Below are 57,242 nucleotides of genomic sequence, written 5' to 3'. Positions count from 1 at the left end.
TGACTTAGAGCTGCTTTCCCGCTGCTGCCTGAGCAGCGAGGAGGCGAACTATACGGACTTCCCGGGGGCTCGGCAAGCACTTTTGTGACAAACCTGTAAAAAAGTTTTCCCTGCACAAAAGCGCTCAAAAAACCGTCAACCCTCGAGGGTAAACAGGTGGTACTTTTTCTTGCCCAGACGCACGATAAAGTAACTGTCACTCAGTGCTTTATTGCGACTAAATACTGAAGCGGGCTCTGCATTGGCACTCATGCCAACGGCCTCACCGTTAACCAATACCGCATTGCGCCCCAAGGCATCCTTTACCGGCTTACCGGAAGGCGCCATGCCGGCATCTACCAGCAAGTTAATCAGGCTCTGCTCGCCGAAATCTTGTGGAAGTACCGATGAGGGCAGGCCGTCCAGGCGCAACTGCTCCAAGTCACTGGCAGACAAATCGACAATATCTCCAGAGAAAAGCGCCTGGGAAATACGCTCAGCGGCAACCAAACCCTCCTCGCCGTGTACCAAGCGAGTTACTTCACGGGCCAGAATTGCCTGGGCTTCAGGTCTACCGGCGCGCTCGCGATCGGCCGTTTCTATTCCGTCAATTTCATCCACGCTGAGGAAGGTAAAGTAGCGCAGGAACTTATAAACATCCGCATCTGCGGTGTTTAACCAAAACTGATAGAAAGCGTAGGGGCTGGTACGCTTTGGGTCGAGCCAAATGGTGCCACTTTCCGTTTTGCCAAACTTGGTGCCATCCGCCTTAGTCACCAGGGGCAGGGTCAAACCAAAAACCTTGCCGCGATGCTGGCGGCGCGTCAGGTCGACACCACCGGTAATATTGCCCCACTGGTCCGAACCGCCGATCTGTAGGGTGCAATCGTGCAACTTATACAGTTCGGAAAAGTCCATCGACTGAAGCAGCATGTAGGAAAACTCGGTAAAGGAAATGCCCTCACCTTCACGCTGAATACGCTGCTTAACAGACTCCTTGTTAACCATATTGTTTACAGAGAAGTGCTTGCCGACATCGCGCAAAAAATCCAGCACGTTTAGCTCGCGAGTCCAATCGAGATTATTGGCGACAATGGCACTGTTTTCCCCGCAATCAAAATTGATAAATTGGGAGACCTGGCCTTTGAGTTTATCTACCCAACCCGCAACGACATCGGGAGTGTTTAGGCTGCGCTCCTGCGCCTTAAACGAGGGGTCACCGATCAGGCCGGTGGCGCCGCCAACCAGAGCGATCGGCTTATGCCCCGCTGCCTGAAACCGCTTTAAGGTCAGCAGCGGTACTAAACTACCTATATGGAGGGAATCTGCGGTGGGATCAAAGCCACAATACAGGGTTCGACTCTCCGACAAATGCTGCGTCAGTTCGCCGTCACCAGTCGCTTGATTGATTAATCCGCGACGGTCCAAGTCTTCAAGCAGTGTCATGTCGACCCCAGCCATACTTTCCCCTCATATTTAGGCTTGAAATTAACACCGCCTACCGGCGGCAAAATGCGCTGCAACATTACCGAAGTTTGCGGCAAATACAAGCATACAGCAGCCTTGTATCCGCACTAAAAGTAAAATTCGTGAGGAACCAAACTGTGCAAAGACGTGTCAATTATCTGGTGAACCAAGGCGGCTTTTTTGCTATAAAGCCCCTCCGGTGCTTGTTTTTTAGACACTCAGTTTTTCAAGCACAGATAACAATGACCGCCAGTACCACCCGCTAACGCCATGCAAAATCACCGTAAATCGAGTACAGGCCTCCGTATAGGTGGCTTACCCCAGCATTTCCCCCGCGCTCACGCACTGATCGCCGGCGTTGCCGCCTTTATCCTGATACTGGCCGTACTTATTCCCACTCCGGAAGTTTCCTCCAAGCGCACATCACTGCCGGTCAAGCTCTCGGCGGTAGCAGACAGCGATAAGGTCGAAAGCAAACCCGCCCTCACTTATACACCTGCGGAAACCCCACTGCTTAATGTCAGTGTTGAGGCGGTCAAATCGTTGAGCCTTGAAGTGCGCCGCGGAGATACGCTGTCAGACCTATTCGAGCGCGCCAAAGTAAGCGCCAAGGAAATGTACCAACTCCTCGGCAGTGGCAAAGAGGCAAAACAGTTGGCTCGCCTCACCCCGGGAGAAGAGCTGACGTTTAAAACCGATAGCGATGGCCAATTGCGCTCGCTGAAATTACAGCGGGATCGCCTCAACCAGGTGGAATTTACCCGCACAGAGGAAGATAAGTTCGAACACGCGCTGATAACTCGCGAACCTGATAGTCACCCTGCCTATCGACAAGCCAAAATCGACAGCTCCCTGTTCCTGGCCGGCAGTGATGCGGGCCTGAGCGACAATCTGATAATGGAGATGGCTGACGTATTCAGCTCTGATATCGATTTTGCCCTGGATATCCGCAAAGGCGATCACTTTAGCGTGATGTTCGAAGAGCAGTTTCTGGATGGGGAAAAAATTGGCAATGGCCCCATTCTGGCGGTCAGCTTCACCAATCAGGGAAAAACTTATAGTGCGGTGCGCTATGTGGATAACAGCGGTGACGCCAACTACTACACGCCGGAAGGCAAGAGTATGCGCAAGGCGTTTATCCGCACACCGCTGGATATAGTGCGTATTAGCTCTCACTTCAATCCGAGCCGCCTGCACCCGGTGTTCAAATCCCGTCGCCCTCACAACGGTACCGACTACGCCGCGCCACGGGGCACCCCAGTCTACGCCACAGGCGATGGGCGGGTTATTGCATCGGGCTATAGCAAGCCCAACGGCAACTATGTGTTTATCCAGCACGGCGAGCGCTATGTCACCCGCTACCTCCACCTGACCAAGCGCAAGGTCAAAAAAGGCCAACGGGTTAAGCAGCGCCAGGTGATTGGCACGGTCGGCTCCACCGGCTATGCCACCGGCCCACACCTGCACTATGAGTTCCTAGTGGATGGTCGCCACCGCAATCCCGCCACCATTGTGCGCAAGCTGCCCAAGGCGAAGTCCGTGCCCACTTCTGAGATGATTCGCTTTAAGAACCAGACACAGCCACTCCTGGCAAAATTAGAGAACTTCCAGGGGCCGGCACTGGCCCAACTGGACGAAGAAAGCCCACAATAAGCAGCGACACTATGCCCGATCTGTTTATCGGCCTGATGTCCGGCACCAGTGTCGATTCGATCGATGCGGTGCTGGTCGATTTTGGCGATGAAGAAGCTATGACCCCCCGTATTCTGGCTGCACTTGCCCACCCAATTCACAGCGGGCTGCGCGAAGCGATCCTGGGCCTGTGTGCCCCCGGTCCCTCAGAGCTGGATCGCGCCGGGCAGCTGGACCGAAAACTGGGGCAGGTTTTTGCCGAGGCCACCAATACCCTGTTAGCCCGAGCCGGCATTGAGGGCCGCTCTGTCACCGCCATAGGCAGTCACGGCCAAACCGTGCGCCACCGCCCCCCGGGCACAGTGACTACCCCCTTCACCTTACAGCTCGGCGACCCCAACACCATCTCGACGCTGACCGGTATCTGTACTGTCGCGGACTTCCGCCGCCGGGATATCGCTCTCGGCGGCCAGGGGGCGCCGTTAATGCCGGCATTTCACCAGGCCGCTTTTAAAACGGATGGAAATCGTGCCGTCATCAATATCGGGGGCATGGCCAATATCACCGAACTGACCGCCGACGGCCAGGTTTACGGCTATGACACAGGCCCCGGCAATGTGCTGCTCGACTACTGGGTACAGCTGCATAAAAACCAGCCCTACGACCGCAATGGGGACTGGGCCGCACGCGGTCGCGCCAGCCCCGAGCTACTGAACCGCCTGCTTGCCGACCCCTACTTCGCCGCCGCGCCGCCCAAGAGTACCGGCCGCGAAACCTTTAACCCCAGTTGGCTCGAACAGGCCTATACCGGTTTGGAGTTGGCCCCGGTAGATATTCAGGCAACGCTGTCTGAGGTAACCGCTGCCAGCATCGCCGATGCCGTGCACAACTTTGCAGAGGGAGGCGAACTACTGACCTGCGGCGGCGGGGCAAAAAATAAGGATTTGATTGCACGGCTACAGCGCCGCTTGCCCACCTGGTCTATCAACGATACCGGAAGCTATGGCATTGATGCGGACTGGCTCGAAGCGGTGGGGTTTGCCTGGCTGGCCCGCCAAACATTGAGGGGACTGCCGGGAAATTGCCCGGGGGTTACCGGTGCACAGAAAGAGGCAGTTTTAGGGGCTATTTACCCGCCCTAAAGCATAAGGGCGGGCCGGAGTTCCTCAAATAGAGAAAGAGGAACCACATCCACAAGTGGAGGAGGCGTTGGGGTTTTGCACCACGAAGCGGGAGCCGGACAGGCCCTCTTCATAGTCTACGTTGGCGCCCACCAGATAGGGGTAGCTCATCGCGTCAACCAATACCTCAATGCCATCTTTTTCTATGATGGCATCATCTTCAGCAACCAATTCATCGAAGGTAAAACCGTATTGGAAACCGGAGCAGCCGCCTCCGGTCACGAACACCCTGAGCTTTAGCTCCGGGTTGCCCTCCTCTTCCAACAGGCTTTTTACCTTGGCCACAGCCTTGTCTGTGACCACGAGTGGCGCAGGAGAAAAGGATACAGCTTCTGACATAAGTCTCTCTCAACTCATCGGGACATTCACCGCTCGTATAAAAGTTATAACGAGTGCAGCCCCGGGGGCGTCATCTTGCTTAAACCTAGCAATTCAGTCAAGTATTAACCGGCAGATAGGCCGGCACAACAAAGTGCCGCTATCTGCCCTCGGGCCTAGGATGCCTCGATAACTGTCTCGCCTTCAGCGTAGCCGAGCATATGGGGCTCACCGACTCCGCTCAGGTCTGCGTTGGGGACAAGGGCTCCGTTGACCTGGGCACCTTTCAGCATTTCGATCAGTTTGTAGTGCACATTGCCCTCCACCATGGCCTTGGCGGCGAGTTCCAAATGGCGCGCGGCAAACACGTCGCCTTTGACATTGCCGTTAATCACCACCTGGGGTACGCGTACTTCACCCTCGACGACACCGCCATCCACAATTTGCAGGCGCGCATCGCTATCGCTGTGAGCGGTAATATTGCCGCGCACCTTACCCTCAATGACCAGGCTGCCACGGAAATGGATATCACCGCTGATCTCCGTCTGGCGCGCAATCAATGTGGTGTGGTTACTACCGGTATTGGCCATAGTTATCTGCTTCTCTTTTTTTCTTAACATAATCCCCAAACCCTCGTGCCTTTGGCACCTATGCTAACTTTCCTGTACCAACCAACCGTAGCGCTGCTCAATATTGAAGCCCTTGCGCCCAGAAGATTTAAGCGACAGCTCCACGCCTTCGGGCACAAAACCCTCCGGCAAGCGCAGCTCCCCCTCGATATTCTGAAAATATTTAAAACGCAGCTGAATCGACTCACTGTCCACCTGTTCCGACAGTTCCTTCAGCGGATAGCTCTTCGGCTCCCCGTCCTGGCGCCCCACTACAGTAAATGTGGCGCTGCCTTTGACAATATCCCGACGCGCTGCGGACTGCTTGACCTGTAACTTGTATTGGTAATTTTTGGGATCGCTGGTTTGCGAGAGGATAAATCGTCCGATGGACACCCTCTCACCGCCCTCTTCCGGCGCCATAACACCGCGATAGAAAGAGATTTCCTGTTTTAACTCGGCAATCTGGCTTTCTTTCTGCACCAATTCCGCACGCACCGACTCGCTCGCCTGCTCACCGATGGTCAGCGACTGCTCGGCTGTGGCCACCCGCATGCGCAGGGATTCATTTTCGCCCTGCAGTGCGGTGAGGCGATCGAGCGCCTGCGTATGCTCCTGTGTCTTGCGCTCGAGGCTCTGGCGCAACTGATACTGCCCGGCAAAATAGGAAGCTGCCGAGGTAATCAATAATAAAAAAACGACCCCCACTATGGCGATCACACCAGAGAAGGGTTTATCGGGCACCACTTTCATGCGGTACTGCTTGCTGCCTTTAACTTTGAGCACCATGAAATCTGCTAAGTCTTATCCGGGATTTATCGATTGTCGGGAAACACCCGATTCTAAGGCAGCAGTGCCGGGCTATCCAGGCCCAACGTCTCAGTTAAGCCAAACATAATATTCATATTTTGGATTGCCTGGGCCGATGCGCCCTTGGCCAGGTTATCAATAACCGATAAAACCAATACCGTATCCCGCTCCTGGGGTTGCAGCACTGAGATGCGACACATATTGGTTCCCCTGACCGTGCGCGTCTGAGGGTGGCTGCCCGCCGGCATCACATCCACGAAGGGCTCATTTTTATAGCGCTCTGCAAAAATCTGCTGAAGCTCACCGGCGTCAGCCCTGCCCGCCGATCGAGCGAATAAAGTCGCGTGGATACCGCGAATCATCGGCAGTAAGTGAGGGACAAAAGTTACCTGTGCCGGAGAGGATTCAGCGCTCTGCACCCGGCGGAGACCCTGCTCGATCTCGGGTAAGTGGCGATGCCCAGCCGCAGAATAAGCGCGGAAATTGTCGCTGTTCTCAGCCATAATCAAGTCGGTCTTGCCCTGCCGCCCCGCGCCGCTGATACCACTGGCCGCGCTGGCAATCAGTTCGCCGGGCTCAACCAAGCCCTTTTCCAACAGCGGTATCCAGCCCAGCTGAATTGCCGTGGGGTAACAGCCGGGGCAGGCGATCAACTGCGCCCCGGCAATCTGCTCCCGGTTCACTTCTGGCAAACCGTAAACCGCGCTCTGCGCCAGCTCGGGAGCAGCGTGGGCCTGGCCGTACCACTGCTCCCAGGTAGGGATATCCCTGAGGCGAAAATCGGCAGATAAATCGATCACCCGAACTCCGCGCGCAATCAGCGCTGGCACCTGGGCCTGGGCAACTCCGTGGGGCGTGGCGAAGAACACAACATCACAATCCGCCAGCTGTTCGATATCCGGGCTGCAAAAAGACAGCGACGAGTGCCCTCGCAGACTAGGGAAAAGCTCGGCAACCGGGGTACCATTCAGCGAGCGCGAGGTGATCGCGGTGACTTCCGCTTGTGGATGTGTTGAGAGAAGCCGAAGTAATTCCACCCCGGTATAGCCGGTGCCCCCGACAATCGCTACTTTTATCACCTTGCTAAAATCTCCGGTATATCTGCCAACTGGGACAGTCATCGTAAAACCTATAAAACCAGACAGGCACTCTACCACAAGCCCCAGCACTTTAAGGATGTGTAGTGTCACAGCGCCCCAGTAACCTGCTGAAAAAATCATTTTCTCGGTATTTGCCCTGGCGCGGCCACCTGGAAAGTATGCGCCTGCGGCTCTCATCCAGGGACGCTTTAGCCCCCCTGCTGGGAATGGCCCTGATTACCGGTATCCTGGCCGGCGGCGTTACCGTATTTTTCCGCTTGGCGACGGAGTGGCCCACCGCCTTATTTTTGTCGATTCCACAAAATTACGAATCCCTGCCCCCCCTCTGGCGTTTTGCCCTGCCGGTGATCGGCTCCCTGGTGGTGGGAAGTATCTACCTATTCCTCAACCCCAGCCGCCGCCAAGCGGGGGTCGTTCACGTTCTCGACCGGCTGTACAACCACCAGGGACAAATGCCGATACAAAATGCTCTGCTGCAATTTGTTGCCGGTGCGGTGATATTGATCAGCGGCCACTCGGTGGGACGCGAGGGCCCAGCGGTGCACCTGGGAGCTGCCAGTGGCAGCTGGCTGGCAAAGGCACTACGGCTGCCCAACAACTCCGGTCGCAACCTATTGGGGTGTGGTGTCGCCGCCGCCATTGCCGCCTCATTTAACACCCCCTTGGCCGGGGTGGTATTCGCCATGGAAGTGGTGATGCTCGAATATACCGTAGCGGGCTTTTTACCGGTTATGCTGGCAGCGGTTGCCGGCAGCGCTATCACCCAGCTGACTTTCGGCAGCCAACCGGACTTTAATGTGCCGGCGATTCAGCTCAACTCCTTCACCGAACTGCCGCTACTTTTCCTCTGTGCTCTGGTTATTGGCGCGCTGGCCGGATTATTTATCCGCTCCCAGCGGGTTTTAATTCCCCAGCAGCGACACTCTCCGCTGCTGCGCCTGCTTCTGGTGGGGCTGATCACTGGCACCCTGGGTATCTGGGTGCCGGAAATTCTCGGCGCCGGGTACGACACCTTGCAACTGGCAATGCTGGGGGAGCTGGGGATCGCGAGCCTGGTAATGATTGTCGCAGCGAAATTAATGGCAACCGCCTTCGGCGCGGGGCTCGGTATTCCCGGCGGCGTAATCGGCCCCAGTCTGATTATCGGTGCCTGTGTTGGCGGCATCGCCGGCGTCCTGGCCAACGCGTGGCTGGGCGTGCATACGGCGAGCCCGGGATTTTATGCCATGGTGGGTATGGCGGCGATGATGGCCGCCATGCTCAATGCCCCTCTAGCTGCGCTACTGGCAATTTTGGAGCTCACTTATAACCCACATATTTTATTCCCCGGCATGATGATGATTGTGGTGGCCACACTAGTGAGCCGCCAACTCTTTTCCACCAACGGCCTCTATCAGGAGACACTGCGGGCACTCAATAAAGCGGGAATGCCAAGTTGGCGGCAGCAGATGTTGAGCAGCGTCGGAGTTGCCAGTGAAATGGATCAGAATTTTGTAGTAACCCCCCGGGAAATTAGCCGGGCGACGGCAAAAGCCTTAATTCAAAGACACCCCCAGTGGATATTGATTGATTTACCCCAGGAGCCAGCCCCGCAATTACTGCGCGCTGCGGACTTGGCCACCTTCCTGCGCGGAGTCCCTAAAGAGGCAATCGCCGATAACAACAGCACCTCCCCAGTGCCGGAAACAGTAAAAAATCCGGAAGATATTATCGATTTACTGAGGTTGCCCGGCGAACGCCGGCAGCTGGCCTCTCTAAGTTGGCGCGCCACCATGCTTGAGGCCTCGCAGAAACTGGAAAAAAGTGGGGCCGATGGCCTGTATATCTGCCGCCACAAAAGCGGCTCTCTGGACAATCGCACGGCGGGCATTATTCTGCCGCTACAAATTAACAATTTTTACCGGAAGTAATTTCTCTTCCCGTTTCTTGCAAGGGGACTTTCCATGCTGTGGATCAAGGCTTTTCACATTATTGCGATGGTGTGCTGGTTTGCCGCACTTTTTTATCTGCCGCGACTGTTTGTCTATCACGTCGATGCCACTGATGCCGTCAGCCGCGACCGCTTCTGTATTATGGAGCGCCGCCTCTATCGCGGCATTGCCATTCCCTCAATGCTCACAACCCTGGCTCTGGGCATTTGGCTCTACAGTTTGAACCCGGCCTATTACAGCTCTGCCGGCTGGATGCACGCGAAACTCACTTTTGTGGTGCTACTGCTCGGTTTTCACCATATTTGCGGCGCTTATGTTCGCAAGTTTGCTCAGGGCAGCGTTACCCGCAGCCGCCGCTACTTCCTAATATTTAACGAGCTCCCAGCGGTTGCACTGGTCGCCATCGTTATTTTGGTTGTGGTAAAGCCATTTTAATTTGGCGCGTATTCATTCCTTACCCAAGGCGCTCAGCAACTAGAATTAGGCGCACAGCTAATGGCCGTCATGTAGAGCACTTATGGATACACCTCAGCCCGTTATTCTGACCGTTACTCACCACGATCCCAGCGGCAGTGCCGGCATTGCCGCAGATACTGAGACGGCGGTCAGTCTCGGTTGCCATGCGGCCTCGGCAGTTACCGCCATCAGCGTGTGCAATACCGGTGAGCTGCTGGGGGTCGCCCCAGTCGATGACAGCCTGCTTATAGAGCAAACCCGGGCCGTTTTGGAGGATATGCCGGTCGCCGCGATCAAGGTCGGCTACCTGGGCTCCGTGGAGAATGTGCGTGCGCTGCACAGCGTGCTTCACGACTACCCGGATATTCCCGTTGTTATAGATCCCGATGCCACCCTGGCCGACAAGGAGAGCGTGCTCGCCCCACCTCTGTGGGAGGCCATGGTGTCGCTGTTGCTACCCAAGGCAACTATGGTCTGCCCCAACCGCAGGGAGGCCCGCGCCATGGCCGTTGAAGCCGATGTGCTCGACGCCATGGCCCAGGAAATCCTCGAATCCGGCTGTCGCTATCTGCTGCTGACCGGCGTGCCCCACGAGCAACAGCTGCAAAACCGGCTCTACGATGAGCGCGGCCTGAACCGGGAATTTAAATGGGAGCGTTTACAGCCAGCGGCCTACGGGGTCTGCGGCACCCTCTCTACCGCCATCGCCTGCCATATCGCCCACGGCCTGACTATTATCGAAGCCGTTACCCGCAGCCAGCAGTACGCCTGGAGTGCAATTAAGGACAGCCGCCGCCTGGGAATGGGAAGGCCGATCCCCAACCGGCTGTTCTGGTGCGAACGCTAAGCTTGGGCTGCCGGTACAAATTCTCCCCCTCCCGAGCGATCTCACCGTTTCCACAACGGTGAGTCCTCTGTCCACACAGTCTGTGACCGCTCGTCGCCAATCTATACATTGTCCTCAGACGCCACCCCCGCGATAATGCCCCCAGGCCCTTTTTACAAAACCTGAAATAAGTTTATGAGTAAATCCGAGCAGCTCTTCGCAGAAGCACAGCAGTACATTCCCGGCGGCGTTAACTCTCCGGTACGGGCTTTTCGCGCAGTCGGCGGTACCCCGGTGTTTATCCGCCGTGCCGAAGGCGCCTACCTCTACGATGCCGACGAGAAACGCTACATCGACTACGTGCAATCCTGGGGACCCATGGTACTGGGCCACGCACACCCCGAGGTGATTGAGGCCGTGGTAGAGCAGGCCCAGTCCGGACTGAGCTTCGGTGCGCCAACCGAGCTGGAAACCGAGCTGGCCGAAGAACTCTGCCGCCTGTGGCCGAATATGGACCTGGTGCGCTTCGTCAACTCCGGCACCGAGGCCACCATGAGCGCCATTCGCCTGGCGCGTGGATTTACCGGGCGCGACAAGATTGTGAAATTCGAGGGCTGCTACCACGGTCACTCCGACTCCCTGCTGGTTAAGGCCGGCTCCGGTGCCCTGACCATGGGTGTACCCTCTTCTCCCGGCGTTCCCGCCGCCCTGGCGGATCACACCATCACTTTGAGCTACAACGATGCCGATAGCGTACGTAGCTGCTTCGAAGAGTTGGGCGATCAAATCGCCTGTATCATCGTCGAGCCCGTTGCCGGCAATATGAACTGCATTCCGCCGGTACCCGGCTTCCTGGAAACCCTGCGCGAGGTTTGCGACCAGCACGGCGCCCTGTTGATTCTCGATGAGGTGATGACCGGCTTCCGCGTGAGCTTGACCGGAGCCCAGGGCTTCTACGGTATCGAGGCAGATATCACCACCCTCGGCAAAGTGATCGGCGGCGGTATGCCGGTGGGCGCCTTTGGCGGTAAACGCGAGATCATGGAACAAATCGCTCCTCTGGGTCCGGTTTACCAGGCGGGCACCCTGTCCGGTAACCCTGTGGCTATGGTCGCGGGCTTGGAAACCCTGCGTTTGGTGGAAGAACCCGCCTTCTACGAGCCTTTAATTGCCAAAACCGACCGCTTGGTAGAGGGCATCCTGGCAGCCGGTAAAGCCGCAGGTATCCCAATTACCGCCAACAAGGCCGGCACCATGTTCGGCTTCTTCTTCACCGAAGAGCCTAAAGTAACTAACTATCAGCAGGTAATGGCCTGCGATAACGAGCGCTTTAATCGTTTCTTCCACGGCATGCTGGAAGAAGGTGTCTACCTGGCACCGGCCTCCTATGAGGCAGGCTTTATGTCCGCAGCCCATACCGATGAGGATATTGAGGCCACAATCGCCGCCGCTGAACGCGTCTTCGCCCGTCTCGGCTAACCCTTCCCTCCAAGGCATCCACCACATGGTGGGTGCCTGTACTTCATCCCGGTATCACATCCTCCCCCAAGTAATTTAAATCAACACTTTGCCGCGCAAGTATTGCTCTTTTGTGGCTCAAAATTAAAATGTATACAAAATTTAAAAAGGTATACATCTTGAGAAGTCTGCTTTCCGATACAAGCCTGTCCACGATCAGCGCCGGCTTTATCGCCGTGCTGGTCGCCCTGACCAGCTCCGTAGCCATTGTGTTTGAGGCAGCCCGTGCAGCCGGCGCAGATGAGGCGATGATTGCCTCCTGGATTGGCGCTTTGGGATTGGGGATGGGGCTCTCAGGTATCTTCTTTTCCTGGTATTATCGCGCACCGATTGTTACCGCTTGGTCGACACCGGGCGCAGCGCTTCTGGCAACCAGCCTGAGCGGCATTCCTATTGCCGAGGCCATCGGCGCATTTTTTTTCAGCGCCATACTGACCATTGTGGTAGGGCTTTCCGGAGCCTTTGAACGGGTAGCCAGGCTAGTACCAGGCCCAATTGCAGGTGCTATGTTAGCGGGCATATTGCTTCAGTTCGGCCTCGGCACTTTCACCTCACTACAATCTCAACCCATCCTAGTAGGTGCCATGTTGCTAGCCTATTTAGTAGGGCGCCGTTGGATGCCTCGCTACGCTATTATTTTGGTTCTCGCCTGTGGAATAGCTGTCTGCTGGAAGCTGCGCCTATTCACGCCTGATCAGATTCACTGGCAAACACCGAAACCCATTTGGGTCACTCCGGAATTCAATCTCTCAACCCTAATCAGTGTTGGTATTCCTCTATTTATCGTCGCTATGACTTCGCAATACTTACCTGGGGCAACAACTCTCGCCGCCAGTGGTTACCAACGAGTTCCAGTTTCTCCACTGATCAGCGGAACCGGATTAGCCAACCTGCTACTCAGCCCTTTTGGCGGCTTTACCCTAACCCTTGCGTCAATTACTGGAGCAATTTGTACTGGACCCGAAGCCCACCCCAACCCGGACAAGCGCTATACCGCCGGAATTGCCGCAGGCTTTTTCTACCTTCTGGTAGGGTTATCTGGTGCCACAGTAGTTGCATTATTCAGTAACTTCCCTAATGCACTAATCGCCGGCCTCGCAGGCTTGGCTCTACTTGGGACACTCGGCAACTGCCTAGCAAGTGCCACCGCAGACACAGAAAACCGTGAGGCGGCGCTAATCACCTTCCTTATCAGCGCCTCAGGCATTAGCTTTTTAGGAATCGGTGCCGCTTTTTGGGGACTAATCGGTGGCCTGGGCTGTTATTGGTTTTTCAAACAGGGTAATAGATGAAGGCCTAATGAACCTTTACGAAAAAATCAAAGCGGATTTGCAGCGAGGCCGCTTCGCTACCGGCCAAGTGCTAAAACAAGTCGAACTGGCCGAACTTTACTCAGTGAGCCGTATTCCGGTTAGGGACGCTCTACAAAGATTGAAAAATGAGGGCTGGTTAACCGGACACGGCAAGCGCGGCGTCGCAGTGCCGCAGTTTGATCCTATTGAAGTGGAAGACCTCTACCTGATGCGCATGCGCCTGGAACCGCTGTTGCAATCCCTGGCACTGGAAAGCCTCAATGGAGAGATCCTGGGGCGGGCCAGGGATATTCTGGAATCCATGCAAGCCAAACCTGAACTCTCCGCCGAGCAGATCGGAAAACTGAATTGGGAGTTCCATGCCTGTATTTATCGGGCAGCTGCAAGACCCACACTATTTAATACCGTCGAGCACCTTCACCGGCAATGTGAGCGCTATATCGGCTACCAGTCCCACGGTCTGAATTACCAGGGCACCAGTCAGGACCAGCACTTTGCAATTCTCAAAGCAATCCAAGAGGGAAATGGGGACCAGGCCGCCGCACTGTTGGCAAAACATATAGAAACCGCCGGCAAACTATTGGTAAAGCACTTACATCAGCCCCATTTTTAAACCACTTTACCCCAGCAATCGAAAATCACCCATTGCGGCAATTTGATATGATGGCTGCCAGTTGCGGCTGCGGGGTTTCTGCGGCCCTATGGATAGCCGGAGTAATTTCCCGATGAGCCAAAGTTTCGGCCGTGGTGCCTACCCCAACACTCGCTTACGTCGCCTGCGTGCAAGGGATTTTTCCCGTCGACTGGTGCGGGAAACCCAGTTGAGCAGTGACGACTTGATCCTGCCACTGTTTGTTATTGAGGGGCGCAACGAAACCCAAAAAGTCGCCTCAATGCCGGGGGTTGAACGCCTGAGCGTGGATTTGCTGGCCAAGAAAGCCAAGGCAGTGCATGCCTTGGGCATTCCCGCCATAGCCCTGTTTCCGGTAGTGGACCCATCGGCAAAATCCGACTGTGCCAGTGCCGCCCACGACGCCGATGGCTTGGCGCAAAGAGCTGTTCGCGAACTGAAAAATGCGGTACCGGAATTGGGGGTTATCACCGACGTGGCCCTGGACCCCTTTACCAGCCACGGCCAGGATGGATTGATGGACCACAGCGGTTATATCGTCAACGACGAAACCGTTGAAGTATTGGTACAGCAGGCCCTGTCCCACGCCGCTGCCGGTGCCGATATGGTGGCCCCCTCGGATATGATGGACGGCCGTATCGGCGCTATTCGCAATGCTCTCGAAAGCGCCGGCCACAGCAACACCCTGATTATGTCCTACGCGGCTAAATATGCCTCCGCTTACTACGGCCCCTTCCGCGATGCGGTGGGCTCCGCCGGCAACTTGAAAGGTGGCAATAAAGCCAGCTACCAAATGGACCCCGCCAATACCGATGAGGCACTGCACGAGTGCGCTCTCGACCTGCAAGAGGGGGCGGATATGGTGATGGTAAAACCCGGAATGCCCTACCTGGATATAGTGCGCCGGGTAAAAGAGGAGTTGCGGGTGCCCACGTTCGCCTATCAGGTGAGCGGGGAGTACGCCATGCACTGCGCCGCCTTTGACAATGGCTGGCTAAAGCGGGAGGCGGTTATTCTGGAATCCCTGCTGGCGTTCAAGCGCGCCGGTGCCGACGGCATCCTCACCTACTTTGCCGAAGAGGCCGCACAGCTGCTACAGGACTGACAGCGCAGGGAAAAGCGCGCGATTAAATCGCGCGCTGTCTTTTTAGGGCCACTGATCTTCCAGGTCCGGCCCCACCGCTTGAGCCTCCTCGACCGGCACACCGCGAGAGCCCGTGCCAAAGGTATTGCCCCTGGGCAGCTCCAGGGGCTCCTGCTCAGAACCGGGATCAAAACCGGAATCCCCCCCAAACTCTTCCGCATCGTCGCCGCGCAACTGCTCTTGCAGCTGTTGGCGGCGCTGATCGCGCATTTGCTGCTCGCTGACATCCACTCCCCAGCCGGGGCTCATCTGCTCCCTCGGTGCCGCTTCATCGCGATCGTCGCCGAACAGATTGCGGAACCAGCGCCAGCGATTCTGCCCCTGGCACTCCGGTGCCGGTTGCAGCTGGGTCTCATAGGAGAAAGGTATCTCATAGCCACCGCGACAGTACTCCGGGTCCATAAACTGCCCCCGGGAATTCACAAATTTAAGCTCCACTCCTCGGGGCAGCTCAACCGGTCCGTGATGGTGCGGCAACTTGCGCATCATCTCTGTCCAGATCGGCAGCGCACCGGTAGAGCCGGTCAGGCGGGTGCGCTCATTGTCGTCCCGTCCCAACCAGACCACAGCGGTCACCTCCGGGGAGAAGCCCGCAAACCAGCTGTCGCGGTTGTTATTGGTGGTTCCGGTTTTGCCGGCGAAGGCGATACTGCTCGGTAAGCGCTTGGCCGAACGGCGCCCGGTGCCCTCGCGCATGGCCTGCTCCAGCCCCCAGCGCAACAGATAGGCGGAGATAGGATCGACACCGCGATTCGTCTTGCGGCGGAAGTGCTGTACGCGTCTCCCCTGGGCATCGGATACCGCCAACAGGGTGCGCGGCTGCACTGTCTCACCGCCATTGGCGATCGTCTGATACATGCCGGCCACTTCGAACGGGGTCATCTCCACGGCACCCAGCAGCATCGCCGGCACCCGGGGAAGCTTCGCCTCAACCCCCAGGCGGCGGATCGTCTGGCGCACATTCTGCAAGCCGAGATCCAGTCCCAAGTGAGCCGTCGCCAGGTTGTAGGACTTGGCCAGGGCAATATAGAGCGGTATCTGACCGTGGGCGCGCTTGTCGAAATTTTGCGGCATCCACACATCGCCATCGGCCTCTTCGATTCTCACCGGAGCATCGTCGATCAAAGTGGCGAGGTTGTACTCCTCGGGGCGCTCCAGCGCGGTGAGAAACACAGCCGGCTTAATCAGGGAACCCACTTGGCGACGGGCCTCCAGTGCCCGGTTAAAGCCCGGATAATTCGGGTTCCGATCTCCCACCATGGCCAGTACATTGCCGCTGCGATTGTCCAGCAGCACCGTGGCAGCCTGGAGTGAATTGGCCTTGATCCCCCGGTCTTTCTCCAGCTGACTGACCCCCCGACTGATGGACTCCTCCGCCAGTTTCTGCACCGAGGGCGCCAAGGTGGTGTAAATCCTCAAGCCCGCCGTGCGCAATTCCTCATAGGAGTAATAGGGGCGGAGTTCGGCCAGCAGCCGCTCGGTAAAGGCCGGGTAAGGGTTTTGTGCACCGGCACCGCCCTTGACCACCCCCAGAGGTTTGGCGGTGTACTTGTGAAACTCCTCGCGGCTGATCAGCCCCTGCTCCAGCATCAATTCCAGCACCGTATTGCGCCGCTGCAACGCTCGCTGAGGGTTGCGCCAGGGGTTGTAGTAGGACGCCCCCTTGGCCAGCCCCACCAACAGAGCTACCTGATGGGGTTCCAGGGTATCCAGGGGTTGCTGAAAATAAAACTCAGAGGCCAGTCCAAAGCCATAAATGCCTCTGGCACCCTGCTGCCCCAGCCACACCTCATTGATGTACTCCTGTAGGATATAGCGCTTGTCGTAGTGGACCTCCATCAGGATAGCCATCAGCGCTTCGTTAAATTTGCGCCACAGACTGGGCTTGTGGTCAAAAAAGATATTTTTAACCAGCTGCTGGGTAATCGTTGAGCCGCCCTGTACCAATCGCCCGGCTTTGGCATTGGCCACCATGGCCCGGGCAATACCGCGCGGGGAGACACCGAAGTGATTGAGGAAGTCCTGGTCCTCCACCGCGATCAGGGTATTGGCCACCAGTGGTGGGATATCGTCGAAGCGCACCGGGTTGCGGTCGTCGCCGCCCCCCAGTAGAGAGCCGATATTGGCCGCATCCAGGCGGAATTCCGCCAGACTGCGGCCATTGCTATCGCGCAGGCCGCTGATTTGATCGTTGCGCAGGCGGAAGGAGACTATCGCAGCCGGCTGACGGCCATTGGCGTGGATAAAGTCCCGGCGCCAGACCTTGTAATTCATCCCCTCCTGCACCCAGGAGCCGGGCTCGCTAAGGGTATTTTGCTTGCGGTAATTCAGGGCGGAAAATTCGGACTCCAACTCATCCGGGTGCATCGCCATACCTTCGCGCAGCACCAGCGGGCGGGCATAGACTCGGGCGGGGAGTTGGTATTGGCGGCTGTCCAGTCGCTCGCGCAGCTGCACATCCAGGTAAGCCATATACGCTGCCAGCGCCAGGGAGCCCACCAGGGCTAGCAGCACTAGCAGCTTGAGCCAGCGATATCGTCGTTTGGGCTTTGACGCTCTGACGCGCCGGCGTTTCGTTGATGCCATATAAGGATTCAGTCCCGCTGCCAACTCAGTACATCAAGCGACTCTAGAGACCTGATCAAGCTCAGGCCAAGAGCCGAAGGCAGGGTACCAGCAGGTGGCAGCTCCGCTGGTATCTTGCTGACAGCGCCTCGCAGCGCTGGCGGGCCCGCCTGTAGAGCGCGAGCCAAATTCCAGGCTGGGCAGTATCTATCACCTGGCGGTTTACGTGAAGGTGCTATTTGCTCCCGTGCGAGAATTGACCCCAGCAGGCGCCGATAAGTTCACCAGGATGCGGCAGGCGCCTGTACAGAGATTAGTCATCGCCGACACTACACCGCGCCTTGCACTTGCCAAAATCACGTCCATAATGCGGCGGAAATCGAGACAATAAGCCCGAATAGGAATGATATGCAGCAATACGATCTCTACGGCATAGGTGCCGCCCTACTCGATACAGAAATCGAAGTATCGGACCAGGATTTGAGTGCCCTCGGCGTGGAAAAGGGAATCATGACCCTGGTGGATGACGCCCGCCAGCAACAGCTGGTAGACGACCTTAAAAACCATATGGTCACGGCCAAGTTGGCCTGCGGTGGCTCCGGCGCCAATACAGTGATTGCTGCCAGCTATTTCGGGCTCCGCACCTTCTATTCGTGCAAGGTTGCCGCCGACGCCAACGGGGACTTCTACAGGGATAACCTCAACAGCGCCGGAGTGGACTACCCCGAGACACTGAAGCGGGCCGACGAGGGTACCACCGGCAAGTGTCTGGTGCTGATCACCCCGGACGCCGAGCGCAGCATGAGCACCTACCTGGGTATGAGTGAGCGGCTCTCAGTCGCGGAGCTGGATAGCGACGCACTGTCCGCCTCCAAGTGGGCCTATATCGAAGGCTACCTGGTCTCCTCTGACACTGGCCGCGCTGCGGCGATCAAGCTCCGCGAAGAGGCCGAAACTCACGGGGTGAAAACCGCACTCAGCCTGTCCGATCCGGCGATGGTTCAGTTCTTCGGCGAGGGGCTCAGGGAGATGATTGGCGGCGGAGTGGATATGCTGTTCTGCAACCGGGATGAGGCGCTGAGCTTTACTGCTACCGAGTCTGTTGAAGAGGCCGCTGAAGCCCTGCGCGATTACTGCCGCAGCTTTGCGATTACCCTGGGCGCCGATGGCGCACTGCTGTGGGATGGCAGTAACATTTACCGCGTAGCGAGCCCCGAGGTCCGCGCCATCGATACCAACGGCGCCGGCGATATGTTTGCCGGTGCTTTCCTCTACGCGATCAACCGCGAGATGAGCTTTAGCGAAGCCGGTGAACTGGCGTGCCGCGCCGCCGCCCAGGTGGTGAGCCAATACGGACCGCGACTGAACGCCGAGCAGCATTCCGAACTGCTCGCCCCTGTGGTCTAGTTACAGCCGCCATCCAGGGGCCCTAGGGTTTGGGGCCTCTGGAGTGGTGTCGCATACCCGGGTAGGCATCCAGTTCCGGCAATCCCGCCGCTGCGGCAATACCGAACCCCTGGGCATAGTCCACACCCATATGACTCAGTTTTTCCATCAATTCCGGACTCTCCACATACTCAGCGATAGTGCTGATCCCCATTCTCTTCGCCAGGTGGTCGATGGTACTGACCATAGCGCTATCAATTTCATCTTCGAGCATATTGCGCACGAAGCTTCCATCGATTTTGAGAAAGTCCACGGGCAACTGGCGTAGATAGGCCAGGGAGGAAACACCGCGACCAAAGTCATCCAGGGCAAAACTGCACCCGGCAGCCCTGAGCTTGTGGATAAAAATCAGCGCCCGTTCGAGATTGTTGATGGCGCTGGTCTCGGTGATCTCGAACTGGACCCGCGAGGGGGTCACACCGGCATCGGCGAGGGATTGCAGCACAAAGTCCGCAAAGGTCTCATCCCCCAGGCTGATACCGGAAATATTAACCGCATAGTTAATCGCGCCCATGCCCAGGGACTGCTCCTGAGCCATATAGTCAAACACCCGGCGAATTACCCAGCGATCCACTTCTTCGATCAAGCCGTAGCGCTCGGCGGCCGGGAGAAATAATCCCGGGGAAATAACACCACCATCGCGACCGCGCATTCGCACCAGGATTTCATAGTGGTGAACACTGCGATCCCCCTTGAGCGCAACCACCGGCTGCCGGTACAGCATCAGGCGGTCCTCTTTTAGCGCCGCATGAATTTCAGCCACCCAGGTTGTCTCCCGGCGCTTCTCCAGTACCTTGCGGGAGTCCCCAAACAGCTTGACCCGGTTTCTGCCCTGCTCCCGCGCGCTGCAACAGGCATCGTTGGCCGAGGCCAACAGCTGGCTGGCACTGGGGGTAAAGCGGTCGACGCCGACAACACCGATCGACACCGCGACGCGGTTGTCATTGCCCTCCCAGTGAAAACTGAAGTTTTGCACCGAGTCCCGCAATCGGGCCACCACACGGCCCCCCTCTTCCAGGGTGCAGTCGCGCAGCAGTATCGCAAACTCATCACTGCCAACCCGGGCGAACAGGTCGGCGCTGGAGAGGCTGCGCTTGATAAGCTCCACCAGCTGCACCAACAACTGATCGCCGGCGATAAAGCCGAGGGTGTCATTGATAACTTTGAACTGGTAAACATCCAGGTAGAGCAGCACATGGTGTTGGCGCTTGTCCACGCAGAGGCTGAGCTGGCTTTGTAGTTCGCTCTCAAAGAATTGTCGATTGGGCAAGCGGGTCAGGGCATCGTGGCTGCTCTGCCACATCAGGCGGGTGGAAACGCGGCGTGCGGCGGAGGTATCCCGCAGCACCAGGACATAATTATTTAGCGCGCCCCTATCCCACAGCGCCATTACCTGCACCGTTACCTCGAGCGGGGCCTGCTCCTCTCCGGGGCGGATAATATTGGCATTAAACTCCCGGGTTCTGGGCACTTCGGTCAGGCCCGCAGACACCGGCGGTATCGGTTCAATGGTATCCCCCTGGCTATTGCACAGGCGCAGCCCCTCAGCCAGAGGTTGGCCCGGCAGTAATCCAACCAGGTCTCCAGTCATTTCATTGACCAGCGGGTTGGTGTAAATCACGGTACCGGAGGCATCGGTGACGATAACACCATCCGCGATAGCCCCCAGTGCCGCTTCCGCTGCCTGGAGACTAATCTGCTCGCAGGGCCTCAAGCCCTCTTCCAGCTGGACGAGAGGTCCGAGGTAATGAGCGGACTCCGGATTAAACAGCGTCACGCCAGTCCCCACTCAAGCTACAACCGCGCAAAATACAGCCCCTCCCCGGCAGCGGGGGGACAGCTTGGGAAAGCCGATTATCGGACAGAGTTACCGACATCATTGCCTAAGATCGCCGATTTTATTCAACTATCTAGTCTCCCAACCGAGTTTTATTTTGCAGAGGTATAAATTGCACATTCACAGATTGGTGCGCAAGAAATTTTTTAATTTCTCGTCTGCAAATGCTCGCTGCAAAGTGGCACTGAGCAGGCTATTCACACGGCTTTGCACTTCTTCGCGACTGGGCTTGACCAGGTTGCGGTCTTTACCCGAAGCGCTATAAGTGCCGAAATAAGTGCGAGGGCCGATTTTTACTTCCAGGTGAATTTCAGCAGAGGTGTCAATCTCGGTGGTATAAACCGTATTGGGGCTGTTGTAAGTCAGTTTTACCAGCTTCGCGGTGACCTGAACTTCCGCAGCGCTATCGGTAATTCGAAATGACCAGTTTGAAAACCCCTGGCGCAGCCCCGCCGCAATGGCCTCACCGGCATCGTTGCCAATACTCACCTGGGCGGTATCGGCATAGACACCGCCCAGTGATCCCAGACCGCCACTGGGCAGCTCATTAATACCGCTCACAGTCATGCTAAACCCCTCGCCTATCGCTTCAGGAGCGACCTGAACCTGGGGCTGCAACCAAATTTGCAGCGGGCTGTGGGCGCAGGCACTAAGCAGCAGAGCAGCGCCGAGAACCAATAAGTTTTTCATGTTGAACTCCCCATAACTTCCATAAAATAATCTATTTAGCCGTGGTGGTGGCGATGCTCACTTTCATCGCTCACCCGGATAACCGGCACAAGAATATCTACACGGCTGCCATCGGCAAACAGCAACCGCAGTGGCAGCTGCTCCCCCGCCTGTAGGCGCAGGCCTTTAATCATTAAGTGCACGCCTCCGGGGGCCATCTCCACACTTGCCCCGGCGGCAATCGTCAGCTGTGCCAGCGGGCGCATCCGGTTTACCCCCCGCTCCGCTACCGTGGTATGCAGGTCGGCGGAAGCCTGTTCGATACCGGGTAACGCCACACCGGTCAGCACCCGGCTCCCTTCACCGGTGTTGTGCAGTGATACGAAGGCCGCACTCATCGGGGCGCCCGGCGGTGTTTCCCGCACATAGCCCTCCGCCTTAATTCCCATCGAATAAGCATTTTTAGAAACAGCCAATGCCGCAATTAAAAAGGCCAATGCCAATACTTTTTTCATACTGCCCCTCCGCTGGGCTTAATCAGAATCAATCTCGCCGGATTACCGACCCGGATATCTCCGCGCACCCGATACCCGGGCACTGCCTCGCGCAGCTGCTGATAAACCCAGCGCCCCTCTGCATCGCTGCGCGCGACGATAATAACGCGCAACTGCTCGCGGCGAATTCTGCTCGCGACACGCTGCAACTGCGCCACCAGCCCAGCGGAGCGCGCCGTCAGCTCATCCGCTGGCAGGCCGATAACCTCCCCGGCGGGCAGATCCAGCTGGGCCCGCCCCCGCTCGCGATCCAGCTGAGCGCGCACCTCGGCGACCAGTGGGTTGGCCGGGGCCAGCATCTCAGCTCGCTTCAACAGGGTGTTTACTTCCCCGAAGTCCCTGCGCCGCAGGGCATCCCGGGCCCGCTCGACATAGGTGACCACAATGGTTTGAATACCGGTTGCGGCCTTACTGTTCTCCGGTTGCAGTTGCAATACACGCAGGTAGTAGTCATAGGCGCTGGCGCCGGCAGGCTGGGTTAGATGCCCTTTGCGTAGCGCCTGTTCCGCACGACTCAAAAAAAAGGAAATATTGTTGCGCCGAACCTGGTCTTGGGATGGCGTCTTTTTAGGGGCGGGAGGAGGGACAACCGTCTTCGGCGCGGGCTTAGTGAATGAGCAGGCCCCCAGGCAAAGTGCCAATAACAGCAGTAGCCCAAGGCTGTGAAGGCGTTCAAATGACGGCAAAACAATCCCCTATTGTTGTTTTTTTTGTACCACTGGCGTCGCTATACTGCTGCGGCGACTGAACCCCCACCTGGTGCAGCAGTCTGAGCTGTGCACCCGACTATAATGAATTTTTTCATCTATGGCTGTGATGACCAAAAGTTTCCGGAAAAATTTCCTCGTTCTGCTGACAATCCTGCTGGCAATGGCCAGTGTTGGGGCCTCAGCGCAGAACTCCGATAACCCTTTCGCCTCATTGAGCAGTGCCCAGGAAAACACTTTCTTACCGGTCGATGAAGCCTACCGGCAGGATTTGCTCTTCGACGCCAATGGCCTCAACGGGCTCTTCCAGATTGCCCCGGAGTACTATCTCTATCGCGAAAAGCTGGCCCTGTACCGGGTCGACAGCGGTGAGAAAACTCCCATCCCCCTAAACCTGCCGACCGGTGAGGTCATCTGGGATGATTATTTCGAAAAGGAAACCGAGGTCTACCGGGGCCAGCTGGAGTTTGCCCTGGACCTCCCCGAGTCCGGTAGTACCACGCGACTCGAGCTCCACTACCAAGGTTGTGCCGATGCGGGGCTCTGCTATCCGCCCCAGACCCGCTACTACAGCGTAGATTTTGCCAACCGGGCTATCCAACCCGGAGACAGCGCCTCCATCGCCGGCGCGTCCACTCCGCCGGCGGGCAGCGGCAGCGGCACCGCCACCGCCACCGCCACCGGCAGTAGCAATGTCACCTTATCGCTGGCGCTGCTGCTCGCATTTGCCGGCGGCCTGATTCTGAACCTGATGCCCTGTGTCTTCCCGGTACTGTCGATTAAATTACTGGCGGTGAGCCAGGCGACACAAAATGCCAGTCAAAGGCACCACCACGGCTGGGCCTATACACTGGGCGTGGTGGTGAGCTTTGTGGCTATCGCCGCTGTGATGCTCGCCCTCCGCGCCGGCGGAGAGGCTGTCGGCTGGGGCTTCCAGCTTCAGTCGCCCTGGTTGGTGGCTGCGCTCGCCTACCTGTTCTTTACCATGGGGCTGAGCCTGTCCGGAATGACCGAGCTGGGCAGCAGTCTGATGGGGATCGGCGGCAGCCTAAACAAGCGCCAGGGGTTATCGGGCTCTGTCGCATCCGGCGCCCTGGCAACGCTGGTGGCCAGCCCCTGCACTGCGCCACTGATGGGCTCCGCACTGGGGTTTGCCGTCACACAGCCCCCGCTAATCGCACTGAGTGTTTTTGCCGCCCTCGGCGCCGGCATGGCAGCCCCCTTTCTGTTGCTGACTTATATCCCCGCCCTGGCGGAAAAGCTGCCGAAGCCCGGCCCCTGGATGGATCGCCTAAAGCAGCTGCTGGCCTTCCCCATGTATCTCACTGCGGTGTGGCTGCTGTGGGTCCTGGGGCGACAGACCGGTGGAGATGGTATTGCATTGGTACTGGCCGGTGCCGTGGCCATTGCATTTGCCCTGTGGCTTTGGCCGCGCCCGCAATGGCACTGGCTGCGCGGCGCCCTCGCGCTCGCCGCCCTGACCCTGGCGGTTTTACTCCTGCCACAGCTTAAAACCGTCAACCAGGCGGAGCCGCTGTCCGGCAGCGACTACTGGGAGCCCTATTCGGCAGAGCGACTGGAAGCTGCGCGCGGTGAAGGCCGCGCGGTTCTCGCCAATATGACGGCGGCCTGGTGCATCACCTGCCTGATGAATGAGAAAGCCGTACTGTCGAGCACCGAAGTCAGCGATGCCCTGGAGCGTCTCAACGTGGTCGCACTGAAGGGCGACTGGACCAATCAAGACCCGAGAATCAGCGAGTTATTGGCCAAATATGGGCGTACCAGTGTGCCGCTCTACCTTCTCTATCCCGCCGATGGGGGTGAGGCAAAAATACTGCCGCAGATACTGTCCCAAGATGATTTGCTCCAGGAGCTGGAGAATGCGGTGGGCAGTCCTTTGAGCACAGGGAGCGCGCAGTAAAACTTCTGGCGCCTTTGTAGCCAACAACCCAAGGTAAACAGGCCACAACCCGGATATTTTGAACTAATTTTTTGCCCAATATCGCCGAACTGCTGCTAACTTCGATAAACTCCCAAACTGGCATGGACAGGGAGTCACTTTTGCGGCAGACTCGGTTAAAGCGTTCGGGCAATTAGGCCGAAAATTCGGGTTTGCCCGCAAGATAGCCAATTTTAACCCACTTTATATGGGTTTTCGGCAACTTTCTTCAGGGCGAATTATGGCTAAACTTCTTCTCCTTCACGGCCCCAACCTAAACCTTTTGGGCAGCCGCGAACCGCATATCTACGGGACCACCACCCTGGCGGATATCAATGAGGCCGCCCTGCGCCAGTGCAGTGCCGCCGGCCACGAACTGGAAGTCTTGCAGAGCAATAGCGAGTCGACCCTGCTGGAGCGCATCCACTTGGCGGCGACTAGCGGCGTGGACTTTATCGTGATCAACCCGGCTGCGTTCACCCATACCAGTGTCGCCCTGCGCGATGCCCTGGCAGCGGTTGCCATCCCCTTTATTGAGCTTCACCTGTCGAACCCCCACGCCAGGGAAGCGTTCCGACACCATTCCTATCTTTCAGATCTGGCCTGCGGCGTAATCTGTGGCTTTGGCGCCAACAGCTACACCCTGGCTCTACAGGCAGCGATCCACCAATTGGATGCCGACCTGCACAACAACGAATCAAACTGCGAGTAAATAACTATGGATATCCGCAAAATTAAAAAATTGATTGAGCTGCTCGAAGAGTCGGATATCGGCGAGCTGGAAATCAAAGAGGGCGAAGAGTCCGTGCGCATCAGCCGCGGCATCAGTAGCGCAGCCCAACCGGTTGCGCCAGTTTACACGGCTCCCCCCGCCCCCGTTCAGACGCCTCCCGCCGCCGCTGCCACCACCGCCCCGGTGGAAAAAGAGTCCAAACCGGCGCTCAGCGGACACGCGGTGAAGTCGCCGATGGTGGGCACCTATTACGCCGCACCCAGCCCCGGTGCTGAGCCCTTCGTGAAAGTCGGGCAGCAGGTTAAGGCCGGCGACGTTGTCTGTATCGTCGAAGCGATGAAGATGATGAACCAGATCGAGGCTGACAAAGCCGGTACCATCGAGTCCATCCTGCTCGAAGATGGCCAACCGGTAGAGTTTGACCAGCCCCTCGTGACCATCGTCTGAGTGGGGTAAGTCACAATGTTCGACAAAATCCTAATCGCCAACCGCGGCGAAATCGCCCTGCGGATTTTGCGCGCCTGTAAAGAGATGGGTATCGCCACTGTGGCGGTGCACTCCCTGGTAGACCGCAATCTCAAGCATGTACGCCTGGCCGACGAATCCGTATGTATCGGCCCCAACCCCTCCCCGCAGAGCTACTTGAATGTGCCGGCGCTGATCTCCGCCATGGAGATCACCGACGCCGTAGCCGTACACCCCGGCTACGGCTTTCTCGCAGAGAACGCCGACTTCGCCGAGCAGGTGCAAAAGAGCGGCTTTACCTTTATCGGCCCGGACCCGGATGTGATCCGCCTGATGGGTGACAAGGTATCGGCCATTGCCGCCATGAAAAAGGCCGGCGTTCCCACCGTGCCAGGCTCCGACGGCCCGCTGCCCGATAACAGCGAGCGCTGTATGGAGATCGGCCGCAGTATCGGTTATCCGGTCATTATTAAAGCTGCCGCCGGTGGCGGTGGTCGCGGCATGCGCGTGGTGGAAAGGGAAGAGGAGCTGGTAAACGCGATCGCCGTGACCAAGTCCGAAGCCCAGGCGGCCTTCGGTGACGGCACCGTCTATATGGAAAAATTCCTGCAGAATCCCCGCCATGTGGAGATCCAGGTAATGGCCGATGGCCAGGGCAATGCGATCCACCTGGGCGATCGCGACTGCTCTCTACAGCGCCGCCACCAAAAGGTTCTGGAGGAGGCCCCGGCGCCGGGTATTCCCGACGAGGTGCGCAGGCAGGTACACGAGTCCTGTGTACAAGCCTGTATCGATATCGGCTATCGCGGTGCGGGTACTTTTGAATTCCTGTATGAAAATGAGCGCTTCTACTTTATCGAAATGAACACCCGTATCCAGGTGGAGCACCCGGTTACGGAAATGGTCACCGGCGTCGACCTGATCAAAGAGCAGATTCGCGTTTGTGCCGGCGAGAAGCTGTCCCTAAAGCAGGAAGATATCGTGATCAAAGGCCACTCCTTTGAATGCCGTATCAACGCCGAAGACCCCCAGACCTTCTTTCCCTGCCCCGGCAAGGTCAACAACTTCCATATGCCCGGCGGCCTGGGTGTGCGGGTGGACTCCCACCTCTACTCCGGCTACTCGGTGCCCCCCAACTACGACTCCATGATCGCCAAGCTGATCACCCATGCGGAAGATCGTGAAACCGCATTGGCGCGTATGCGCGTGGCCCTGTCGGAGCTGGTGGTCGATGGGATTAAAACCAATATTCCCCTGCAGGAAGACTTGGTGCGGGATGAAAACTTCGCTAGGGGTGGAGTCAATATCCACTACCTGGAGAAAAAGTTAGGCCTTTAAGCGCTCGCCAGCCGGGGCAAAGTTAGCGAGAATTGCGGCAAACTTAACGACACTGAGTGTCGCCAGGGATGGCTACCGTCGTTAACTGAGCGCGGTTCGACCGCAACTAACATCGCTACAACAGCGCAACCAGTACTCCGGAATAACTATGCCCTGGCTACAACTCCGCGTGGACACCGACCGTGACCACGCGGAAAAAATCGAAGACGCACTGCTTTTTGCCGGTGCCGTATCTGTCACCCTGCAAGACAACGCCGACCAACCGATCCTTGAGCCCGGGCTCGGAGAGGTGCCCCTGTGGGAGCAAACACGGGTTACCGGGCTGTTCGATGCGGAAGTCGATACTTCGGTCACCGAGGCAAAAGCTGCCTCCTTCCTGTGCGAAATGCTACCCAATGTCCGCTGGGAGCAGCTGGAGGACAAGGACTGGGAGCGCGAGTGGATGAGCCACTACAAGCCGATCCAGTGCGGTCCCAACTTGTGGATCTGCCCCAGCTGGTGCGAACCACCACAAGCGGATGCCGTCAATCTGCTGCTGGATCCGGGCCTCGCCTTCGGCACCGGCACTCACCCGACCACCTTCCTGTGCCTACAGTGGCTGGCGCGGCAAGAGCTCGAAGGCAAGAGTGCCATCGACTTCGGTTGCGGCTCCGGTATTCTGGGTATCAGCGCACTGCTGCTGGGAGCGGAGCGGGTTCTCGGCACAGATATCGACCCCCAGGCACTGATTGCCAGTCGCGACAACGCCCAGCGCAACGGCATAGACCCGAAGCGCTTCCCGGTCTACCTGCCCGAGCAAATGCCCAGTGAAGCCGCCGATGTTATGCTGGCCAATATTCTCGCCGGTCCCCTGGTAGAGCTCGCCCCACAGCTGGTACAGCTCACCCAGGTCGGCGGAAAAATCTGCCTATCCGGTATTCTCAGCTCCCAGGCAGAGCAGGTGAAAGCCGCCTATAGCGAGTGGATCGAGTTCGATACCGACGGCGAACACGAGGGCTGGGTCAGACTGACAGGCAAGCGGGTGCGCTAAATGCGCTCCCGAGCACTACGCGGGACCCCTTTGGGCTGATAAACTTGGCCGCTAAATAAACTGCGCTCTAGTCGAATGTCTCAACTGGTAACCCGCTGCCCCCATTGCAGCACATCATTTCATATTAATGACCAGCAACTGCGCGCTGCCCGCGGCGCCGTTCGCTGTGGGTCTTGCCTACAGGTGTTTCGCGCAGATGAAAACATCGTTTTCTCGGAAGGCGATCGCGACAGCCACAATGAGCTGGAGACCCTGCTGGAAGACGATGACTTCCTAATCCACGACGATATTGAACTCGACGAGGACAAACCGGCCCCGCCGCCGGCGCCAGCGGATTCCGCCCCCAGCCGGGAGGGCGCAGCTGCGGACACTGCAGCACAGGCCCCCAAAGAGTACAGCGAGACCGCGCAGGAATTAATTGGCGATGCGTTTGGCGATCACGAGTGGCAGGAGCTGGAGACCAACCCATTAGAGGAAGAGCCCGAAGAGGACCTGGATAAAGTCCTCAAACCGGACTGGGAGGCGCTCCCCGATTTCGAAGCACCGCCCTCATCTGAATACAGTACCGACAACACAGCCGCAGAATTTGAGAGCCCGGCCCCCCTCTGGGACGCCGAGGAAACACCCGCTGCCGCCGAACCGCTAGATACCTCGACTGCCGCCGGCGAAGCCCGCCGGGAGCCCGTCTTTGCCGATGACGAGCCCGCAGCGGCTGAGGAGCCCCAGCGGGAACAGTTGATCTCCGCTATTCAGCCGGCACCTCTGGAGATGTCCTGGGGCCTCCCCAAACAGAAACGCACGGTTTCTCCCTGGCTGTGGCGCACACTGATCCCCCTAGCGATCCTCGGTATCGTCGTTCAGATCGCCTACTTCCAGTTCGACAGCCTCAGCCGCAAACAACCCTGGCGCAATATTTACGCGGCCATTTGCCCCGCACTGGGCTGCAACTTGCCGCAGCTGCAAGACCACCAGGCAATCCAGGCCTCCAACCTGATGGTTCGCACCCACCCACAGCTGGAGGGCGCCCTGGTAGTGGATGCGGTGCTGCTCAATACCGCCCCCTATGCACAGCCCTTTCCCAACCTACTGCTGCACTTTAGCGACCTGAAAGATCGAGCCGTAGCCAGCCGCCGCTTTACCCCGGGCGAGTACTTGCAGGGAGAGTTGGCCGGACGCAAGCTGATGCCCCAGAACAGCCCCATTCATATTGCGATAGAGGTGGTTGACCCCGGTGCAGAAGCGGTAAACTACGAGCTCAATATCACCTACTAGCCTCAATTGAGCGACCGTCAATTAAGTGACCCAATTGAGGGGGTGGCGCCATAAACAACCAAACCTGCGCATTCCGCAGGCTAAGTGGACAGCGATCGATCAAATTGCCCGCTTTTTCGCTTTGCCATTAACGGGCCAGCCGCTATCATAGGCGGCCGTTTTGCCGGGGCACCAATTGCCCTTCCTTCAGCCCACATGGAGCTACCGTGTCTACTGCCATTGGCCCCTATATTATCGACAACCCGGTAATTCTGGCGCCCATGGCCGGCGTCACCGACCGCCCCTTCCGCCAGCTGTGCCGAGAACTCGGTGCCGGATTGGTGGTTTCGGAGATGGTGACCTCGGACACTCGCCTGTGGAACAGCCGCAAGTCGCGCTTGCGCCTGGATCACGGTGGCGAAGCGGCACCCATATCGGTGCAGATCGCCGGCGGCGATCCCGAGATGATGGCGCAAGCCGCTCGGGAAAATGTTCGTCGCGGCGCGCAAATCATCGATATTAATATGGGCTGCCCGGCAAAAAAGGTGTGTAAGAAAGCAGCGGGCTCCGCCCTGCTGCGGGATGAGAAGCTGGTTGCGGATATTCTTCAAGCCGTGGTCCAGTCTGTTTCCGTCCCGGTGACGCTGAAAATCCGCACCGGCTGGTGCCCGGATTCCCGCAATGGCGTCACTGTAGCCAAAATGGCCGAGGATGCCGGGATCGCAGCACTGGCGGTTCACGGTCGCACTCGCGCCTGCGGCTACCACGGACAGGCTGAATTCGATACCATTGCCGAAATTGTATCCAGGGTAAAAATCCCGGTTTTTGCCAATGGCGACATCTGCAGTGCTGAGAGAGCCCGAGAGGTGCTCGATTACACTGGCGCATCAGCGGTCATGATTGGCCGTGCAGCACAGGGACGACCATGGATTTTTCGGGAAATAGCCCACTATCTCGCCACCGGCGAGCGGCTACCCGAACCGACATTGGATGAAGTCAGGAATATTTTGCTCGCCCATTTGGGTGAACTACACCGATTCTACGGTGAGGTGATGGGGGTCCGTATCGCTCGCAAACATGTGGGCTGGTACTTGAAGACGCTCGCAAACAGCGAGTCCTTCCGCAAGACCTTTTTCCAAATAGAGAGTGCAGAAGTACAACATGCCAGCGTTCACGAGTGGTTTGAACGCCGAATAACGAGAGGGGCACAAGCGGCATGAATAACGAAGTATTGATTCCGGATACTGGCAATGAAGAAGTATCCTCCAGGGGGCAGACTCAGCTGGCACAGCCACAGCAGCAGTCCCTGCGCGATGCCGTCGAGCACGCAATGGAGAACTACTTCCGCCACCTGGATGGCCAGATGGTGACCGATGTCTACGACATGGTGCTATCAGAGATCGAAGCGCCCATGCTCGAAGTGGTAATGAAATACACCCGCCACAACCAGACCCGCGCCGCGCAATTACTGGGTCTCAACCGTGGCACCCTGCGCAAGAAGCTGAAGCGCTACGGCCTGCTGTAAGCTGCCAACCGAGCGAATTTTTGAAGGGGGATGAGGTAACTCATCCCCCTTCGCTATTTTCCCGGCAGCATTTTTGCTGTCACAGTGGATAAGCCGCTAAAACCCTTTAAACATCCTTTTCGAAAACCAGTTGGATCAAGTGCAATGACAGACAAGGTTTCCATCCGCCGCGCTCTAATTAGTGTCTCAGACAAGAGTGGCATTGTAGAGTTCGCCCAACAGCTCTCCGCAATGGGGGTTGAGATTCTTTCCACCGGCGGAACCCACCGCCAGCTCAAGGAAGCGGGTATCCCCGTGGTAGAGGTTTCCGATTACACCGGTTTCCCCGAAATGATGGACGGTCGAGTCAAAACTCTGCACCCGAAAGTACACGGCGGCATTCTGGGACGCCGTGGCACCGATGATGCCATTATGGGCGAGCACGATATCACCCCGATCGATATGGTAGTGGTGAACCTCTACCCCTTCGCTCAAACCGTTGCCAAGCCCGACTGCTCCCTCGAAGACGCTATCGAGAATATCGATATCGGCGGCCCCACCATGGTTCGCGCAGCCGCCAAGAACCACAAAGATGTCACCATCGTGGTCAATGCCAGCGATTACGGCAATATCATCGAGGAGATGAAAGCTAACGATGGTGCCCTGAACCACGCCAGCCGCTTTGATCTGGCGGTAAAAGCCTTCGAACACACTGCGGGCTACGACGGTGCTATCGCCAATTACCTGGGCGCTATTAAAGGCGAGGAAAAGCAGCTGTTCCCGCGCACCTACAACAGCCAATTTATCAAGAAACTGGATCTGCGCTACGGTGAGAACCCGCACCAGAAATCCGCTTTCTACACCGAAGCCAACCCGGCCGAGGCCAGCATTTCCACCGCCACCCAGCTGCAGGGCAAAGAGCTATCCTACAACAATATCGCCGATACCGATGCCGCGCTGGAGTGCGTTAAGTCCTTCGAGCAACCCGCCTGCGTGATCGTTAAACACGCCAACCCCTGTGGTGTGGCGATCGCTGAAGATATTCGCACGGCCTACGACCTGGCCTTCGCGACCGACAGCGAATCCGCCTTTGGCGGTATTATCGCCTTCAACCGCGAGCTCGATGGTGCCACTGCCCGCGCTATCGTCGAGCGGCAGTTTGTCGAAGTGATCATCGCGCCGTCAGTCTCCGAGGAGGCCAAACAGGCCGTGGCCGAGAAAAAGAACCTGCGCCTGCTGGTATGCGGCCAGTGGAGCAGCGAGCGCACCCCGGCACTGGACTACAAGCGCGTTAATGGCGGCCTGCTGGTTCAGGACCGCGACGACGGCCTGATCACCGCTGCCGACCTGAAAGTAGTCTCCAAGCGCCAGCCCACCGAAGAGGAAATCCGCGATCTGCTGTTTACCTGGAAAGTGGCCAAGTTCGTAAAATCCAATGCCATCGTATACGGCAAAGACGGTCGCACTGTGGGTGTGGGCGCCGGCCAGATGAGCCGCGTAAACTCCGCACGTATCGCCGCGATCAAGGCCGAGCACGCCGGCCTCGCCGTGGCCGGGTCTGTTATGGCCTCCGATGCCTTCTTCCCCTTCCGCGACGGCATCGATAACGCTGCCGCTGTCGGTATCCAAGCGGTTATCCAGCCCGGCGGCTCCATGCGCGATGAAGAGGTGATCGCCGCAGCGGACGAGCACAATATGGCTATGGTATTTACCGGTATGCGCCACTTCCGCCACTAAGATCGTGCGCCCGCACAGACTTAATATTGCGGGCTATGATCAGCGGGTTGGAAGGTATCTACCCTCTCCAACCCGCACAAATCATTGGAATCCAGGGGCGCGACTCAGGCCCGAGGATCAATTCCACGTTAAACTAGCACACCTATAACCTGTGTAATGGACCGGATCGGTCGACTTAGGGGGATTTAAGAATGAACGTATTGGTTATCGGATCAGGTGGCCGCGAGCACGCCCTGGCGTGGAAAGCAGCGCAAAACCCAAGTGTCGGCACCGTCTACGTTGCCCCGGGCAACGCCGGCACTGCCCGCGAACCCAAGCTGGAAAATATCGCGATCGGTGTGGATAACTTCGCCGCCCTGGCAGATTTCGCCGAGGAAAACGGCGTAGAACTAACGATTGTCGGCCCGGAAGCGCCGCTGGTAGACGGCGTTGTCGATTTCTTTAATGCCCGTGGCCTCGCCATTTTTGGTCCCAGCAAAGGCGCCTCGCAACTGGAGGGCTCCAAAGCCTTTACCAAGGACTTCCTCGAGCGCCACAAAATCCCCACCGCTGCCTACCGCAATTTCACCGAAGTGGAACCGGCGGTTGCCTATATTCGCGAGCGCGGCGCACCCATCGTAGTTAAAGCCGACGGCTTGGCTGCGGGCAAGGGGGTAATCGTCGCCGAAACCGAAGAGCAGGCTGAGCTCGCCGTACGCGATATGCTGTCTGGAAACGCCTTTGGTGAAGCCGGCTGCCGCGTGGTTATCGAGGAGTTCCTGCAGGGCGAGGAAGCGAGCTTTATCGTGATGGTGGATGGTGAAAACATCCTGCCGATGGCCACCAGTCAGGATCACAAGCGCGTGGGCGATGGCGATACCGGCCCCAATACCGGCGGTATGGGCGCCTACTCCCCGGCACCAGTGGTGACCGACACCATTTACCAGCGCATTATGCAAGAGGTTATCGAGCCCACCGTTAAAGGTCTCGCTTCCGAAGGTACGCCTTACACCGGTTTCCTCTACGCCGGTCTGATGATCGACAGCGACGGTACTCCAAAGGTTATCGAGTACAACTGCCGCTTTGGCGATCCGGAAACCCAGCCAATTATGATTCGCCTGAAATCAGACCTGGTCGACCTGTGTATGGCCGCTCTAGACAAGAAGCTGGACACTGTCACTGCTGAGTGGGACCCCCGCCCGGCCCTGGGCGTGGTCCTTGCCGCGCACGGCTATCCCGGCAGCTACCGCAAAGGCGATGCCATCAGCGGTCTGGAAAAGGCGGACAGCGACAACGCCAAAGTCTTCCACGCCGGTACCGCACTGGACGGTGAGCGCGTAGTCACCAATGGCGGGCGGGTGCTGTGTGCCACGGCGCTGGGCAATACCGTCGCCGAAGCGCAGGAAAGCGCCTACGAGTCGGCCCGGGCTATCTACTGGGACGGCGTGTTCTTCCGCAAAGATATCGGCTACCGCGCAATCGAAAGAGAAAAGGTTTCTACCGAGCAGCAGGACTAACAGCCGGCACCGGCGACCGCGCGCCAGCGGCCGCCGCGCTAGGGAGCAGAATACTATGAGCAAACGCAACCTCAGCGGACTCGACCGCCTGCTAATTCAGGCCGATCGGGCTCTGCGCACCCTGAGCCCCGGCGAGCCCTGTCACGGCAGAGCCTCTCCCGCCAAGGGGGAGGCCGAGGCCGATCTCAGCGAGCGCGAGCGCAAGCACGCCGCCGGCCTTATGCGGGTCAACCACAGCGGCGAAGTCTGCGCCCAGGCGCTCTACCAGGGCCAGGCCCTGACGGCTAAATTGCCCGAGGTACGGGGGGAGATGGAGCGCGCTGCCGACGAGGAGATCGACCATCTGGCCTGGTGTGAGCAGCGCCTGAAGGAGTTGGACAGCCGCCCCAGCCTGCTCAACCCCCTGTGGTACGGCATGTCTTTTGGTCTCGGTGCCGCCGCCGGTAAAATCAGCGACCGGATTAGCCTCGGCTTTGTCGCCGCTACGGAAGATCAGGTGTGTAAACACCTAGAGAGCCACTTAGAGCAGCTTCCCGCCGACGACAAGAGAAGCCGTGCGGTGGTGGAACAGATGTTGATCGACGAAGATGAGCACGCCCACGCCGCGCTGGCCGCCGGTGGCGCGCGCTTCCCCGCCCCGGTAAAAGGGGTGATGTCGCTGGTATCCAAGGTGATGACCTCGGCCAGTTATAAAATCTGACCGCCACCCTGGCCGGTTAAACCGGCTTGGATTTCAGGGAGGTTACGCCCGTACCCTCCCGTTCTGACCAATTATCCCTTCAAGCTTCCTCGACGCTATAGCTGTGTACTATCTCGACGCCCGCATTGCGCAACATAATAGACGCAGAGCAGTACTTCTCTGCGGAGAGTTCCACCGCGCGAGCCACATGGGACTCTTTTAATCCGCGACCGCGCACCACAAACTTCATTTCTATGCGCTCGAACGGTGATGGTGTGCTATCCGGGCGCCTACCTTCGAGCTCGCAGTGACAGGAAATAATGTCCTGTCGCGCCTTCTGTAAAATGCTCACCACATCGTAAGCGGCACAGCCACCCACACCCAACAAAATCATTTCCATCGGGCGCACGCCATTATTTGTGCGACCACCTTCCATAACGACTGAATTACCGCTACCGGCTTCACCGACAAAAGTTAAATCATTTACCCAGGTTACTTTCCCCTGCATCACTCCACTCCCGTTAAAATTTAGGCGGCGAAGCTTAGCATATTGGACAACGCTATCCCGACGCCTGGCAGTTTCCGGTATAGTGTCTGAAACGCCTCCGTGCGAGAGCCCGGTGACATAGGTTCCGGTGTTTTCAACGAACATACCGCTGCCTGGCTGACCCAGATCAATCGATGCCATAGTGTCACAGATCACACTGCGGGACTTTGCCGCAGTCAGCCCCTGTTGGGGACTCGGTTTTCGCGCGATAATTCAATAGTGCTCAGCTGCTAAAGCCGGGATAGGGCACAAGACAAAAAATGAGGAATGAATCCGTGACGGTTGCTATCGAAGACCCTATGACTATCGGCAATATTGAAGACTTTCTGGCCCACTGCCACCGGCGCCGCTACCCGGCCAAGAGCACGATTATTTATGCTGGCGACCGCTGTGAATCCCTTTATTTCATTATGCGCGGTTCTGTGACCGTTCTTATTGAGGACGATGAAGGCCGTGAAATGATTGTCGCCTATCTAAATGATGGGGACTTTTTCGGTGAGATGGGCCTGTTCGATCAGGACACCCGCAGTGCCTGGGTGCGCACTAAAACCGAATGTGAAGTGGCGGAAATCTCCTACACCAAGTTCCAGGAGCTCACTCGCCAACACCCGGAATTTCTTTTTGCGCTGGCCACCCAAATGGCCGGCCGCCTGCGCAACACCACCCGCAAAGTGGGCGATCTCGCCTTCCTCGATGTTACCGGACGCGTCGCTCGCACCCTGCTCGACCTCTGCAACGAGCCGGATGCCATGACTCACCCCGAGGGCATGCAAATAAAAATTACCCGCCAGGAAATTGGCCGCATTGTCGGTTGCTCCCGGGAAATGGTCGGCCGCGTATTAAAAACCCTGGAGGAACAGGGTCTGGTTTCGGTTAAAGGTAAAACCATGGTGGTATACGGTACCCGCTAGTAACGCGAGCACAGACACCGGATAAAAAAAGGGCGATTTTTACATCGCCCTTTTTTATTTTTACTACTGGAGCAAGCGATCAGTTAAACATTTCCATCAGCTTTCTGCCCGGCTCCGCCTCGCGCATAAACGCCTCTCCCACCAGGAAAGCATTGACGTTATGGCCGCGCATCGCCGCGACATCGTCGGTGGTATGAATACCACTTTCCGTAACTACCAGGCGGTCTTCGGGGATCAGGTCCAGTAACTTAAAGGTATTTTCCAGCTGCACATCAAAGGTGTGCAGGTTGCGATTATTGATGCCGATTAAACGATTGGGCAGCGCCAGGGCCCTCTCCAATTCTTTTTGATTATGCACCTCAACCAAAACATCCAGACCCAGTTCCAAAGCGAGCCCATTGAGATCCTGCATCTGCGGATCTTCCAGACAGGCCGCAATCAGCAGGATACAGTCCGCTCCAATCGCGCGAGCCTCATAGATCTGGTAGGGGTCAACGGTGAAATCCTTGCGCAATACCGGTAGGCGCACCGCGTCGCGAGCCTGCTGTAAGTAATTATCCGCACCCTGGAAAAAGTCCACATCGGTCAGTACCGACAGACAAGCAGCCCCGCCTTTTTCATAGCTGGTGGCAATTTCTGCGGGAAGGAAATCCTCGCGAAGCACCCCTTTACTGGGGGAGGCTTTTTTAATTTCAGCAATAACCGCAGCTTCACCACTGGCAATTTTTTGATCCAGGGCATCGACAAATCCCCTCGCCGGTTGCTGATCCCCAGCGCGCAGGCGAACTTCTTCGATGGAGCGCTCAGCCTTGCGCTCGGCAATCTCTTGCCATTTGCGCTCGACAATAGTTTTTAAAATAGTCGGGGTACTCACGATTGGATTTCCTCTGGGCGAAATGCACTGGTGAACGCAGCGAGATCATTGATTTTTTCTCCGGCAAGACCGCTGTCGATAGCGTCTTGTGCCATGGCAACACCCTGCTCTGCGGAGTGTGCCACCCCGCTGACATAAATGGCCAGGCCCGCATTGAGGGCAATAATATCCGCCGCTTTACGCCCGGCCTCCGTTGCGCGCTTGCCCAGCGCATCGCGAATTAATGCCAGGGAATCCTCGGAACCGGAAACGCTGAGACCGGAGAGATCGCGGCGCGGCAGGCCAAAGTCCTCGGGTTTGAGGGTGTATTCCCGCAGGCGGCCATCTTTTAATTCCACCGCAAAAGTATCCGCAGCAATACTGGCCTCATCCAGGCCGTCCTCACTGTGCAACACCAGCACATGCTCTGAGCCGAGTTCCTGTAAAACCTCAGCCAGTAATCGGCAGTAGCGCTTGTCGTAAACACCGATTACCTTGCGCTTGACGCCGGCGGGGTTGGTCATTGGTCCGAGCAGATTAAAAATAGTGCGCAGACCCAGCGCCTTGCGCGCGGGCCCCACATGACGCATGGCATTGTGGAAACTGGGCGCAAACATGAAACCGATACCGATGGTCTCCACACAGCGGGCCATTTGCACCGGGCTCAATTCCAGAAATACCCCGGCGCGCTCCAGAAGATCAGCCGAACCACTACTGGAAGAGACAGAGCGGTTGCCGTGTTTGGCAACCTTGGCCCCGGCGGCAGCAGCGACAAAGCTGCTGGCACTGGAGACATTGAACAGGTTGGCACCATCTCCGCCGGTGCCGACAATATCAACGGTATTGTCCAGATTCAGGGCAACTTTTACCGCTAGTTCACGCATGGTTTCCACCGCGCCGACAATTTCATCGACCGTTTCGCCGCGAATACGCAGTGCGATAAGTAGCGCACCTATCTGTGATTCCAGCGCTTCGCCGCGCATGATTTGACCCAGCGCTTCGCGCATCTCTGCACGGGTGAGGTGCTCACCATCCACCAGTTTGGCAATGGCCTGTTGAATATTCATATTTCCCCCTTTGCCCAGTTCTGGTTATTGATTGTGGCGAGATAGACTCGCCCCGAAGTGATTAAGACTCGATAAAGTTTCTCAGCATATCGTGACCATGCATGGTGAGAATTGACTCTGGGTGAAACTGTACGCCCTCTATCGCCAATTCTCGGTGACGCAATCCCATAATTTCATCGATCTCACCGCTTTCTGTCTCAGTCCAGGCGGTCACCTCCAGACACTCCGGCAAACTATTTTTTTCCACCACCAGGGAGTGGTAGCGGGTGGCCTCGAAGGGATTGGACAAGCCGTGAAACACCCCCAAATTATTGTGCACTATGGGGGAGGTTTTGCCGTGCATAACCTGGCGGGCACGCACCACCCTGCCACCGAATACCTGGCCGATACTCTGGTGCCCCAGGCAGATACCCAAAATAGGAATACTGCCGGCAAAACGGCGAATGGTATCGAGAGAAATACCCGCCTCATTGGGGGTACAGGGCCCGGGTGAAACCACAATTTTTTCCGGGGCCATTGCCTCGATCTCATCCAGTGTGATTTCGTCATTGCGCTTCACCAGCACTTGCGCACCCAGCTCCTCCAGGTACTGCACCACGTTCCAGGTAAAGGAGTCGTAGTTATCGATCATTAAAATCATAGCGCGGCCCCCTTAGCCTCTGGCTGATCACTGAATTCTTGTCTTAGGTTTTGCAGGCGTGCGAGAGAGGCCTGGGTCAGTGTTTGGGAAATATTAACTTCGCTCATCTTGCTCGACCTCTACAGGGTCACTACTCTTGGCCAGCGCCATACCGGCGGCGCGGAAAAGCGCTCGGGCCTTATTCATGGTTTCATTCCACTCTGACTGCGGGTCGGAGTCCGCTACCAGGCCGGCCCCCGCCTGCACATACAGCTTACCCTCCTTGATTACCGCAGTGCGAATGGCAATGGCCGTATCCATATTGCCATTCCATGCCAGATAACCCACCGCACCGCCATAAATACCGCGCTTCTCCGGTTCCAGTTCATCGATAATTTCCATCGCGCGAATCTTGGGCGCGCCCGACAGGGTTCCGGCCGGCAGTGCTGCGCGCAGCGCGTCCATAGCGCTGAGACCCGGCTTGAGTTGGCCGACAACATTGGAGGTAATATGCATCACGTGGGAGTAGCGTTCGACAAACATCTGGTCGGTAACTTTAACGCTGCCAGTGTCGGCCACCCGCCCTATGTCGTTGCGCCCCAGGTCAATCAGCATCAGGTGTTCGGCCAGTTCTTTCGGGTCTGCCAGCAACTCCTTCTCCAGGGCCTGGTCTTCCTCCTCAGTGGCACCCCGGTGACGGGTTCCCGCCAGGGGCCGCACCGTCATTTTACCCTCTTCCAGATGCACCAGAATCTCTGGGCTGGAGCCCACCACATGGTGGTCGCCCAGGTCGAGAAAATACATATACGGCGATGGATTTAAACTGCGCAGGGCACGGTAAAAATTCAGCGGCGGCGCCTCAAAAGGGGCCGACAGGCGCTGGGAAGGCACCACCTGCATCACATCACCGGCGAGCACATACTCCTTAACCCGGTCCACCGCCGCTTTGAAATTGTCCTCGCCAAAGTGGGACTGAAATTCACTCTCATCAATCCCGCGCCCATGTAAGTCGAGGGGCACCGTATCCGGCAGCGGCTGTGCCAGTTTGGTTACCAGTTGATCCAAGCGCTGCTGGGCTTTTTCATAGGCCGCTTGTTCGCCGGTATCCGCGTGGACAATCAGAATAACTGCACCGGCGAGATTATCGAAAACCACCAACTCATCGCTGACCATCAACAGGATATCCGGGTTACCCAGGGTATCCGGCGGTGTGCTACCCGCCAGGCGCGGTTCGATATAGCGCACACAGTCGTAACCAAAATAACCGACCAGGCCACCGTTAAATCGCGGCAAATCCGCTAGTTCAGGCACCTTGTAGCGCTGCTGAAACTGCTCAACAAATGCCAGGGGATCGGCAGCGCTGCGGCTCTCGACAACCTCGCCATCCGTTTCCACAGTAATCTCTGTGCCCTTGACCCTGAGCAGAGTGCGCGCAGGCAGGCCAATAATGGAGTAGCGCCCCCACTTCTCTCCACCCTGAACTGATTCCAGCAGGTAGCTATAGTGCCCCTCGGCCAGTTTCAAATAGGTGGACAGTGGCGTTTCAATATCCGCCAGTACGCGCCTTACCAGAGGGATACGGTTATAACCTTCAGACGCAAGTTGAGCGTATTCAGTAGGGGTCATGGAGACTCCGATCAATTTTTCATTTGTTTGATTGGCGCTGGAAAACAGTAAGCAGCGCCCACGGCAAGGGGGCCCCAATCGCCATGTTCGATCGGGCTTCAGCAGGTCAGTGGCGCCATCGCCAACTGTTTGTTAGGAAGAAAGTATGATTCACGGGAATTCCCTCAATGTAGGCGCACTATTCCTTTTGTGCGGACATACAAGTTAGCAAATTCCGTCTACGGCGAGCAAGAGATTGCCCGCCGGTTTTGTAAATTAAGCCAAACTCTTGCGCATGGCTGTAATCACTTCAGCGTAGTCCGGGGTATTAAAGATGGCAGAACCTGCCACAAAGGTATCTGCTCCAGCTGCGGCAATTTCGGCAATATTGTCACGATTTACCCCGCCGTCGATCTCGAGGCGAATATCAAAGCCAGACTCATCAATCAGTTTGCGAGCTTCTTTCAACTTGGTCAGGGTGCTGGGAATAAACTTCTGCCCGCCAAAGCCCGGGTTTACCGACATCAGCAGGATCATATCCAGCTTGTCCATCACATACTTGGCGGCATCGAGACCACTGGCGGGGTTAAAGACCAAGCCGGCCTTGCAGCCGAGGCTGCGGATCAGTTGCAGGGAGCGGTCCGGATGGCGCGAGGCTTCCGGGTGAAAGGTAATATAGGTGGCGCCAGCATCGGCAAACATACGAATCATATCGTCTACGGGCTCCACCATCAGGTGGACATCAATGGGCGCTTCGACACCGTGTTTGCGCAGTGCCTGGCACACCATAGGACCAATGGTCAGGTTGGGCACGTAGTGATTGTCCATCACATCAAAATGCACCCAGTCCGCTCCAGCGGCCAGCACATTGTCCACCTCTTCACCCAGGCGGGCAAAATTTGCGGAGAGAATAGAGGGCGCAATCTTGTAATCTGACATCAGAATATCCTTTGGTAACTCAACTTTCGCCAGTCAGTCGGCGATCTAATTTTTCCAGGCGCTCGGGAGTGCCCACATCGCACCAGTCACCGCGATAGAGCTCGGCCTGTAAGCTGTCTTCATTAAAAGCGAAAACTTCCCCAAGCCCAAAACACTCGCGGCGCTTGGGGTATTCGGTGAGGGTTTCGGCTCGCAGCCAGCTAATACCGGCAAAGGTATAGCGGGGCTTAGCACTGCCCGACAGCAAACCACCCTCTATGCCGAAGTCTCCATCCGGGTTATGGGGGGGATTGGGAACCATCAGCAGGCGCCCCGGGCAATCCTCCGGCAGCGGCCGCTCTATCCATTGCGACAGGTCGTAATCACACCAGACATCGCCATTAACCACTAAAAAAGGGGAGTTCCCGAGCAAAGGCAGCGCTTTGAGAATGCCTCCGGCAGTTTCCAGCGGCTCCTCTTCACGCTCGACAGAGTAGTGAATATCCAGCCCCCAGCGAGATCCGGAACCGAGCTGCTGGCGAATTTTAGGGCCTAAATAGCCCAAATTAATCACCACTTTTTGCACACCGATAGCCGCTAGGCGCTCAAGCGCATATTCAATCAGCGGCTTGCCGGCAAGCGGTAATAGGGGCTTGGGAGTTTGGTCAGTTAAGGGGCGCATGCGGCGCCCAAAACCCGCTGCCAATACCATGGCAGTGAGCGGGGGATTATTTGTGGGTTTACTCATTAAATTAATCTGTACTGTTTCTGTGCAGCCTACTTCGGCAAGTCACCGGCGCTGCGGTAATCGCAATACCAGGGCTGAGACTCTATCTGCGGTAGCAGAGTAGCGTCGAACCAATCCGCAAAAGGCTTCAGTTCAGGGTAGCGCCCAGCGGTTTCCACAACATAGCGAATTACCAGCGGCAGGTGCTGTAGGTAACCCTGTTTTCCGTCGCGCAAGCTGAGGCGCGGGAACAAGCCCAGCACTTTAATATGGCGCTGTAACCCCATCCAGTCGAACCAGCGCAGATATAGCTGCGGGTCTACCGGCTGCATAACACCCGCCGCTTCAGCCGTGGCGGCATAAGCCAGTGCCCAGCGCTCGACTCGCTCGCGGGGCCAGCGGATATAGCAATCCCGCAGCAGGGACACCAGATCATAGGTGGCGGGGCCCCATACCGCATCCTGAAAGTCGATAATTCCCGGCCGCTCCCCGTCGCGTATCATCAGATTGCGACTGTGGTAGTCCCGGTGAACAAGAAGCTGGGGCTGCTCTTCTGCACTGTTGAGCAACAGCTCGAAAGTTTGCTCCAGCAATTTTTTTTCCCGCTCATCGAGCCTGTAGCCCAGTAACTCTTGGATCAACCACTCTGGCATAATCCGCATTTCTTTAAGTAGCAGTTCGCGGCTATAGGCTGGAAATAATTGCTCTTCGAAAGGAATTTGCTGTAGGCATAGAAGTTCACTCATAACCTCGGCATAGAGTCCCTCGACACTGTCGTTGTTAAGCACAGTGTACAACTGGGTATCGCCGAGATCTTCCAGCAGGAGATAGCCCTCTGTGGTATCTGCGGTAACCACCATCGGCGTATGAATACCATTGCTGCGCAGGTAATCTGCCAGGGCTACAAAACGGGCGGGGTTTGTCAATTGAGGGGGGGTATCGACCGCGATCAGCGACGGCTCAGTTTGAGTGCGGAAATAACGTCGAAATCCGGCGTCCCCGGCCAAATCCAATAAATCAGCGGGGGCATCCATACCCAAGGCAACACCAACCCACTCACTCAATGCACTGCGTCTGGGGTCGGAATCGATCTCGCCCCTCTGCTCAACTTCACCGCTCGATCTTAGGCTCATTTTGTGACTTCTCAACTGTTTCTAGCTGCATTTTTAACCCTGAGCCCCTCTGCGTCCAGCGGCGCCACCACTATATTTACCCAAAGCGCGATTTTACCTTGCAGAAAAACCGTAGATACGTCCCAAATAATTCGCACTTCGGCTGGAGCCGCTCTGTAGCATTGCAGTTCCGCTACGGCTATTAACCACTTCTACATTCAAGTAGAATCGGGCGATGATTTTGCGCGCCCCGGCTCGAAAGCTGTCGCACGTATCTATCGATAAAGAAACACTAAAAGATAGCTGGAACATATCGTTTGATGCTTGAAATCTCCCGGTGGCGTCGCCTCGCTCTGGCGATTGCTAAAAACTCCCAAGCCCGCTCCGTCGCCCTCGGCCTCCTCGCTGCGCAACCCTTATGGGCGCAGGCTAATCAAAGCGAGCCGAATCCAGACCCCAACTACAACCCCTATTTGTATCTGGACTGGTTGCCCCGCGCCGAGCTGACCCCAGAGGAGCAAGCCAAACTCCCGGCAGTATGCTCCGGCGCTTTTGTGGCACCAGCGCGCAACTATCGCGGCTCTGATCTCCCTCCAGAAGAGGCCCCCCTGCGGGCTACCGCTGAAAAATCGCAATGGCTGGAGGACGGCTCTGCCGAGTTGAGCGGCAATGTACATATTACCCAGGGCTACCGGCAACTATTTGCCGATCAGGCGAAATTGGATCGCCAGGAAAATATTGCCTCCCTAAACGGCGCAATCGAGCTGCGAGAGCCCAGCTTGTTAATCCGGGGCTCCTCGGCGGAGATCCATACCACCAGTGAAGCTGCCTCTATCGAGGATGCGACCTATGTAGTTCACGATGCTTTTATCCACGGGGAAGCCGAGCTGGTTGCACGCCAAACCAGCGGTGAATTAACCCTGACTGAGGGCACTTATACCCGCTGCGAACCCGGGCGTGAGTTCTGGCAACTCAGCGGTGCCGAGATCAATATCGATGAAGTGGAAAGCCAGGGCACGGCACGGGATGTGCGCCTGGAAATTCTCGATGTGCCCATCTTATATATGCCGTATTTCCGCTTCCCTGTGGGCGATGCACGCATGTCCGGGTTTCTGTTTCCCACGCTCAGTAACAGCGACAAGAATGGCTGGGACCTCGCCATTCCCTACTACTGGAACATAGCCCCGCAGATGGACGCCACCATCTCCCCCCGCTACATCCAGTATCGCGGGGCCGGGCTGGAGGCTGAATTCCGCCACCTGGCGGAGATGTTCAGTACTGAGGTCCGCCTGGCCAACCTGCCCGACGACGACGGCGGCAACAACGATCTCGCCCAGGAGCTTATTGACGAGGGCTTTCCTGAGGATCTGGTTCTCCCCAATAAAGGGGAAGACCGCTGGCTGATCAGTGTGGACCAGCAGGGGGGCTACGGTGGCAGTATCTGGCGAACCGATATCGACTACACCAAGGTCAGCGACCCCGACTATTTTCGCGATCTGAGTACCGCCAACCTGGATGTCAATGCCGAGACCCGACTGGTACAGAAAGTCCAAGGAGCACTGAGAAGCGAGCACTGGAAGGCAACACTGCGCACCCAGGACTACCAAGTATTGGAAAAAGACGCCTTCGACGTATTTGCCCAATACCCCCGTTTTGATATCGACGGCGACTACCGCTGGGATGACTGGTTGCTGACTTTGCAGAATGAACTCACCAGTTGGAATCACAGCGATACGCAGACGATTCGCTACATCGAAGATACCGATGACCCCGATAGCGTCACCGAGGAAACGCGGAACTTTATCAGCGCAGATCGCCTGCGCCTTGACTATGAGTTCTACTGGGACAAAGAGTGGCTCTGGGGGTACTTCAAGCCGGGGATAGCCGGCCGCTATCTCGCATATAGCGTCAGCGATCATTTCCTGCCTGAAGGTGCCAACGACACCCCGGACGCTGCCGCTGCCCAATTCACCTTGGACACCGGGCTCTACTTCGAGCGGGACAGCCACCTATTTGAGCGCGAGCTGGTTCAGACCTTGGAACCCCGCTTGTTCACCCTGATCAGTAGCAATGCCGATCAGAGCGACTTCTTTGATATCAGTGATGATGCCGACAACATCGACTCAAAGAGTAACAACCTACTGTACGACACATCGCTCTACACCTTTAGCTACGACCAGCTGTTCCGCGACAGCCGCTTTACCGGCAACGACCGGATCGATGATGCAGACAGACTCGCGCTGGGTCTGACAACCCGCTTTATCGAGCCTATTAGTGGCCGCGACCTGTTCTCCGCCAGTATTGGGCAGATCTATTACTCCAGCGACCGCCAAATTGGCCGCACCGCATATATCGAGGATACCCCCCGGTCGGAGTTGGCTGCACGCATCGAGAGCCGCCCATTCCAGTCCCTGCGCCTGGGCACTGAACTGGTCTATGAGGACAGCGAACACAATATCAATCGGGGCAACTTCAGCCTGCGCTATTTTGACGATGAGTTCCGAATCTTTAACTTAAGCTACTACTACGAGCGCCCGGACTCCACAGATGAGGACGAAGATGAAGACGAGGATGAAACGGTAAGCCAGCTGAATGCCTCGACCGCCCTCCCCTTGACGACCCACACCTCCTTCATGGCGAGTGCCAGCTATGATCTTACTTTAAATCGGGAACTGGAATACCTCGCAGGTATCGAATATGACGACTGCTGCTACCGTACCCGGCTGGTATGGCGACGCACACTCGACAATGATCTCGCAGGGGTTGTATCGGCTGAAGACCTTGAGTACGACGAGGGTATTTACCTGGAAGTCGAGCTCAAGGGCTTAGCAGGCTTTGGTTCAACCGTGACAGAAATGCTGACCCAGGGGATTGCCAACTTTGATCAGAGAGAAGAGCTGAAACAGTGATGAGAATAATTAAGAAGTTCGTACCGAAATTGGGCCTGACATCTGTACTGGCAGCGGGCGCCCTGATCGCCGCAACTGCCACCGCACAAGTCAGGAACCTTGACCGGGTAGTCGCTGTTGTCGATGACGATGTTGTGATGGCCAGTGAGCTCGCTCAGCGCATGAATACCATCAGCAGCCAGATCCAAGCCCAGCAGGTACAGGCTCCACCGCTAGAGGTTTTGCGCCGGCAGGTGCTCGAACAACTAATTATCGAGCGCCTACAGCTACAGATGGCCTCCCGCGCAGGTGTCACCGTATCCGAAACCGAACTGGACCAGGCTATCGCTAGGGTGCAGCAGAATGCGGGGGTCAGCCCCGAAGTCTTTCGCCAGCGCCTGCGCGCAGATGGCATGAGCATGAAAAGTTTTCGCCAGCAAATCCGCCAGGAGCTGATGATCCGCCGCGTCGAGCAGGGCAGTGTCAACCGCCGCATCCAGATTAGCGACCAGGATATCGATAACTTCCTGCGCTCCAAGGAGGGGGAATTTTGGAAGTCTCCCGAATTTGAGCTGGGCCATATTCTGATTCCGGTAAGCTCCAGTGCCCCCGCCAGTGAAGTGGCCCAGGCGCGAGAAAAAGCCGAACAACTGGCCGAACAGGCCAGAGACGGCGCCGACTTCCGCCGCTTGGCAATCGCCAACTCTGCCGGCCAAAACGCCCTCTCTGGCGGTGATCTGGGGTGGCGTAAGACTGTTGAGCTGCCCACCCTGTTTGCCGAGGCCCTAACCGACTTAAAAGCCGGTGATGTGACTGAACCCTTCCGCAGCGATGCGGGTTTCCACCTGCTGAAGATTCACGCACAGAAGGGCGCTAGCGAACAGCTGGTAGAGCAGACCAAAGTGCGCCATATCCTGCTCAAACCCTCGGCCATTCTCACTGACGACCAGGCCTATAACAAACTGATAGCCCTGCGCGAGGAGGCCATGACCAGCGATAACTTTGCCGAGCTGGCGCGCGAAAACTCCGAGGACATTGGCACAATGCTCTCCGGTGGCGATCTCGGCTGGTCTATGCCCGGTCAGTTTGTGCCCGAATTCACTCAAGCCATGAACTCAACTGAAATCGGCGATATCAGTCTGCCTTTCCGCAGCCAATTTGGCTGGCATATCCTCCAGGTTGAGGACCGCCGCAAGCAGGATATGACCGACCAGTATATTCGCAACCAGGCAGCCAACCTGCTGCGCAATCGCCGCTATGAAGAAGAGCTGCAAAACTGGCGCCGCGAGATTCGCGATCAGGCCTATGTAGAGATTAAACTGCCAGATAGCGAGACCGCCAAGGACTCAGAAAACCAAAAATAAACACCGCTCTAGCGGGAGAGACCGGGCCCTGTGCCCGGTTTTTTTTTGTCGACACAGGAATGTTACAGATCCATGGTCCCTAGAATTGCCTTCACCCCCGGGGAGCCCGCCGGCATCGGGCCCGAACTGGCGGTAAAACTTGCCCAAGAGGGCTCCTCAGCACAAGTCGTTGCGGTTGCTGACCCCCAATTACTGACCGCTACCGCTGAGCGTTTAAAACTGCCCCTCGAGCTCCTCCCCCTACCCCCGGGCTCCGAGAAAACAAGTACCCCCCCCGGTAGCCTCTTCCTCTCACCTGTCGCCCTGACCGAGTCCGCTCAGCCCGGCCAGCTGAATGCAGCTAATGCCCACTATGTCCTGGAAACCCTCTCACAAGCGGCCGACGGGTGTTTGTGCGGCCAATTCGACGCACTGGTAACAGGGCCAGTGCACAAAGGCATTATCAACGAGGCGGGCATTCCATTTAGCGGCCATACAGAATTCTTTGCCGAAAAAGCCGGGGTTGAGCGCGTCGTTATGATGTTGGCGGCGGGGGACCTGCGCGTTGCCCTAGTGACAACTCACCTCCCCCTCAAAGAGGTTAGCGATGCGATCAGCCACGCGCTGCTGGAGCAGATTATTACCATCCTCCACAGCAGTTTGCAGAGGCAGTTTGCTATTCCCTCCCCCCGTATTAGTGTGTGCGGCCTCAACCCCCATGCCGGAGAGGGGGGACACCTGGGCCGGGAGGAAATTGAGATTATCGAGCCCGCCTTAGAGCACTTGCGCACCCGGGGCATTTTATTGGAGGGCCCCCTGCCGGCAGACACCCTGTTTACACCACCGCATTTATCCACATGCGACGCTGTTTTAGCCATGTATCACGATCAGGGGCTTCCAGTGTTAAAATTCAAGGGATTTGGCCACGCCGTCAATATTACCTTGGGGCTCCCGTTTATCCGCACCTCGGTCGATCACGGCACCGCCCTCAATATTGCGGGGACAGGCTCGGCGGATTGCGGCAGTCTCAAGGCCGCACTCGCACAGGCTGTCGCGCTCGCCAAGTTGCGCAGTAACTAGCCAGGGCCGGAAACCTGCCCGAAGAAGACCGTAGAGCAAGCGCCCTAACGGGCGCTTTAACTGAGGCGTGCGCTAGTACCCCGGGGCCCAACAGCAAAACTAATCATCCAGGTTACAGATATATCAATGGATAACTTCTTTCAACACAAAGCCCGCAAGCGCTTTGGACAAAACTTTCTCGTCGATGAAAATATTATCGAGCGCATCGTTCGCGCAGTTGGCCCCAAAGAGTCAGACACGCTGATCGAAATTGGACCGGGCCAGGGTGCGATCACCGAATTGCTGCTGAAACGCTGCCCGTCGCTGACCGCCGTCGAATTGGATCGCGACTTGATCCCCATGCTGGAATTTAAATTCAGGGAATACCCGGAATTCAGCATTATTGAGAAGGACGCATTGAAATTTGACTTTGGCACTTTTGCCGGCGACAAACAGCTGCGTATCGTCGGCAACCTGCCCTACAACATATCCACCCCCCTGCTGTTCCATCTGCTCAGCTTTCGCGGGCAGGTCCAGGATATGCATTTTATGCTGCAAAAAGAGGTAGTAGATCGCCTCAGCGCCACCCCTTCCACCAAGTCCTATGGTCGCTTGAGTGTAATGGTCCAATACTACTGCCGTGTGCAGGGTTTATTCCTAGTACCGCCACAATCTTTCCGACCGGCTCCTAAAGTGGACTCCGCTATTGTCAGATTGGTACCTCACAGCACTCTGCCGTTTACCGCCAAAGACGAGGGCCTACTGGAAAGAATCGTTAATATTGCCTTCCAGCAGCGCCGTAAAACCCTGCGCAACGCCCTGAAGCCCCTATTCCCAGAGCTCGATCCCGAGCTGTTACCGGTAGATGCCGGCCGTCGCCCCGAAACCTTAAGCGTCGAGGACTTTGTTAAGTTGGCCGACTACTGTGCAGACTTGCAACAACAATAAATATTTTTCATATTTTTGGGGGAAACCTTGGCAACTTACGCCATCGGAGATATTCAGGGGTGCTTTGCTGCATTTCAAAGCCTTCTCAAGAAAATCGATTTTTGTGCTGACCGCGATAAGCTCTGGCTTGCTGGAGATTTGGTCCACCGGGGCGAGGACAGCCTGAGCACTCTGCGTTTTCTCTACGAACACCGCCAGCAGGTGACTGCGGTACTGGGCAACCACGACCTCCACTTGCTGGCGCTCGCCCACGGCGCTAAGCCCCTATCCGAAAAAGAGCATGACCTGGCCAAAGTCTTGAGGGCCAAGGACGCTGATAGATTACTGGAGTGGCTGCAAAGCCTTCCTCTTCTTGTGCACAAGAAGGGCTACACGATGGTGCATGCGGGTATTCCCCCCATTTGGAGTGTTACAAAAGCCCAGAAACTCGCCTCCGAGGTACATAAAGCCCTAGCCGATGCCGCCATGGCCAAGGCTTACTTTTATGGCATGTACGGCAATGAACCGCACTGTTGGAATGACCATTTGATCGGTATCGAGCGCCTGCGCTCCATTACCAATTATTTCACCCGAATGCGCTTTTGTAAGGAAGATGGCACCCTGGACCTAATCCACAAACAGGGAATCCAGGCCTCTCACGGTGAATACCAACCCTGGTTTAGCTTTCCCAAGCGAAAAACTAAAAACGACAAAATTATTTTTGGACACTGGGCTGCTCTGGAGGGGCGTGCAGACACCGAAAATATCTATGCGCTAGATACTGGCTGTGTCTGGGGCGGCTATCTGACGGCTATGCGCTTAAGCGATGAAGAGTTCTTTTGTACAGATTGCAGTTTGTAAAAACGCTAAAATACCCATAGCGTTAAATAGCAAAATACAAAGTTTATAACCCCTGATTAATAATCATCAGATGATTGTTACCAGCCAACAAGCCTGGCAACAATCAGTACTTAACTACTCAGCACTATACCCTTTAGGGTTCTTATACTGCCAGCGCCAGGTATCTTCCACCATACGTACCAAATCGTACTCAGCCTTCCAGCCCAATTCCTTCTCAGCCAGCTCTGGATCCGCGTAACACTCCGCAATATCGCCGGGCCTTCTCGGCGCTATGTGATAGGGAATCTCTCTTTCACTGGCACGCTCAAAAGCCCGCACAACTTCCAATACAGAGTTCCCCTGTCCAGTGCCCAGGTTGTGGGTATAACAGCCCTCTTCAGTATTTTCTTTGCGAATTAAATTCAGTGCCGCCAAGTGTCCCCGAGCCAGATCCACTACGTGAATATAATCTCGCACACCAGTGCCATCCACGGTATCGTAGTCTCCACCAAAAACTTGTAACTGCTTCAATCTACCTACCGCCACTTGCGAGACATAGGGCAATAAGTTGTTCGGAATACCACTGGGGTCCTCGCCAATAGTGCCACTTTTATGGGCGCCAATAGGGTTGAAATAACGCAACAGACTCACTTTCCACTGGCTATTCGGCGCTGCACAAAGATCCCGCAGCATGTTTTCCACAATTAATTTACTCGACCCATAGGGATTGGTTGCACCCGTGGGGAAATCCTCTTTGATTGGCACGCTTTCAGGATCGCCATAAACCGTGGCCGATGAACTGAAGATCAGGCGACGAACCCCAAATTCCTCCATCACCTCACACAGAGTCAAAGTTCCGGCCACATTATTCTGGTAATAGCGCAGAGGCTGTGCAACAGATTCACCGACCGCCTTCAATCCTGCAAAGTGGATTACCGCGTCAATCTCATGCTTGGAAAATACTTTGTGCAAGGCCTCTTTATCACCAATATCCAGCTGGTAGAAAGGTATACTTTTCCCACTGATTAGCTCCACCCGCCGCAGGGCTTCCTCGCTACTATTCGATAAATTATCCACAACGACGGTTTCAAAGCCGGCAGCGAGCAACTCTATACAAGTATGACTGCCAATATAGCCAGCACCACCTGTCACTAAAATTGCCATTTGCACTCCTCAATATTTCTCTAATAGCCAATATGGCCCGTAGTAAAACGTAAAACAGCCGCTTAATTCAACCTATATAAGTGACATTCCGCTGCCTGAGTGGAACAGAAAGCTATGCTGGAAAAGCTGGAGTTCATTCATCGCTTGCTTCAGCAAAGAACAAAGTTCACAACGGCAATAACGATAGAGCTTCACGCCAAGCGTATCCCAAACAAGACCTGGACTTTACCGCTCATGCACTACGCGTCCCAATGGGACAAGTCGCCCAGAAACAGCTGTCACGAGCGCAAAAAATCCTAACAGAAGCAGGAAGCTGAGCTAAATCCAGTAGGCTACAGGGAGGTAGACACCATGACAATTTTTAATCACTACCTGGAGAGGTACGAATCCATCCAGGATGAGGAACTCAGCATCCAGGAATATCTGGAACTCTGTAAGACAGACCGCAGCGCCTACGCGTCACCGGCCGAGAGGATGCTGATGGCTATCGGCGAGGCCGAGCTGATAGATACCTCGCGAGACCCACGCCTATCACGTATTTTCTGTAACAAAGTCATTAAGCGCTACAAAGCCTTCGGTGAATTCTATGGCATGGAGGAGGCCATAGAGCAAATTGTCTCCTTCTTCCGCCACGCCGCCCAGGGGCTGGAGGAGAAGAAACAAATCCTGTACCTGTTGGGACCCGTTGGTGGCGGGAAATCCTCCCTTGCCGAACGCCTTAAAGCGCTTATGGAGCAGGTGCCAATCTACGCCATTAAGGGCTCGCCGGTATTTGAGTCTCCCTTGAGCCTGTTCTCTCCCAGCGAAGACGGCCGCATCCTTGAGGAGGACTACGGCATTGCCCGCCGCTATGTTAATACCATTATGTCTCCCTGGTCGGTTAAACGGTTACACGAATTCAAAGGGGATATTAGTCAATTTCGTGTCGTAAAAATCCGCCCATCGATTCTCGACCAAGTTGCCATCTCGAAAACCGAACCCGGTGATGAGAACAACCAGGATATCTCCTCCCTGGTCGGTAAAATCGATATTCGCAAGCTCGAAGACTTTCCACAGAATGATCCAGACGCCTATAGTTTTTCTGGCAGCTTATGCCGCGCCAATCAGGGGCTGATGGAGTTTGTCGAGATGTTTAAGGCCCCGATCAAAGTGCTTCACCCCCTGCTGACCGCAACACAGGAAGGCAATTACAACAGCACCGAAGGGCTGGGATCTATTCCGTTTAACGGTACAATTCTTGCGCACTCCAACGAGTCCGAATGGCAGTCTTTCCGCAATAACCGCAACAATGAAGCATTTCTGGATAGAATTTATATCGTCAAGGTGCCCTACTGTGTGCGGGTTCAGGAGGAAATTCGAATTTACCAAAAGCTTCTGGAAAACAGCTCTCTATCGAAAGCGCCCTGCGCACCGGATACCCTGCGAATGCTGGCACAATTCTCTGTGCTATCGAGAATTAAAAATCCGGAAAATTCGAGCCTTTACTCAAAGATGCGTATTTATGATGGGGAAAACCTCAAAGATACAGACCCCAAGGCAAAAACCATCCAAGAGTACAGAGATAATGCCGGTGTCGATGAGGGGATGACCGGCCTATCGACCCGTTTCTCCTTTAAGATACTCTCCAAAGTCTTCAACTTTGATGCCACCGAGGTCGCCGCCAACCCGGTTCACCTGCTCTACGTGCTGGAGCAGCAAATAGAACAGGAGCAGTTCCCACCGGAAATCCAGGAAACCTATCTGGGATTTATCAAGGAATACCTGGCACCAAGGTATGTGGAGTTTATTGGTAAGGAAATTCAGACCGCCTATCTCGAATCTTACGCAGAGTACGGCCAAAATCTCTTTGATCGCTATGTAACCTACGCCGACTTTTGGATACAGGACCAGGAGTACCGCGATCCAGAAACCGGGGAAATACTCGATCGCAGCGCCCTGAATGAAGAACTGGAAAAGACCGAGAAGCCCGCAGGAATTTCTAACCCGAAAGATTTCCGCAATGAAATAGTCAACTTTGTCCTCCGCGCCAGAGCCAACAATCAGGGGAAAAACCCCGATTGGCGCTCCTATGAAAAACTGCGCGCCGTTATTGAGAAGAAAATGTTCTCCAATACAGAGGATCTACTGCCGGTCATATCCTTCAACACCAAGGCCTCGGCAGATGATAAACGCAAGCATGCTGACTTCGTTGAACGCATGGTTGAACGCGGCTATACAGAAAAACAAGTGCGACTGTTATCCGAGTGGTATCTGCGCGTGAGGAAATCCCAGTAGTAAGGCGCTCTCACCAAAAAAATGTGTATAAATACAAGGGAGCCAAACGCGAATACAGCTTAGATTATTAATTCATAGGGAGCTTCTAAATAATTATGCAGTATCTCTACGGACTTTGAAGGCGGCAAAGGTTGGCACGGCTCAGCGCGAATGACCATACTAGTTTGCAAGAGCGGCAATATTACAGCTGCAACCTTCAAGGCACACCGTTCGAGAGTTTTAGCAGCTCCCCAGGGGGATATGCCGATGCCTTAGCTTGGCAGCCCCTGTGAGGAATTTTCTGAATAGATTGATGGCGATGGATGCCAGTAAGCTTTATTCCGAACAAAGGCAGAAATATGAGCTATATCATCGACCGCCGTTTGAATGGAAAGAAAAAAAGTACTGTTAACCGGCAGCGTTTCTTGAGGCGCTACAAAGCTCATATTAAGAAAGCTGTCGGCGATGCGATGAACAGCCGCTCCATTATGGATATGGACAAGGGTGAGCGTATCAGTATTCCCACCCGGGATATCAGTGAGCCGCTTTTTTCCCACGGCAATGGTGGACACGTTGAACGGGTACTTCCCGGGAACAAAAAATTTACCGCTGGCGATCGAATTCCGCGCCAGGGACAGAGAGGTGGCAAAGGAAGTGGTGGAGGCGCCGGAGATAGCGGCGAGGGCGTGGACGATTTCGTCTTTCAAATCTCCCAGGAGGAGTTCCTCGACTTTATGTTTGAAGGGCTACAACTGCCCAATATGATCAAGCAGCGCCTGGCCGGTAACGAATCCTTTCAGATAGTACGCGCCGGCATTAGCAATGAGGGAACACCGGGCCGCCTCAACGTTATTCGCTCTCTCAGGGCGGCTCATGCCAGACGTATTGCGCTGACCAGTAGTAAACGAAGAAACCTGCGCAATTTAGAGGAAGACCTCTGCCAGGAAGAACACAAAGATAGCGCACTGCGGGACCAACGGAAGATTGAGGCCCTGAAGAGCCAGATTGCCGAACTTCGCAGCCGTATCAATCGGGTTCCCTTTCTCGACGATTTTGACCTGAAATATAACCTGCTGATTCGCCAGCCCAAACCCCGCTCAAGGGCAGTGATGTTCTGCCTGATGGACGTATCCGGCTCAATGAATCAAGCCACCAAGGATATGGCCAAGCGCTTCTTCCTGCTTCTATATCTATTCCTACAGCGCAGTTACGAATATACCGAAGTGGTATTTATTCGCCATCACACGAGCGCGAAAGAAGTTGACGAAGAGGAATTTTTCTATTCCCGCGAGACAGGCGGCACCATTGTTTCCAGTGCACTGAAATTAATGCGGCGTATTATGCGCGACCGCTATCCCGCCAGCGAATGGAATATCTACGGTGCCCAGGCCTCAGATGGCGATAACTGGAACGATGACTCAAGTACCTGCCATCGAATCCTAATCGACGACATTATGCCCCATGTGCAGTACTACTCTTATGTAGAAATTACTCCCAGGGATCACCAGGCGCTATGGGAGGAGTATGAAAGTGTACGCACTTTATTCCCCAACCACTTTGCCATGGAGCAGATTGTCGATGTACAGGATATCTATCCGGTATTCCGGCAACTGTTTCGCCAGAAGGTGACCGCCTGATGCTCGACAAATTTGCCAGTGGCGCTGAAGCGCCCGAATCTGACTCGCCCCAGCCCATATCCACCAGCTCGGAATGGACTTTTGAACTCATTCAGGAATACGACCGCGCCATCGGCGCACTAGCAGAAGAGTTTGGCCTGGACACCTATCCCAACCAGATTGAAGTTATCTGCTCTGAGCAGATGATGGACGCCTACTCCTCTGTCGGTATGCCGGTGGGCTACAACCACTGGTCTTTTGGCAAGCAATTTATCAGCGTGGAAAATAATTATCAGCGTGGATTAATGGGCTTGGCCTATGAAATAGTCATCAATTCAAACCCCTGTATTGCCTATCTCATGGAAGAAAACACCATGACGATGCAGGCTTTAGTGATCGCCCACGCCTCCTATGGGCACAACTCCTTCTTTAAAGGCAATTATCTGTTCCGCTCCTGGACAGATGCCAGCAGTATTATCGACTACCTGATCTTCGCCAAAAACTATATTTCCCGCTGTGAAGAGCGCTACGGGCTCGATGAAGTCGAAGCCATTCTCGATTCTTGCCACGCCTTAATGAACTACGGTGTGGACCGCTATAAGCGCCCCTACCCTATTTCCGCCATTGAAGAGGAACGCCAGCAACAGGAGCGGGAGGAGTACCGCCAGAGACAGCTCAATGATTTGTGGAGAACCATTCCCAAACTCGGCAACGGCGTTGAAGAAACTAAAGAAAAACGCTTTCCGGAAGAACCGCAAGAAAACATTCTGTATTTTATCGAGAAAAATGCCCCGCTACTGGAAAACTGGCAGCGCGAACTGGTACGCATCGTGCGCAAATTGGCCCAGTATTTTTATCCACAGCGACAAACCCAGGTGATGAATGAGGGCTGGGCAACCTTCTGGCACTACACGCTGTTAACCGAGCTGTATAAGCGCGGCCTTGTTACCGAAGGCTTTATGATGGAGTTTCTGCAAAGTCATACCAATGTGATCTATCAGCCCGCTTTTGACAGCCCCCACTACAGCGGCATTAATCCCTATACCCTGGGTTTCAGTATTTTTAGCGATCTGCGGCGCATCTGTGAAAGCCCCACTGAAGAGGACCACCGCTGGTTCCCAGATATCGCCGGCAGTAATTGGCGCGAAACCCTCCAGTTCGCCATGCGCGATTTCAAGGATGAAAGTTTTATTTTGCAGTTCCTATCTCCCAAGGTTATGCGAGATATGAAACTGTTTTGCATTAGCGACAACGACAAAGAGAACGATATTATTGTCAGCGCCATTCACGATGAAAATGGCTATCGCCAGTTGCGGGAAAACCTGGCGGGCCAATACAACCTGGGCAATCGGGAACCCAACATCCAGGTATATTCAGTGGATACCCGCGGTGATCGTTCACTGACTTTGCACCACACGCAGCATCGCCGCCGCCCCCTGGGTAAGGACACCCAGGAAGTACTCAAGCATCTCCACCGTCTGTGGGGCTTCGATGTCCACCTGCACAGCCTGGACGGAAGTCAAGTTACCGCCAGCTGTCATTGCCCTGAGCAGGGCCGGGATCGCTCGGAAGGCGAGGAGGAGTCTATGTTGATACCGAAACCTATTTAGGTTTCAGCGCAGGACCGTAGCACTACCAGTCCCGCACAGAAGGGAAGTCATACCGAGTAGCAAAAGGCGCTACTTAGGCATCGGCCTCCAGCAAAAGCTTGGCCTTTGCAGAAAGCTCACTGTGTTCAGAGCGGCGTGTCAGCAGGGCATCCGCTCCGGCATCCAGCCAGCGAGCCCTCTCGCTATCGTCATCAGAGGGCACAACCAGAATACTCAGATTTGAGTACTCACTGCGGGATCTGAGGTAGTCCAACACTTGAAAACCACTCTCGCCCAACAACCCGGTATCCACTACCAGCAGTGCCGGCTTGGCGCTCGC

Annotated in this window: 50 protein-coding genes (1 of these 50 cut by a window edge); 30 read left to right on the top strand and 20 right to left on the bottom strand. The window is 56.2% G+C overall.

Annotation, left to right across the window (positions count from 1 at the left end):
• Window positions 1-135: 135 nt before the first annotated feature.
• Window positions 136-1,440 carry a tyrosine--tRNA ligase gene (gene tyrS, locus ACJJIK_RS17440; RefSeq protein ID WP_444943460.1) on the bottom strand — a complete coding sequence of 435 codons (1,305 nt, stop codon included), beginning with the start codon at window positions 1,438-1,440 and terminating at the stop codon, window positions 136-138.
• A 276-nt stretch (window positions 1,441-1,716) separates the two neighbouring features.
• Between tyrS and ACJJIK_RS17435 the strand changes: the two genes are divergently transcribed.
• Window positions 1,717-3,099 carry an OapA family protein gene (locus ACJJIK_RS17435; protein ID WP_444943459.1) on the top strand — a complete coding sequence of 461 codons (1,383 nt, stop codon included), beginning with the start codon at window positions 1,717-1,719 and terminating at the stop codon, window positions 3,097-3,099.
• Between the two features lie 11 nt (window positions 3,100-3,110).
• Window positions 3,111-4,220, top strand: coding sequence for an anhydro-N-acetylmuramic acid kinase (locus tag ACJJIK_RS17430; RefSeq protein ID WP_444943458.1), 1,110 nt, complete (start codon window positions 3,111-3,113; stop codon window positions 4,218-4,220).
• Between the two features lie 24 nt (window positions 4,221-4,244).
• Here the strand turns inward: ACJJIK_RS17430 and erpA are convergent, their stop codons facing one another.
• From erpA to argC, 4 genes are all read right to left on the bottom strand, one after another.
• Complete coding sequence (gene erpA / locus ACJJIK_RS17425; protein WP_444929543.1) at window positions 4,245-4,598, bottom strand: iron-sulfur cluster insertion protein ErpA; 354 nt, start codon at window positions 4,596-4,598, stop codon at window positions 4,245-4,247.
• 155 nt (window positions 4,599-4,753) lie between these two features.
• Window positions 4,754-5,197 carry a bactofilin family protein gene (locus ACJJIK_RS17420; protein ID WP_444929542.1) on the bottom strand — a complete coding sequence of 148 codons (444 nt, stop codon included), beginning with the start codon at window positions 5,195-5,197 and terminating at the stop codon, window positions 4,754-4,756.
• A 33-nt stretch (window positions 5,198-5,230) separates the two neighbouring features.
• On the bottom strand, window positions 5,231-5,974 hold the full coding sequence (locus tag ACJJIK_RS17415; RefSeq protein ID WP_444943457.1) for a DUF6776 family protein: 744 nt from the start codon (window positions 5,972-5,974) through the stop codon (window positions 5,231-5,233).
• A 53-nt stretch (window positions 5,975-6,027) separates the two neighbouring features.
• Window positions 6,028-7,074 carry an N-acetyl-gamma-glutamyl-phosphate reductase gene (gene argC / locus ACJJIK_RS17410; protein ID WP_444945082.1) on the bottom strand — a complete coding sequence of 349 codons (1,047 nt, stop codon included), beginning with the start codon at window positions 7,072-7,074 and terminating at the stop codon, window positions 6,028-6,030.
• Between the two features lie 104 nt (window positions 7,075-7,178).
• On the opposite strand from argC, the gene ACJJIK_RS17405 reads away from it, so the two are divergent.
• The 7 genes from ACJJIK_RS17405 (at window position 7,179) to hemB (ending at window position 14,875) form a co-directional block, all read left to right on the top strand.
• On the top strand, window positions 7,179-9,005 hold the full coding sequence (locus tag ACJJIK_RS17405; protein WP_444943456.1) for a chloride channel protein: 1,827 nt from the start codon (window positions 7,179-7,181) through the stop codon (window positions 9,003-9,005).
• A 33-nt stretch (window positions 9,006-9,038) separates the two neighbouring features.
• Window positions 9,039-9,461: a protoporphyrinogen oxidase HemJ gene (hemJ, locus tag ACJJIK_RS17400; RefSeq protein ID WP_444929539.1), complete on the top strand. Its 423-nt coding sequence runs from the start codon at window positions 9,039-9,041 to the stop codon at window positions 9,459-9,461.
• An 82-nt stretch (window positions 9,462-9,543) separates the two neighbouring features.
• Entirely contained in the window at window positions 9,544-10,329 is a 786-nt protein-coding gene (thiD, locus tag ACJJIK_RS17395) for a bifunctional hydroxymethylpyrimidine kinase/phosphomethylpyrimidine kinase (RefSeq protein WP_444929538.1), read from the top strand.
• A gap of 174 nt (window positions 10,330-10,503) precedes the next feature.
• Window positions 10,504-11,787 (top strand): glutamate-1-semialdehyde 2,1-aminomutase, encoded by a 1,284-nt coding sequence (hemL, locus tag ACJJIK_RS17390; protein WP_444929537.1) that lies wholly within the window; start codon window positions 10,504-10,506, stop codon window positions 11,785-11,787.
• A gap of 158 nt (window positions 11,788-11,945) precedes the next feature.
• A complete protein-coding gene (locus tag ACJJIK_RS17385; protein WP_444929536.1) occupies window positions 11,946-13,118 on the top strand; it encodes a benzoate/H(+) symporter BenE family transporter in 1,173 nt (390 codons plus the stop codon).
• A 7-nt stretch (window positions 13,119-13,125) separates the two neighbouring features.
• Entirely contained in the window at window positions 13,126-13,752 is a 627-nt protein-coding gene (locus ACJJIK_RS17380) for a GntR family transcriptional regulator (RefSeq protein WP_444943455.1), read from the top strand.
• Between the two features lie 112 nt (window positions 13,753-13,864).
• Window positions 13,865-14,875, top strand: a complete 1,011-nt coding sequence (hemB, locus tag ACJJIK_RS17375; RefSeq protein WP_444943454.1) for a porphobilinogen synthase — start codon at window positions 13,865-13,867, stop codon at window positions 14,873-14,875.
• 42 nt (window positions 14,876-14,917) lie between these two features.
• Here the strand turns inward: hemB and mrcB are convergent, their stop codons facing one another.
• The gene (gene mrcB / locus ACJJIK_RS17370; protein WP_444943453.1) at window positions 14,918-17,500 is read right to left on the bottom strand and encodes a penicillin-binding protein 1B; all 2,583 of its coding nucleotides are present in this window, start codon (window positions 17,498-17,500) and stop codon (window positions 14,918-14,920) included.
• A gap of 387 nt (window positions 17,501-17,887) precedes the next feature.
• Here mrcB and ACJJIK_RS17365 point away from each other — a divergent pair, with 387 nt between their 5' ends.
• On the top strand, window positions 17,888-18,886 hold the full coding sequence (locus tag ACJJIK_RS17365) for an adenosine kinase (protein WP_444943452.1): 999 nt from the start codon (window positions 17,888-17,890) through the stop codon (window positions 18,884-18,886).
• A 22-nt stretch (window positions 18,887-18,908) separates the two neighbouring features.
• On the opposite strand, the gene ACJJIK_RS17360 is transcribed toward ACJJIK_RS17365, so the two are convergent.
• The 4 genes from ACJJIK_RS17360 to ACJJIK_RS17345 all read right to left on the bottom strand — a co-directional run bounded on the left by ACJJIK_RS17360 (window position 18,909) and on the right by ACJJIK_RS17345 (window position 22,671).
• Entirely contained in the window at window positions 18,909-20,702 is a 1,794-nt protein-coding gene (locus ACJJIK_RS17360; RefSeq protein ID WP_444943451.1) for an EAL domain-containing protein, read from the bottom strand.
• Between the two features lie 180 nt (window positions 20,703-20,882).
• Window positions 20,883-21,452, bottom strand: a complete 570-nt coding sequence (locus tag ACJJIK_RS17355; protein ID WP_444943450.1) for a YajG family lipoprotein — start codon at window positions 21,450-21,452, stop codon at window positions 20,883-20,885.
• A gap of 35 nt (window positions 21,453-21,487) precedes the next feature.
• A complete protein-coding gene (locus ACJJIK_RS17350; protein WP_444929529.1) occupies window positions 21,488-21,946 on the bottom strand; it encodes a copper chaperone PCu(A)C in 459 nt (152 codons plus the stop codon).
• A complete protein-coding gene (locus tag ACJJIK_RS17345; RefSeq protein ID WP_444929528.1) occupies window positions 21,943-22,671 on the bottom strand; it encodes an N-acetylglucosaminyltransferase in 729 nt (242 codons plus the stop codon). The genes ACJJIK_RS17350 and ACJJIK_RS17345 overlap by 4 nt, the downstream gene beginning before the upstream one ends.
• Before the next feature lie 121 nt (window positions 22,672-22,792).
• Here ACJJIK_RS17345 and ACJJIK_RS17340 point away from each other — a divergent pair, with 121 nt between their 5' ends.
• The 11 genes from ACJJIK_RS17340 to coq7 all read left to right on the top strand — a co-directional run bounded on the left by ACJJIK_RS17340 (window position 22,793) and on the right by coq7 (window position 34,885).
• Window positions 22,793-24,613, top strand: coding sequence for a protein-disulfide reductase DsbD family protein (locus ACJJIK_RS17340; RefSeq protein WP_444943449.1), 1,821 nt, complete (start codon window positions 22,793-22,795; stop codon window positions 24,611-24,613).
• 259 nt (window positions 24,614-24,872) lie between these two features.
• Window positions 24,873-25,343, top strand: coding sequence for a type II 3-dehydroquinate dehydratase (aroQ, locus tag ACJJIK_RS17335; RefSeq protein ID WP_444943448.1), 471 nt, complete (start codon window positions 24,873-24,875; stop codon window positions 25,341-25,343).
• A 6-nt stretch (window positions 25,344-25,349) separates the two neighbouring features.
• Window positions 25,350-25,811, top strand: a complete 462-nt coding sequence (gene accB / locus ACJJIK_RS17330) for an acetyl-CoA carboxylase biotin carboxyl carrier protein (protein ID WP_444929525.1) — start codon at window positions 25,350-25,352, stop codon at window positions 25,809-25,811.
• A gap of 15 nt (window positions 25,812-25,826) precedes the next feature.
• Window positions 25,827-27,167: an acetyl-CoA carboxylase biotin carboxylase subunit gene (accC, locus tag ACJJIK_RS17325; RefSeq protein ID WP_444929524.1), complete on the top strand. Its 1,341-nt coding sequence runs from the start codon at window positions 25,827-25,829 to the stop codon at window positions 27,165-27,167.
• A gap of 148 nt (window positions 27,168-27,315) precedes the next feature.
• Window positions 27,316-28,197: a 50S ribosomal protein L11 methyltransferase gene (gene prmA, locus ACJJIK_RS17320; RefSeq protein ID WP_444943447.1), complete on the top strand. Its 882-nt coding sequence runs from the start codon at window positions 27,316-27,318 to the stop codon at window positions 28,195-28,197.
• Between the two features lie 75 nt (window positions 28,198-28,272).
• Window positions 28,273-29,469 carry a DUF3426 domain-containing protein gene (locus ACJJIK_RS17315; protein ID WP_444943446.1) on the top strand — a complete coding sequence of 399 codons (1,197 nt, stop codon included), beginning with the start codon at window positions 28,273-28,275 and terminating at the stop codon, window positions 29,467-29,469.
• A gap of 206 nt (window positions 29,470-29,675) precedes the next feature.
• The gene (gene dusB, locus ACJJIK_RS17310; RefSeq protein ID WP_444943445.1) at window positions 29,676-30,668 is read left to right on the top strand and encodes a tRNA dihydrouridine synthase DusB; all 993 of its coding nucleotides are present in this window, start codon (window positions 29,676-29,678) and stop codon (window positions 30,666-30,668) included.
• A complete protein-coding gene (gene fis, locus ACJJIK_RS17305) occupies window positions 30,665-30,973 on the top strand; it encodes a DNA-binding transcriptional regulator Fis (protein WP_020411495.1) in 309 nt (102 codons plus the stop codon). The genes dusB and fis overlap by 4 nt, the downstream gene beginning before the upstream one ends.
• Window positions 30,974-31,117: 144 nt before the next feature.
• Entirely contained in the window at window positions 31,118-32,689 is a 1,572-nt protein-coding gene (gene purH / locus ACJJIK_RS17300) for a bifunctional phosphoribosylaminoimidazolecarboxamide formyltransferase/IMP cyclohydrolase (protein WP_444943444.1), read from the top strand.
• 191 nt (window positions 32,690-32,880) lie between these two features.
• The gene (purD, locus tag ACJJIK_RS17295) at window positions 32,881-34,185 is read left to right on the top strand and encodes a phosphoribosylamine--glycine ligase (protein ID WP_444943443.1); all 1,305 of its coding nucleotides are present in this window, start codon (window positions 32,881-32,883) and stop codon (window positions 34,183-34,185) included.
• Window positions 34,186-34,240: 55 nt separating this feature from the next.
• A complete protein-coding gene (coq7, locus tag ACJJIK_RS17290; protein ID WP_444929518.1) occupies window positions 34,241-34,885 on the top strand; it encodes a 2-polyprenyl-3-methyl-6-methoxy-1,4-benzoquinone monooxygenase in 645 nt (214 codons plus the stop codon).
• A gap of 79 nt (window positions 34,886-34,964) precedes the next feature.
• Here the strand turns inward: coq7 and ACJJIK_RS17285 are convergent, their stop codons facing one another.
• The gene (locus ACJJIK_RS17285) at window positions 34,965-35,372 is read right to left on the bottom strand and encodes an OsmC family protein (RefSeq protein WP_444932375.1); all 408 of its coding nucleotides are present in this window, start codon (window positions 35,370-35,372) and stop codon (window positions 34,965-34,967) included.
• 299 nt (window positions 35,373-35,671) lie between these two features.
• Here ACJJIK_RS17285 and crp point away from each other — a divergent pair, with 299 nt between their 5' ends.
• Window positions 35,672-36,322, top strand: coding sequence for a cAMP-activated global transcriptional regulator CRP (gene crp, locus ACJJIK_RS17280; RefSeq protein ID WP_444929517.1), 651 nt, complete (start codon window positions 35,672-35,674; stop codon window positions 36,320-36,322).
• Between the two features lie 79 nt (window positions 36,323-36,401).
• Here the strand turns inward: crp and trpC are convergent, their stop codons facing one another.
• From trpC to ACJJIK_RS17245, 7 genes are all read right to left on the bottom strand, one after another.
• Window positions 36,402-37,199: an indole-3-glycerol phosphate synthase TrpC gene (gene trpC, locus ACJJIK_RS17275; RefSeq protein WP_444932374.1), complete on the bottom strand. Its 798-nt coding sequence runs from the start codon at window positions 37,197-37,199 to the stop codon at window positions 36,402-36,404.
• A complete protein-coding gene (gene trpD, locus ACJJIK_RS17270) occupies window positions 37,193-38,242 on the bottom strand; it encodes an anthranilate phosphoribosyltransferase (RefSeq protein WP_444929516.1) in 1,050 nt (349 codons plus the stop codon). Before trpD ends, trpC begins: the two co-directional genes overlap by 7 nt.
• Before the next feature lie 61 nt (window positions 38,243-38,303).
• A complete protein-coding gene (locus tag ACJJIK_RS17265) occupies window positions 38,304-38,882 on the bottom strand; it encodes an anthranilate synthase component II (RefSeq protein ID WP_444943442.1) in 579 nt (192 codons plus the stop codon).
• Between the two features lie 93 nt (window positions 38,883-38,975).
• Window positions 38,976-40,487 carry an anthranilate synthase component I gene (gene trpE / locus ACJJIK_RS17260; RefSeq protein ID WP_444929514.1) on the bottom strand — a complete coding sequence of 504 codons (1,512 nt, stop codon included), beginning with the start codon at window positions 40,485-40,487 and terminating at the stop codon, window positions 38,976-38,978.
• A 255-nt stretch (window positions 40,488-40,742) separates the two neighbouring features.
• The gene (rpe, locus tag ACJJIK_RS17255) at window positions 40,743-41,405 is read right to left on the bottom strand and encodes a ribulose-phosphate 3-epimerase (protein WP_444943441.1); all 663 of its coding nucleotides are present in this window, start codon (window positions 41,403-41,405) and stop codon (window positions 40,743-40,745) included.
• 19 nt (window positions 41,406-41,424) lie between these two features.
• Complete coding sequence (locus ACJJIK_RS17250; protein WP_444929512.1) at window positions 41,425-42,132, bottom strand: nucleotidyltransferase family protein; 708 nt, start codon at window positions 42,130-42,132, stop codon at window positions 41,425-41,427.
• 29 nt (window positions 42,133-42,161) lie between these two features.
• Window positions 42,162-43,244 carry an aminoglycoside phosphotransferase family protein gene (locus ACJJIK_RS17245; protein WP_444943440.1) on the bottom strand — a complete coding sequence of 361 codons (1,083 nt, stop codon included), beginning with the start codon at window positions 43,242-43,244 and terminating at the stop codon, window positions 42,162-42,164.
• Window positions 43,245-43,543: 299 nt separating this feature from the next.
• On the opposite strand from ACJJIK_RS17245, the gene ACJJIK_RS17240 reads away from it, so the two are divergent.
• The 5 genes from ACJJIK_RS17240 to ACJJIK_RS17220 all read left to right on the top strand — a co-directional run bounded on the left by ACJJIK_RS17240 (window position 43,544) and on the right by ACJJIK_RS17220 (window position 50,301).
• Window positions 43,544-46,132, top strand: coding sequence for an LPS-assembly protein LptD (locus tag ACJJIK_RS17240; protein WP_444945081.1), 2,589 nt, complete (start codon window positions 43,544-43,546; stop codon window positions 46,130-46,132).
• The gene (locus tag ACJJIK_RS17235) at window positions 46,132-47,475 is read left to right on the top strand and encodes a peptidylprolyl isomerase (protein ID WP_444932373.1); all 1,344 of its coding nucleotides are present in this window, start codon (window positions 46,132-46,134) and stop codon (window positions 47,473-47,475) included. Before ACJJIK_RS17240 ends, ACJJIK_RS17235 begins: the two co-directional genes overlap by 1 nt.
• Before the next feature lie 72 nt (window positions 47,476-47,547).
• Window positions 47,548-48,534, top strand: a complete 987-nt coding sequence (pdxA, locus tag ACJJIK_RS17230; protein WP_444929509.1) for a 4-hydroxythreonine-4-phosphate dehydrogenase PdxA — start codon at window positions 47,548-47,550, stop codon at window positions 48,532-48,534.
• Between the two features lie 126 nt (window positions 48,535-48,660).
• Entirely contained in the window at window positions 48,661-49,461 is an 801-nt protein-coding gene (rsmA, locus tag ACJJIK_RS17225; protein ID WP_444929508.1) for a 16S rRNA (adenine(1518)-N(6)/adenine(1519)-N(6))-dimethyltransferase RsmA, read from the top strand.
• Between the two features lie 27 nt (window positions 49,462-49,488).
• Window positions 49,489-50,301 carry a symmetrical bis(5'-nucleosyl)-tetraphosphatase gene (locus ACJJIK_RS17220; protein WP_444929507.1) on the top strand — a complete coding sequence of 271 codons (813 nt, stop codon included), beginning with the start codon at window positions 49,489-49,491 and terminating at the stop codon, window positions 50,299-50,301.
• A gap of 114 nt (window positions 50,302-50,415) precedes the next feature.
• On the opposite strand, the gene galE is transcribed toward ACJJIK_RS17220, so the two are convergent.
• Window positions 50,416-51,444, bottom strand: coding sequence for a UDP-glucose 4-epimerase GalE (galE, locus tag ACJJIK_RS17215; RefSeq protein WP_444943439.1), 1,029 nt, complete (start codon window positions 51,442-51,444; stop codon window positions 50,416-50,418).
• A gap of 351 nt (window positions 51,445-51,795) precedes the next feature.
• On the opposite strand from galE, the gene ACJJIK_RS17210 reads away from it, so the two are divergent.
• From ACJJIK_RS17210 to ACJJIK_RS17200, 3 genes are all read left to right on the top strand, one after another.
• Window positions 51,796-53,718 carry a PrkA family serine protein kinase gene (locus tag ACJJIK_RS17210; protein ID WP_444929505.1) on the top strand — a complete coding sequence of 641 codons (1,923 nt, stop codon included), beginning with the start codon at window positions 51,796-51,798 and terminating at the stop codon, window positions 53,716-53,718.
• A gap of 338 nt (window positions 53,719-54,056) precedes the next feature.
• Entirely contained in the window at window positions 54,057-55,334 is a 1,278-nt protein-coding gene (locus ACJJIK_RS17205; RefSeq protein WP_444943438.1) for a YeaH/YhbH family protein, read from the top strand.
• Complete coding sequence (locus ACJJIK_RS17200) at window positions 55,334-56,923, top strand: SpoVR family protein (RefSeq protein ID WP_444943437.1); 1,590 nt, start codon at window positions 55,334-55,336, stop codon at window positions 56,921-56,923. The genes ACJJIK_RS17205 and ACJJIK_RS17200 overlap by 1 nt, the downstream gene beginning before the upstream one ends.
• Window positions 56,924-56,996: 73 nt before the next feature.
• Here ACJJIK_RS17200 and ACJJIK_RS17195 read toward each other — a convergent pair whose 3' ends face one another.
• Window positions 56,997-57,242, bottom strand: partial view of a helix-turn-helix domain-containing protein gene (locus tag ACJJIK_RS17195; RefSeq protein ID WP_444929502.1) — the 3' end only. The gene runs 327 nt beyond the window's last position; the window shows 246 of its 573 coding nt (coding positions 328-573); its start codon lies off the right edge, out of view; the stop codon is at window positions 56,997-56,999.

The sequence above is a fragment of the Microbulbifer regidiadema (SeqCode) genome (assembly GCF_052466995.1).
Note: the sequence above shows the minus strand (reverse complement) of the source record. Positions and strands in the feature narration are given on the sequence as shown.

Bases quoted from the DNA above. Each gene is read 5' to 3' on its own strand.
- tyrS (WP_444943460.1), bottom strand. From the start codon at position 1,440: ATGGCTGGGGTCGACATGACACTGCTTGAAGACTTGGACCGTCGCGGA.
- ACJJIK_RS17435 (WP_444943459.1), top strand. From the start codon at position 1,717: ATGCAAAATCACCGTAAATCGAGTACAGGCCTCCGTATAGGTGGCTTA.
- ACJJIK_RS17430 (WP_444943458.1), top strand. From the start codon at position 3,111: ATGCCCGATCTGTTTATCGGCCTGATGTCCGGCACCAGTGTCGATTCG.
- erpA (WP_444929543.1), bottom strand. From the start codon at position 4,598: ATGTCAGAAGCTGTATCCTTTTCTCCTGCGCCACTCGTGGTCACAGAC.
- ACJJIK_RS17420 (WP_444929542.1), bottom strand. From the start codon at position 5,197: ATGTTAAGAAAAAAAGAGAAGCAGATAACTATGGCCAATACCGGTAGT.
- ACJJIK_RS17415 (WP_444943457.1), bottom strand. From the start codon at position 5,974: ATGGTGCTCAAAGTTAAAGGCAGCAAGCAGTACCGCATGAAAGTGGTG.
- hemJ (WP_444929539.1), top strand. From the start codon at position 9,039: ATGCTGTGGATCAAGGCTTTTCACATTATTGCGATGGTGTGCTGGTTT.
- thiD (WP_444929538.1), top strand. From the start codon at position 9,544: ATGGATACACCTCAGCCCGTTATTCTGACCGTTACTCACCACGATCCC.
- hemL (WP_444929537.1), top strand. From the start codon at position 10,504: ATGAGTAAATCCGAGCAGCTCTTCGCAGAAGCACAGCAGTACATTCCC.
- ACJJIK_RS17380 (WP_444943455.1), top strand. From the start codon at position 13,126: ATGAACCTTTACGAAAAAATCAAAGCGGATTTGCAGCGAGGCCGCTTC.
- hemB (WP_444943454.1), top strand. From the start codon at position 13,865: ATGAGCCAAAGTTTCGGCCGTGGTGCCTACCCCAACACTCGCTTACGT.
- mrcB (WP_444943453.1), bottom strand. From the start codon at position 17,500: ATGGCATCAACGAAACGCCGGCGCGTCAGAGCGTCAAAGCCCAAACGA.
- ACJJIK_RS17365 (WP_444943452.1), top strand. From the start codon at position 17,888: ATGCAGCAATACGATCTCTACGGCATAGGTGCCGCCCTACTCGATACA.
- ACJJIK_RS17355 (WP_444943450.1), bottom strand. From the start codon at position 21,452: ATGAAAAACTTATTGGTTCTCGGCGCTGCTCTGCTGCTTAGTGCCTGC.
- ACJJIK_RS17350 (WP_444929529.1), bottom strand. From the start codon at position 21,946: ATGAAAAAAGTATTGGCATTGGCCTTTTTAATTGCGGCATTGGCTGTT.
- ACJJIK_RS17340 (WP_444943449.1), top strand. From the start codon at position 22,793: ATGGCTGTGATGACCAAAAGTTTCCGGAAAAATTTCCTCGTTCTGCTG.
- aroQ (WP_444943448.1), top strand. From the start codon at position 24,873: ATGGCTAAACTTCTTCTCCTTCACGGCCCCAACCTAAACCTTTTGGGC.
- accB (WP_444929525.1), top strand. From the start codon at position 25,350: ATGGATATCCGCAAAATTAAAAAATTGATTGAGCTGCTCGAAGAGTCG.
- accC (WP_444929524.1), top strand. From the start codon at position 25,827: ATGTTCGACAAAATCCTAATCGCCAACCGCGGCGAAATCGCCCTGCGG.
- prmA (WP_444943447.1), top strand. From the start codon at position 27,316: ATGCCCTGGCTACAACTCCGCGTGGACACCGACCGTGACCACGCGGAA.
- ACJJIK_RS17315 (WP_444943446.1), top strand. From the start codon at position 28,273: ATGTCTCAACTGGTAACCCGCTGCCCCCATTGCAGCACATCATTTCAT.
- fis (WP_020411495.1), top strand. From the start codon at position 30,665: ATGAATAACGAAGTATTGATTCCGGATACTGGCAATGAAGAAGTATCC.
- purH (WP_444943444.1), top strand. From the start codon at position 31,118: ATGACAGACAAGGTTTCCATCCGCCGCGCTCTAATTAGTGTCTCAGAC.
- purD (WP_444943443.1), top strand. From the start codon at position 32,881: ATGAACGTATTGGTTATCGGATCAGGTGGCCGCGAGCACGCCCTGGCG.
- coq7 (WP_444929518.1), top strand. From the start codon at position 34,241: ATGAGCAAACGCAACCTCAGCGGACTCGACCGCCTGCTAATTCAGGCC.
- ACJJIK_RS17285 (WP_444932375.1), bottom strand. From the start codon at position 35,372: ATGCAGGGGAAAGTAACCTGGGTAAATGATTTAACTTTTGTCGGTGAA.
- crp (WP_444929517.1), top strand. From the start codon at position 35,672: ATGAGGAATGAATCCGTGACGGTTGCTATCGAAGACCCTATGACTATC.
- trpD (WP_444929516.1), bottom strand. From the start codon at position 38,242: ATGAATATTCAACAGGCCATTGCCAAACTGGTGGATGGTGAGCACCTC.
- ACJJIK_RS17265 (WP_444943442.1), bottom strand. From the start codon at position 38,882: ATGATTTTAATGATCGATAACTACGACTCCTTTACCTGGAACGTGGTG.
- trpE (WP_444929514.1), bottom strand. From the start codon at position 40,487: ATGACCCCTACTGAATACGCTCAACTTGCGTCTGAAGGTTATAACCGT.
- rpe (WP_444943441.1), bottom strand. From the start codon at position 41,405: ATGTCAGATTACAAGATTGCGCCCTCTATTCTCTCCGCAAATTTTGCC.
- ACJJIK_RS17250 (WP_444929512.1), bottom strand. From the start codon at position 42,132: ATGAGTAAACCCACAAATAATCCCCCGCTCACTGCCATGGTATTGGCA.
- ACJJIK_RS17245 (WP_444943440.1), bottom strand. From the start codon at position 43,244: ATGAGCCTAAGATCGAGCGGTGAAGTTGAGCAGAGGGGCGAGATCGAT.
- ACJJIK_RS17240 (WP_444945081.1), top strand. From the start codon at position 43,544: ATGCTTGAAATCTCCCGGTGGCGTCGCCTCGCTCTGGCGATTGCTAAA.
- ACJJIK_RS17235 (WP_444932373.1), top strand. From the start codon at position 46,132: ATGAGAATAATTAAGAAGTTCGTACCGAAATTGGGCCTGACATCTGTA.
- pdxA (WP_444929509.1), top strand. From the start codon at position 47,548: ATGGTCCCTAGAATTGCCTTCACCCCCGGGGAGCCCGCCGGCATCGGG.
- rsmA (WP_444929508.1), top strand. From the start codon at position 48,661: ATGGATAACTTCTTTCAACACAAAGCCCGCAAGCGCTTTGGACAAAAC.
- galE (WP_444943439.1), bottom strand. From the start codon at position 51,444: ATGGCAATTTTAGTGACAGGTGGTGCTGGCTATATTGGCAGTCATACT.
- ACJJIK_RS17210 (WP_444929505.1), top strand. From the start codon at position 51,796: ATGACAATTTTTAATCACTACCTGGAGAGGTACGAATCCATCCAGGAT.
- ACJJIK_RS17205 (WP_444943438.1), top strand. From the start codon at position 54,057: ATGAGCTATATCATCGACCGCCGTTTGAATGGAAAGAAAAAAAGTACT.
- ACJJIK_RS17200 (WP_444943437.1), top strand. From the start codon at position 55,334: ATGCTCGACAAATTTGCCAGTGGCGCTGAAGCGCCCGAATCTGACTCG.